The organism is Pseudomonas sp. P4_C8 (genome assembly GCF_056401975.1).
The window spans coordinates 1-55,300 of the sequence record NZ_JBFUIH010000028.1 but is presented as its reverse complement, the minus strand read 5'-3'; the positions used below and the strand labels follow the sequence as shown (position 1 = coordinate 55,300).

The 55,300-nt window shown below is 58.3% G+C and carries 58 protein-coding genes and 2 pseudogenes (1 of these 60 cut by a window edge); 31 read left to right on the top strand and 29 right to left on the bottom strand.

Features of this window, described 5'->3' with window-relative positions; all coding sequences use genetic code 11:
- A protein-coding gene (locus AC1DWM_RS18455; protein ID WP_477795820.1) for a cold shock domain-containing protein crosses the window boundary here: on the bottom strand, positions 1-51 show its beginning. It extends 225 nt beyond the left edge of the window; only the first 51 of its 276 coding nucleotides appear in the window; the start codon lies at positions 49-51; the stop codon falls past the left edge of the window.
- Between the two features lie 225 nt (positions 52-276).
- On the opposite strand from AC1DWM_RS18455, the gene clpS reads away from it, so the two are divergent.
- The gene (gene clpS / locus AC1DWM_RS18450; protein WP_020799529.1) at positions 277-660 is read left to right on the top strand and encodes an ATP-dependent Clp protease adapter ClpS; all 384 of its coding nucleotides are present in this window, start codon (positions 277-279) and stop codon (positions 658-660) included.
- A gap of 30 nt (positions 661-690) precedes the next feature.
- Complete coding sequence (gene clpA / locus AC1DWM_RS18445; RefSeq protein WP_046032479.1) at positions 691-2,961, top strand: ATP-dependent Clp protease ATP-binding subunit ClpA; 2,271 nt, start codon at positions 691-693, stop codon at positions 2,959-2,961.
- A 236-nt stretch (positions 2,962-3,197) separates the two neighbouring features.
- Here the strand turns inward: clpA and infA are convergent, their stop codons facing one another.
- The 4 genes from infA to trxB all read right to left on the bottom strand — a co-directional run bounded on the left by infA (position 3,198) and on the right by trxB (position 6,044).
- Positions 3,198-3,416: a translation initiation factor IF-1 gene (gene infA / locus AC1DWM_RS18440; RefSeq protein WP_002553999.1), complete on the bottom strand. Its 219-nt coding sequence runs from the start codon at positions 3,414-3,416 to the stop codon at positions 3,198-3,200.
- Positions 3,417-3,516: 100 nt separating this feature from the next.
- Positions 3,517-4,224: an arginyltransferase gene (locus AC1DWM_RS18435; protein WP_223518282.1), complete on the bottom strand. Its 708-nt coding sequence runs from the start codon at positions 4,222-4,224 to the stop codon at positions 3,517-3,519.
- Positions 4,225-4,336: 112 nt separating this feature from the next.
- Positions 4,337-5,017 (bottom strand): leucyl/phenylalanyl-tRNA--protein transferase, encoded by a 681-nt coding sequence (gene aat / locus AC1DWM_RS18430; RefSeq protein WP_223518287.1) that lies wholly within the window; start codon positions 5,015-5,017, stop codon positions 4,337-4,339.
- Between the two features lie 67 nt (positions 5,018-5,084).
- A complete protein-coding gene (gene trxB, locus AC1DWM_RS18425) occupies positions 5,085-6,044 on the bottom strand; it encodes a thioredoxin-disulfide reductase (RefSeq protein WP_477795819.1) in 960 nt (319 codons plus the stop codon).
- Between the two features lie 38 nt (positions 6,045-6,082).
- Here trxB and AC1DWM_RS18420 point away from each other — a divergent pair, with 38 nt between their 5' ends.
- The 7 genes from AC1DWM_RS18420 to cysG all read left to right on the top strand — a co-directional run bounded on the left by AC1DWM_RS18420 (position 6,083) and on the right by cysG (position 14,005).
- Positions 6,083-6,346, top strand: coding sequence for a hypothetical protein (locus AC1DWM_RS18420; protein WP_223518292.1), 264 nt, complete (start codon positions 6,083-6,085; stop codon positions 6,344-6,346).
- A 4-nt stretch (positions 6,347-6,350) separates the two neighbouring features.
- Entirely contained in the window at positions 6,351-8,756 is a 2,406-nt protein-coding gene (locus AC1DWM_RS18415) for a DNA translocase FtsK (protein ID WP_477795818.1), read from the top strand.
- Between the two features lie 78 nt (positions 8,757-8,834).
- On the top strand, positions 8,835-9,458 hold the full coding sequence (lolA, locus tag AC1DWM_RS18410) for an outer membrane lipoprotein periplasmic chaperone LolA (RefSeq protein ID WP_223518296.1): 624 nt from the start codon (positions 8,835-8,837) through the stop codon (positions 9,456-9,458).
- 158 nt (positions 9,459-9,616) lie between these two features.
- Positions 9,617-10,939, top strand: a complete 1,323-nt coding sequence (locus AC1DWM_RS18405; protein WP_111448954.1) for a replication-associated recombination protein A — start codon at positions 9,617-9,619, stop codon at positions 10,937-10,939.
- Complete coding sequence (crcB, locus tag AC1DWM_RS18400) at positions 10,939-11,313, top strand: fluoride efflux transporter CrcB (RefSeq protein ID WP_223518297.1); 375 nt, start codon at positions 10,939-10,941, stop codon at positions 11,311-11,313. The genes AC1DWM_RS18405 and crcB overlap by 1 nt, the downstream gene beginning before the upstream one ends.
- Positions 11,314-11,329: 16 nt before the next feature.
- Complete coding sequence (serS, locus tag AC1DWM_RS18395; protein ID WP_223518300.1) at positions 11,330-12,610, top strand: serine--tRNA ligase; 1,281 nt, start codon at positions 11,330-11,332, stop codon at positions 12,608-12,610.
- On the top strand, positions 12,611-14,005 hold the full coding sequence (gene cysG / locus AC1DWM_RS18390; protein ID WP_223518302.1) for a siroheme synthase CysG: 1,395 nt from the start codon (positions 12,611-12,613) through the stop codon (positions 14,003-14,005).
- 116 nt (positions 14,006-14,121) lie between these two features.
- Here cysG and AC1DWM_RS18385 read toward each other — a convergent pair whose 3' ends face one another.
- From AC1DWM_RS18385 to AC1DWM_RS18345, 9 genes are all read right to left on the bottom strand, one after another.
- Positions 14,122-15,123 (bottom strand): glutathione S-transferase family protein, encoded by a 1,002-nt coding sequence (locus tag AC1DWM_RS18385; RefSeq protein ID WP_223521075.1) that lies wholly within the window; start codon positions 15,121-15,123, stop codon positions 14,122-14,124.
- Between the two features lie 91 nt (positions 15,124-15,214).
- Positions 15,215-16,216: a glycosyl transferase family protein gene (locus AC1DWM_RS18380; RefSeq protein WP_223521077.1), complete on the bottom strand. Its 1,002-nt coding sequence runs from the start codon at positions 16,214-16,216 to the stop codon at positions 15,215-15,217.
- The gene (locus AC1DWM_RS18375; RefSeq protein ID WP_223521079.1) at positions 16,213-16,548 is read right to left on the bottom strand and encodes a TusE/DsrC/DsvC family sulfur relay protein; all 336 of its coding nucleotides are present in this window, start codon (positions 16,546-16,548) and stop codon (positions 16,213-16,215) included. The genes AC1DWM_RS18380 and AC1DWM_RS18375 overlap by 4 nt, the downstream gene beginning before the upstream one ends.
- Positions 16,545-16,838, bottom strand: coding sequence for a sulfurtransferase complex subunit TusB (gene tusB, locus AC1DWM_RS18370; protein ID WP_223521081.1), 294 nt, complete (start codon positions 16,836-16,838; stop codon positions 16,545-16,547). The genes AC1DWM_RS18375 and tusB overlap by 4 nt, the downstream gene beginning before the upstream one ends.
- Positions 16,838-17,200, bottom strand: coding sequence for a sulfurtransferase complex subunit TusC (gene tusC, locus AC1DWM_RS18365; protein ID WP_223521082.1), 363 nt, complete (start codon positions 17,198-17,200; stop codon positions 16,838-16,840). The genes tusB and tusC overlap by 1 nt, the downstream gene beginning before the upstream one ends.
- A gap of 1 nt (position 17,201) precedes the next feature.
- Complete coding sequence (tusD, locus tag AC1DWM_RS18360; protein WP_123432542.1) at positions 17,202-17,594, bottom strand: sulfurtransferase complex subunit TusD; 393 nt, start codon at positions 17,592-17,594, stop codon at positions 17,202-17,204.
- A gap of 182 nt (positions 17,595-17,776) precedes the next feature.
- Complete coding sequence (locus AC1DWM_RS18355; protein WP_477795817.1) at positions 17,777-18,481, bottom strand: YoaK family protein; 705 nt, start codon at positions 18,479-18,481, stop codon at positions 17,777-17,779.
- Between the two features lie 25 nt (positions 18,482-18,506).
- Positions 18,507-18,836 (bottom strand): DUF6388 family protein, encoded by a 330-nt coding sequence (locus AC1DWM_RS18350; protein ID WP_223521086.1) that lies wholly within the window; start codon positions 18,834-18,836, stop codon positions 18,507-18,509.
- A gap of 20 nt (positions 18,837-18,856) precedes the next feature.
- Positions 18,857-19,105, bottom strand: coding sequence for a hypothetical protein (locus AC1DWM_RS18345; protein ID WP_027925145.1), 249 nt, complete (start codon positions 19,103-19,105; stop codon positions 18,857-18,859).
- A 150-nt stretch (positions 19,106-19,255) separates the two neighbouring features.
- Between AC1DWM_RS18345 and AC1DWM_RS18340 the strand changes: the two genes are divergently transcribed.
- A complete protein-coding gene (locus AC1DWM_RS18340) occupies positions 19,256-19,606 on the top strand; it encodes a hypothetical protein (protein WP_223521088.1) in 351 nt (116 codons plus the stop codon).
- A 116-nt stretch (positions 19,607-19,722) separates the two neighbouring features.
- Here AC1DWM_RS18340 and AC1DWM_RS18335 read toward each other — a convergent pair whose 3' ends face one another.
- Complete coding sequence (locus AC1DWM_RS18335) at positions 19,723-20,154, bottom strand: GNAT family N-acetyltransferase (protein ID WP_223521090.1); 432 nt, start codon at positions 20,152-20,154, stop codon at positions 19,723-19,725.
- Between the two features lie 146 nt (positions 20,155-20,300).
- Between AC1DWM_RS18335 and AC1DWM_RS18330 the strand changes: the two genes are divergently transcribed.
- Together AC1DWM_RS18330 and AC1DWM_RS18325 are read left to right on the top strand one after the other, a co-directional pair.
- Positions 20,301-20,738 carry a hemerythrin domain-containing protein gene (locus AC1DWM_RS18330; protein WP_223521092.1) on the top strand — a complete coding sequence of 146 codons (438 nt, stop codon included), beginning with the start codon at positions 20,301-20,303 and terminating at the stop codon, positions 20,736-20,738.
- A gap of 230 nt (positions 20,739-20,968) precedes the next feature.
- Entirely contained in the window at positions 20,969-21,562 is a 594-nt protein-coding gene (locus AC1DWM_RS18325) for an NUDIX domain-containing protein (RefSeq protein ID WP_223521093.1), read from the top strand.
- A 6-nt stretch (positions 21,563-21,568) separates the two neighbouring features.
- On the opposite strand, the gene AC1DWM_RS18320 is transcribed toward AC1DWM_RS18325, so the two are convergent.
- Positions 21,569-22,084 (bottom strand): methylated-DNA--[protein]-cysteine S-methyltransferase, encoded by a 516-nt coding sequence (locus AC1DWM_RS18320; RefSeq protein ID WP_223521095.1) that lies wholly within the window; start codon positions 22,082-22,084, stop codon positions 21,569-21,571.
- A gap of 150 nt (positions 22,085-22,234) precedes the next feature.
- Between AC1DWM_RS18320 and AC1DWM_RS18315 the strand changes: the two are divergent.
- The 3 genes and pseudogenes from AC1DWM_RS18315 to AC1DWM_RS18305 form a co-directional block, all read left to right on the top strand.
- Positions 22,235-22,492: pseudogene (locus AC1DWM_RS18315) on the top strand (gamma-glutamyltransferase); the annotation flags it as partial.
- A gap of 113 nt (positions 22,493-22,605) precedes the next feature.
- Positions 22,606-23,136, top strand: coding sequence for a cysteine hydrolase family protein (locus AC1DWM_RS18310; protein ID WP_223521097.1), 531 nt, complete (start codon positions 22,606-22,608; stop codon positions 23,134-23,136).
- 171 nt (positions 23,137-23,307) lie between these two features.
- The gene (locus AC1DWM_RS18305) at positions 23,308-23,490 is read left to right on the top strand and encodes a hypothetical protein (RefSeq protein ID WP_223521099.1); all 183 of its coding nucleotides are present in this window, start codon (positions 23,308-23,310) and stop codon (positions 23,488-23,490) included.
- Positions 23,491-23,626: 136 nt separating this feature from the next.
- Here AC1DWM_RS18305 and AC1DWM_RS18300 read toward each other — a convergent pair whose 3' ends face one another.
- Positions 23,627-24,529 carry a LysR family transcriptional regulator gene (locus AC1DWM_RS18300; RefSeq protein WP_223521101.1) on the bottom strand — a complete coding sequence of 301 codons (903 nt, stop codon included), beginning with the start codon at positions 24,527-24,529 and terminating at the stop codon, positions 23,627-23,629.
- 146 nt (positions 24,530-24,675) lie between these two features.
- On the opposite strand from AC1DWM_RS18300, the gene AC1DWM_RS18295 reads away from it, so the two are divergent.
- A complete protein-coding gene (locus AC1DWM_RS18295) occupies positions 24,676-26,175 on the top strand; it encodes a purine-cytosine permease family protein (RefSeq protein ID WP_477795816.1) in 1,500 nt (499 codons plus the stop codon).
- Positions 26,172-27,011: a nitrilase family protein gene (locus AC1DWM_RS18290; protein ID WP_477795815.1), complete on the top strand. Its 840-nt coding sequence runs from the start codon at positions 26,172-26,174 to the stop codon at positions 27,009-27,011. Before AC1DWM_RS18295 ends, AC1DWM_RS18290 begins: the two co-directional genes overlap by 4 nt.
- 199 nt (positions 27,012-27,210) lie before the next feature.
- Here the strand turns inward: AC1DWM_RS18290 and AC1DWM_RS18285 are convergent, their stop codons facing one another.
- On the bottom strand, positions 27,211-27,579 hold the full coding sequence (locus AC1DWM_RS18285) for a winged helix-turn-helix transcriptional regulator (RefSeq protein ID WP_223519604.1): 369 nt from the start codon (positions 27,577-27,579) through the stop codon (positions 27,211-27,213).
- Between the two features lie 97 nt (positions 27,580-27,676).
- On the opposite strand from AC1DWM_RS18285, the gene AC1DWM_RS18280 reads away from it, so the two are divergent.
- The 4 genes from AC1DWM_RS18280 to AC1DWM_RS18265 all read left to right on the top strand — a co-directional run bounded on the left by AC1DWM_RS18280 (position 27,677) and on the right by AC1DWM_RS18265 (position 32,283).
- Positions 27,677-28,003, top strand: coding sequence for a nuclear transport factor 2 family protein (locus tag AC1DWM_RS18280; protein WP_223519606.1), 327 nt, complete (start codon positions 27,677-27,679; stop codon positions 28,001-28,003).
- A 5-nt stretch (positions 28,004-28,008) separates the two neighbouring features.
- A complete protein-coding gene (locus AC1DWM_RS18275) occupies positions 28,009-28,782 on the top strand; it encodes an SDR family oxidoreductase (protein ID WP_223519608.1) in 774 nt (257 codons plus the stop codon).
- A 649-nt stretch (positions 28,783-29,431) separates the two neighbouring features.
- Positions 29,432-30,883, top strand: coding sequence for a DUF1254 domain-containing protein (locus AC1DWM_RS18270; RefSeq protein ID WP_223519648.1), 1,452 nt, complete (start codon positions 29,432-29,434; stop codon positions 30,881-30,883).
- A gap of 209 nt (positions 30,884-31,092) precedes the next feature.
- Positions 31,093-32,283, top strand: coding sequence for a cation:proton antiporter (locus AC1DWM_RS18265; protein ID WP_477795814.1), 1,191 nt, complete (start codon positions 31,093-31,095; stop codon positions 32,281-32,283).
- A gap of 493 nt (positions 32,284-32,776) precedes the next feature.
- Here the strand turns inward: AC1DWM_RS18265 and AC1DWM_RS18260 are convergent, their stop codons facing one another.
- The gene (locus AC1DWM_RS18260) at positions 32,777-33,583 is read right to left on the bottom strand and encodes a lytic transglycosylase domain-containing protein (protein WP_223519611.1); all 807 of its coding nucleotides are present in this window, start codon (positions 33,581-33,583) and stop codon (positions 32,777-32,779) included.
- A gap of 952 nt (positions 33,584-34,535) precedes the next feature.
- Between AC1DWM_RS18260 and AC1DWM_RS18255 the strand changes: the two genes are divergently transcribed.
- Positions 34,536-34,895: a DUF6124 family protein gene (locus tag AC1DWM_RS18255; protein WP_007949545.1), complete on the top strand. Its 360-nt coding sequence runs from the start codon at positions 34,536-34,538 to the stop codon at positions 34,893-34,895.
- A gap of 286 nt (positions 34,896-35,181) precedes the next feature.
- On the opposite strand, the gene AC1DWM_RS18250 is transcribed toward AC1DWM_RS18255, so the two are convergent.
- Complete coding sequence (locus tag AC1DWM_RS18250) at positions 35,182-35,532, bottom strand: DUF2200 domain-containing protein (RefSeq protein WP_223519613.1); 351 nt, start codon at positions 35,530-35,532, stop codon at positions 35,182-35,184.
- 67 nt (positions 35,533-35,599) lie between these two features.
- Here AC1DWM_RS18250 and AC1DWM_RS18245 point away from each other — a divergent pair, with 67 nt between their 5' ends.
- The gene (locus AC1DWM_RS18245; protein WP_223519615.1) at positions 35,600-36,085 is read left to right on the top strand and encodes a DUF6130 family protein; all 486 of its coding nucleotides are present in this window, start codon (positions 35,600-35,602) and stop codon (positions 36,083-36,085) included.
- A 108-nt stretch (positions 36,086-36,193) separates the two neighbouring features.
- Here the strand turns inward: AC1DWM_RS18245 and AC1DWM_RS18240 are convergent, their stop codons facing one another.
- Positions 36,194-36,934: a Mut7-C ubiquitin/RNAse domain-containing protein gene (locus AC1DWM_RS18240; RefSeq protein WP_223519617.1), complete on the bottom strand. Its 741-nt coding sequence runs from the start codon at positions 36,932-36,934 to the stop codon at positions 36,194-36,196.
- Between the two features lie 179 nt (positions 36,935-37,113).
- Between AC1DWM_RS18240 and AC1DWM_RS18235 the strand changes: the two genes are divergently transcribed.
- Positions 37,114-37,686, top strand: coding sequence for an eCIS core domain-containing protein (locus AC1DWM_RS18235; RefSeq protein ID WP_223519619.1), 573 nt, complete (start codon positions 37,114-37,116; stop codon positions 37,684-37,686).
- A gap of 87 nt (positions 37,687-37,773) precedes the next feature.
- Here AC1DWM_RS18235 and AC1DWM_RS18230 read toward each other — a convergent pair whose 3' ends face one another.
- Both AC1DWM_RS18230 and AC1DWM_RS18225 read right to left on the bottom strand, forming a co-directional pair.
- On the bottom strand, positions 37,774-38,451 hold the full coding sequence (locus AC1DWM_RS18230) for a DUF3313 domain-containing protein (protein ID WP_223519621.1): 678 nt from the start codon (positions 38,449-38,451) through the stop codon (positions 37,774-37,776).
- Positions 38,452-38,495: 44 nt separating this feature from the next.
- Positions 38,496-38,696, bottom strand: a pseudogene (locus tag AC1DWM_RS18225) (transporter); the annotation flags it as partial.
- A gap of 92 nt (positions 38,697-38,788) precedes the next feature.
- Here AC1DWM_RS18225 and AC1DWM_RS18220 point away from each other — a divergent pair.
- A complete protein-coding gene (locus AC1DWM_RS18220) occupies positions 38,789-39,532 on the top strand; it encodes a gamma-glutamylcyclotransferase (RefSeq protein WP_477795813.1) in 744 nt (247 codons plus the stop codon).
- A 77-nt stretch (positions 39,533-39,609) separates the two neighbouring features.
- Here the strand turns inward: AC1DWM_RS18220 and AC1DWM_RS18215 are convergent, their stop codons facing one another.
- Complete coding sequence (locus AC1DWM_RS18215) at positions 39,610-41,079, bottom strand: sensor histidine kinase (protein ID WP_477795812.1); 1,470 nt, start codon at positions 41,077-41,079, stop codon at positions 39,610-39,612.
- 813 nt (positions 41,080-41,892) lie between these two features.
- On the opposite strand from AC1DWM_RS18215, the gene AC1DWM_RS18210 reads away from it, so the two are divergent.
- The 5 genes from AC1DWM_RS18210 (at position 41,893) to AC1DWM_RS18190 (ending at position 48,018) form a co-directional block, all read left to right on the top strand.
- Entirely contained in the window at positions 41,893-43,143 is a 1,251-nt protein-coding gene (locus tag AC1DWM_RS18210) for an OprD family outer membrane porin (RefSeq protein WP_223519627.1), read from the top strand.
- Positions 43,144-43,401: 258 nt separating this feature from the next.
- A complete protein-coding gene (locus tag AC1DWM_RS18205; RefSeq protein ID WP_477795811.1) occupies positions 43,402-44,757 on the top strand; it encodes a spinster family MFS transporter in 1,356 nt (451 codons plus the stop codon).
- Between the two features lie 84 nt (positions 44,758-44,841).
- A complete protein-coding gene (locus AC1DWM_RS18200) occupies positions 44,842-45,816 on the top strand; it encodes a cupin domain-containing protein (RefSeq protein ID WP_477795810.1) in 975 nt (324 codons plus the stop codon).
- A gap of 97 nt (positions 45,817-45,913) precedes the next feature.
- Positions 45,914-47,020, top strand: a complete 1,107-nt coding sequence (locus tag AC1DWM_RS18195; protein WP_223519633.1) for an NAD/NADP-dependent octopine/nopaline dehydrogenase family protein — start codon at positions 45,914-45,916, stop codon at positions 47,018-47,020.
- Positions 47,020-48,018: a 3-hydroxybutyryl-CoA dehydrogenase gene (locus AC1DWM_RS18190; protein WP_223519634.1), complete on the top strand. Its 999-nt coding sequence runs from the start codon at positions 47,020-47,022 to the stop codon at positions 48,016-48,018. The genes AC1DWM_RS18195 and AC1DWM_RS18190 overlap by 1 nt, the downstream gene beginning before the upstream one ends.
- A gap of 85 nt (positions 48,019-48,103) precedes the next feature.
- On the opposite strand, the gene AC1DWM_RS18185 is transcribed toward AC1DWM_RS18190, so the two are convergent.
- From AC1DWM_RS18185 to AC1DWM_RS18170, 4 genes are all read right to left on the bottom strand, one after another.
- Positions 48,104-49,369, bottom strand: coding sequence for an MFS transporter (locus AC1DWM_RS18185; RefSeq protein WP_477795809.1), 1,266 nt, complete (start codon positions 49,367-49,369; stop codon positions 48,104-48,106).
- Between the two features lie 33 nt (positions 49,370-49,402).
- Positions 49,403-50,473, bottom strand: a complete 1,071-nt coding sequence (locus tag AC1DWM_RS18180) for a sugar phosphate isomerase/epimerase family protein (RefSeq protein WP_477795808.1) — start codon at positions 50,471-50,473, stop codon at positions 49,403-49,405.
- 112 nt (positions 50,474-50,585) lie between these two features.
- Positions 50,586-52,091: a MocR-like pyridoxine biosynthesis transcription factor PdxR gene (pdxR, locus tag AC1DWM_RS18175; protein WP_477795807.1), complete on the bottom strand. Its 1,506-nt coding sequence runs from the start codon at positions 52,089-52,091 to the stop codon at positions 50,586-50,588.
- Between the two features lie 85 nt (positions 52,092-52,176).
- Positions 52,177-52,734 (bottom strand): P-loop NTPase family protein, encoded by a 558-nt coding sequence (locus AC1DWM_RS18170; protein ID WP_477795806.1) that lies wholly within the window; start codon positions 52,732-52,734, stop codon positions 52,177-52,179.
- A 752-nt stretch (positions 52,735-53,486) separates the two neighbouring features.
- On the opposite strand from AC1DWM_RS18170, the gene gbdR reads away from it, so the two are divergent.
- Entirely contained in the window at positions 53,487-54,590 is a 1,104-nt protein-coding gene (gene gbdR, locus AC1DWM_RS18165) for a choline metabolism transcriptional regulator GbdR (RefSeq protein WP_223519644.1), read from the top strand.
- An 82-nt stretch (positions 54,591-54,672) separates the two neighbouring features.
- Here the strand turns inward: gbdR and AC1DWM_RS18160 are convergent.
- Positions 54,673-55,300 (bottom strand): NAD(P)(+) transhydrogenase (Re/Si-specific) subunit beta (locus tag AC1DWM_RS18160; protein WP_477795805.1); only part of this gene is annotated, 628 nt, incomplete at its 5' end.

The window sequence follows — 55,300 nt, the reverse complement described above, 5'->3', positions numbered from 1 at the left end:
GAAACCGAATCCCTTGGCATTGTTGAACCATTTCACCTTGCCGACTGACATGCTCATATCCCTCTGCAACAGACTCCATCACTGGAGTATCATCCAGTACATCCGCAGCCGGTCTCTATAATTAATATTGACTCCGCGGACCTTTTTTACCCACTGTGGGCTCTATTGGTTGTAACACCGTTTTTCCGATAGTCAAGGTGACCGGGCGGTCAGTGTTGAAATCGTCCATAACCGCCCCCACCACTGTATTAGCACAACTGACGAACCTTTCTTTCCATGCATGCAATCAGCCAGATTCGACTAACATTCAATCAGGATCGCCCGACTCTCCAGAAAGATCGCCCGGAGGAACACGACGACGATTCCGCAGGCATTGCTGTTCAGGAGGCGAAGCCTGCGTTACAGGCACCGCCGATGTACAAGGTGGTTTTGTTCAACGATGACTACACACCGATGGATTTCGTCGTCGAAGTGCTCGAGGTGTTTTTTAACCTGAATCGCGAGCTGGCGACCAAGGTCATGCTGGCCGTCCATACAGAAGGACGGGCAGTATGTGGAGTGTTTACCCGCGACATTGCCGAGACAAAGGCCATGCAGGTCAACCAGTACGCCAGGGAAAGCCAGCATCCGCTACTCTGTGAAATCGAGAAGGACGGTTAATCGCCGACCACTTGGGTATGAGGTGAAGCTATGTTAAACCGCGAGCTCGAAGTCACCCTCAATCTAGCCTTCAAGGAGGCTCGTTCGAAGCGTCATGAGTTCATGACTGTCGAACATCTCCTGCTGGCCCTATTGGACAATGAGGCTGCCGCCACCGTTTTGCGTGCCTGCGGCGCAAACCTCGACAAACTCAAGCATGACCTGCAGGAGTTCATCGACTCCACCACGCCATTGATCCCCGTTCATGATGAGGATCGCGAAACCCAGCCAACCCTGGGCTTCCAGCGTGTACTGCAGCGTGCTGTTTTCCACGTACAGAGCTCGGGCAAGCGTGAAGTGACTGGCGCCAACGTGCTGGTCGCCATTTTCAGTGAGCAAGAGAGTCAGGCAGTGTTCCTGCTGAAACAGCAGAGCGTTGCGCGCATTGATGTCGTCAACTACATCGCTCATGGCATTTCCAAAGTGCCTGGGCATGGCGATCACTCTGAAGGTGAGCAAGATATGCAGGACGACGAGGGCGGTGAGTCTTCTTCTTCTGGCAATCCTCTGGATGCTTATGCCAGCAACCTCAACGAACTCGCGCGCCAGGGTCGAATCGATCCATTGGTAGGCCGTGAGCTGGAAGTCGAGCGCGTTGCGCAGATTCTGGCGCGTCGCCGAAAAAACAATCCGCTGCTGGTGGGCGAGGCGGGCGTGGGTAAAACCGCGATTGCCGAAGGCCTGGCCAAACGCATTGTCGACAACCAGGTGCCGGACCTGCTGGCCAACAGCGTGGTGTACTCCCTCGACTTGGGCGCGTTGCTGGCCGGGACCAAATACCGTGGCGATTTCGAGAAGCGCTTCAAGGCGCTGCTCAATGAGCTGAAAAAACGTCCGCAGGCGATCCTGTTCATCGACGAAATCCACACCATTATCGGTGCGGGTGCCGCGTCAGGTGGCGTCATGGATGCCTCGAACCTGCTCAAGCCGCTACTGTCCTCGGGTGATATCCGTTGCATCGGTTCGACCACGTTCCAGGAGTTTCGCGGGATCTTCGAGAAGGACCGTGCCTTGGCCCGGCGCTTCCAGAAGGTCGATGTGTCGGAGCCTTCGGTGGAAGACACCATTGGCATCCTGCGCGGCCTGAAAGGTCGTTTCGAAGCGCACCACAACATCGAATACAGTGATGAGGCGCTGCGTGCGGCTGCTGAGCTGGCTTCGCGTTACATCAATGACCGGCACATGCCGGACAAGGCCATCGACGTCATCGACGAGGCGGGCGCCTATCAGCGTCTGCAACCGATCGAGAAGCGCGTAAAACGCATCGAAGTGCCTCAAGTCGAGGACATCGTTGCGAAAATCGCGCGGATTCCGCCTAAGCACGTCACCAGTTCCGACAAAGAACTGCTGCGTAACCTTGAGCGTGACCTGAAGCTGACCGTATTTGGCCAGGATGCCGCCATCGACTCGTTGTCGACGGCGATCAAACTGTCCCGTGCCGGCCTCAAATCGCCTGACAAGCCTGTCGGTTCGTTCCTGTTCGCAGGGCCGACCGGTGTCGGTAAAACCGAAGCGGCGCGTCAGCTGGCCAAGGCGTTGGGCATCGAGCTGGTTCGCTTCGACATGTCCGAGTACATGGAGCGCCACACCGTATCGCGTCTGATCGGTGCGCCTCCAGGTTACGTCGGGTTCGATCAGGGCGGACTGCTGACCGAAGCCATCACCAAGCAGCCTCACTGCGTGCTGTTGCTCGATGAAATCGAGAAGGCGCATCCGGAAGTCTTCAACCTGCTGCTGCAGGTCATGGACCACGGTACGCTGACCGATAACAACGGGCGCAAAGCGGATTTCCGTAACGTGATCGTCATCATGACGACCAACGCCGGTGCCGAAACAGCGGCGCGTGCTTCGATCGGTTTCACCCATCAGGACCACTCGTCCGATGCGATGGAAGTGATCAAGAAGAGCTTCACGCCAGAGTTCCGCAACCGTCTGGACACCATTATCCAGTTTGGTCGCCTCAGCCATGAGGTCATCAAAAGCGTGGTGGACAAGTTCCTCACCGAGCTTCAGGCGCAGCTGGAAGACAAGCGCGTGCAGCTGGAAGTGACGGACGCAGCGCGCAGCTGGCTGGCAGCGGGTGGCTACGACACAGCAATGGGTGCGCGTCCAATGGCGCGTTTGATCCAGGACAAGATCAAGCGTCCACTGGCCGAAGAGATCCTCTTTGGCGAACTGGCCGACCATGGCGGTGTGGTGCATATCGATCTGAAGGACGGCGAGCTGACCTTCGAGTTCGAGACCACGGCTGAAATGGCCTGACGTTAAATCGCGACAAAGCAAAAGGCGCCGAGAGGCGCCTTTTTGCTGTCTGGAGAACACCCGAGATCAACTGTAGGAGCTGGCTTGCCAGCGATAGCTATGGATCAGGCAACACTAATACAAGACATGCCGACGCCTTCGCTGGCAAGCCAGCTCCTACATGGGGTCGGCGTGCTGCATCAAATCGCAGGCAAACAAAAACGCCCGGCAGAGCCGGGCGTTTTGTATTGACTTGATTAGCGAGCGCGGTAAGTGATGCGCCCTTTGCTCAAGTCATAGGGCGTCAGCTCGACGCGCACTTTGTCACCGGTAAGAATACGGATGTAGTTCTTGCGCATCTTGCCGGAGATATGCGCGGTTACGACGTGCCCATTTTCCAACTCCACACGAAACATGGTGTTGGGCAGGGTGTCGACGACAGTGCCTTCCATTTCGAAGCTGTCTTCTTTCGACATGCAGTAAAGCCCTCGGTGTCCAATGAATGGCCCGGTGCAACTGCGCCAGGCAAAAGCGGCGTGCATTGTGCCCGAAAAATGGGGTTTAAGCCAAGGGGTTCTAGTTCAGGATGACCCAGCGTTGATTAATCAGCAGCTCGATAGGCCGATATTGGGTCTTGTAGCTCATTTTTTTGCAGTTTTTGATCCAGTAGCCGAGGTAGACGGCGTCCAGTCCGAGGCGGCGTGTCTCGCCGATCTGCCAGAGAATCGCGTAACGCCCCAGGCTGCGGCGTTCTTCGCCGGGTTCGTAAAAGGTATACACCGCCGACAGACCGTTCGGCAGTAAGTCGGTGACAGCCACCGCCAGCAGTCGCCCCTCGAGACGAAATTCGTAGAAGCGCGAGAACGGCAGGTCGCGCACCAGGAAGGTCGCGAATTGATCGCGACTTGGCGGGTACATGTCACCATCGGCGTGACGCTGTTCGATATAGCGCTGATAGAGGCCGAAATACTCTTCGGTGAACTGTGCTCTGGAAGGGCGAACCTGCAGGTCGGCATTGCGTTTGAAAATGCGTTTCTGTTGGCGGTTGGGGGTAAATTGCGCAACAGGGATGCGCGCCGGCACGCACGCATTGCAGTTCTGGCAATGTGGCCGGTAAAGATGATCGCCACTGCGACGAAAACCCATTTCAGACAAATCTGCGTAGACATGCACATCCATGGGCTGGCTTGGGTCGAGGAACAGGGTTGTAGCCTGTTCATCTGGCAGATAGCTGCAAGAGTGGGGCTGAGTGGCATAGAACTTCAAACGCGCCAACTCGGTCATGATCAACCCTCGGGATAAGCTTTGATTGGGGGCGTTCATTCTCAATGAGTTTCACCGCCGCGAAACTCGTTGAGAGCGCCCCCTAAGTGTAAGCCACGCGCGCAAAAGTCGCTCAGCAAACCCAGGTTGCGCGATTGGGTTGATCCAGATGCTGCGCCAGGTAGCCAGCAAATTCGCGGCGGGGAATCGCCCGTGCGCCGAGGCTGTGCAGATGATCGGTCGGCATCTGGCAGTCGATCAGCACAAAACCCGAGTCTTTCAGATGTCGCACCAGTGTGGCAAAGCCATATTTGGACGCATTGTCGGCGCGGCTGAACATGGACTCACCAAAAAACAGTTGGCCCATGGCCAGGCCGTAGAGCCCGCCAACCAGCTCGTCCTGCTCCCAGACTTCCACCGAATGCGCGTGACCACGCCTGTGCAGTTCTATGTAAGCGTCTTGCATGGCCTGGGTGATCCAGGTGCCATCGGCGTAATCGCGCGGGGCTGCGCAAGCGCGGATGACGGCGGCGAAATCCTGATCGAAGGTCACTTGATAGCGCTGTTGGCGCAGCAATTTCGCCAGGCTGCGGGAAACATGCAGTTCGTCGGGAAACAGCACCGTACGCGGATCCGGCGACCACCAGAGAATCGGCTGGCCTTCGGAGAACCACGGAAAACATCCGTGGCGATAGGCCTGAATCAGACGATCGGCAGATAGATCGCCACCCGCAGCCAGCAGCCCGTTGGGGTCGCGCATGGCTTTTTCCAGCGGGGGGAAGGTCAGGGTATTGCGTTGTAACCAAGTCAGCATGGCATCCGGGCTTGCAGAAGGGGAGGGGCGGTGGGGCGGGCTGATGGGCCCGCCGTAAAGTGTGCCGTTAAACGCCGGGAATGTCGTCGAGGTATTTCTCGGCGTCCAGCGCGGCCATGCAACCGGCCCCGGCCGACGTGACGGCTTGGCGGTAAACATGATCGGCGACATCGCCGGCGGCAAACACGCCTGGGATTGCGGTGGCGGTGGCGTCGCCTTCGTTGCCGCTTTTGACCCGCAGATAGCCATCGCGCATGGCCAGTTGATCGACAAACAGATCGGTGTTGGGTTTGTGGCCGATGGCGATGAACACCCCGGCCAGCGTCAATTCGCGGGTTTCGCCGGTCTGGCTGTCGCGCAGGCGGGCGCCGGTCACGCCGCTGGTATCGCCCAGCACTTCATCCAGATTCTGATTCCAGTGCAGTCGAATATTGCCGTTGGCCGCCTTTTCGAACAGTTTGTCCTGGAGAATCTTTTCCGAGCGCAACTTATCGCGGCGGTGAATCAGATGGACTTCCTTGGCGATGTTCGACAGGTACAAGGCTTCTTCAACAGCGGTATTGCCGCCACCGACCACTGCCACCACCTGATTGCGGTAAAAGAAGCCGTCGCAGGTGGCGCAGGCTGAAACGCCCTTGCCGGCGAACTTCTCTTCCGAGGGCAACCCCAGATATTGCGCCGAAGCGCCGGTGGCGATAATCAGGGCGTCACAGGTGTAGGTGCCGCCGTCGCCGATGAGTTCGAATGGGCGTTGTTGCAACTTGGCGGTATGGATGTGGTCGTAAACGATCTCTGTGTCAAAGCGTTCGGCGTGTCTTTGCATGCGTTCCATCAGCACCGGGCCGGTGAGGCCTTCGACGTCGCCGGGCCAGTTGTCGACTTCGACGGTGGTGGTGAGCTGGCCACCTGCCTGTATGCCGGTAATGACAACGGGTTTGAGGTTAGCGCGGGCGGCATAAACGGCTGCGCTGTAACCGGCAGGGCCGGAACCCAGAATGATCAGACGTGAATGCTTCGCTTCGCTCATAAAAACACCTCATAAGCCTTTGTCACGAAAGAGAATGCATGCTCAAATTGACCGCACGTCAAGGTGCTTTTGGCTATGCTATACCCAGTGTCTCAAGCATGGCGTCGGACGGACAAACCCGTACAATGCCTGCGTGCAAGGGGGGTTGTAACAAAATAAGCAGTGCACGCCGTGTTTATAAAACACTGGGTGCAGTGTTAAAAGTAGTCCCGGTTGCGCCTGTTAACTTTTTTACCTGCCTGGATTGGGCAGTTTTTATAGTCATTCAACAGATGGACGCGCCCCAGGCGCAGGAAAAGTAACGTTTTGAAGAAATCCACGGCAGCACCCAAAACAGTCGTTCCGCTCTGGCGCCAGCATTTGCACTACCGGCTCAAGGAAGGTGCATTGATCGCCATTGGCGCCTTGTGCCTGTTCCTGATGATGGCCTTGTTGACTTACGGCAAGGACGATCCGGGCTGGAGCCATAACAGCAAGATTGATGACGTGCAGAATTTCGGCGGCCCGGCCGGTTCTTACAGTGCCGATATCCTGTTCATGGTGCTGGGCTACTTCGCCTACATTTTCCCGTTGTTGCTCGCGGTCAAGGTCTATCAGATCTTCCGTCAGCGCCACGAATCTTGGCAGTGGAGCGGCTGGCTGTTCTCCTGGCGCCTGATTGGCCTGGTGTTTCTGGTACTGTCGGGTGCTGCGCTGGCGCACATCCATTTCCATGCCGCCACGGGTCTGCCGGCAGGTGCCGGTGGTGCGTTGGGTGAAAGCCTCGGCGATCTGGCCAGGAACGCGCTGAACATCCAGGGCAGCACACTGCTGTTCATCGCGCTGTTCCTGTTCGGCCTAACGGTGTTTACCGACCTGTCGTGGTTCAAGGTGATGGACCTCACCGGCAAGATCACCCTCGACCTGTTCGAACTGTTCCAGGGCGCGGCTAATCGCTGGTGGGCGGCCCGTAACGAACGCAAGCAACTGGTGGCGCAACTGCGTGAAGTCGACGATCGCGTGAATGAGGTGGTCGCGCCAACCGTCACCGACAAACGCGAGCAGGCCAAGGTCAAGGAACGCCTGATCGAACGTGAGCAAGCCCTGAGCAAGCACATGTCGGAACGCGAGAAGCAGGTGCCGCCGGTCATTGCACCAGCGCCGCCGAAACCGGCTGCACCGAGCCAGCGAGTGGAAAAAGAGAAACAGACGCCGTTGTTCGTCGACAGCGCCGTGGAAGGCACCTTGCCGCCGATCTCGATTCTCGACCCCGCGGAAAAGAAACAACTCAATTACTCGCCCGAATCCCTGGCTGCGGTTGGCCATTTGCTGGAAATCAAGCTCAAGGAATTTGGCGTCGAAGTCTCGGTGGATTCGATTCACCCAGGCCCGGTGATTACCCGTTACGAAATTCAGCCGGCCGCTGGTGTGAAGGTCAGCCGCATCTCCAACCTGGCGAAAGACCTGGCGCGTTCCCTGGCCGTGACCAGCGTGCGTGTGGTTGAAGTGATTCCGGGCAAGACTACCGTCGGTATCGAGATTCCTAACGAAGACCGGCAGATCGTGCGCTTCTCCGAAGTGCTGTCGACCCCCGAGTACGACAACTTCAAGTCGCCGGTCACCCTGGCCCTCGGTCACGACATCGGCGGCAAGCCGGTCATCACCGACCTGGCAAAAATGCCGCACTTGCTGGTGGCCGGTACCACCGGTTCCGGTAAGTCGGTGGGCGTGAACGCGATGATCCTGTCGATCCTGTTCAAGTCTGGCCCGGAAGACGCCAAACTGATCATGATCGACCCGAAAATGCTTGAACTGTCGATCTACGAAGGCATTCCGCACCTGTTGTGCCCGGTCGTGACCGATATGAAGGACGCGGCCAACGCCCTGCGCTGGAGCGTGGCGGAGATGGAACGCCGCTACAAGCTGATGGCGAAGATGGGCGTGCGTAACCTGTCCGGCTTCAACGCCAAGGTCAAGGAAGCCCAGGACGCCGGCACGCCGCTGACCGACCCACTGTACAAGCGCGAAAGCATTCACGATGAAGCACCGCTGCTGACCAAGTTGCCGACCATCGTCGTGGTCGTCGACGAGTTCGCCGACATGATGATGATCGTCGGCAAGAAGGTTGAAGAACTGATCGCCCGTATCGCCCAAAAGGCCCGAGCTGCCGGTATCCACTTGATCCTCGCCACCCAGCGTCCGTCGGTGGACGTGATCACCGGTCTGATCAAGGCCAACATTCCGACGCGTATGGCGTTCCAGGTATCGAGCAAGATCGACTCCCGGACCATCATCGATCAGGGCGGCGCCGAGCAGCTGCTGGGTCACGGTGACATGCTCTACATGCCGCCGGGCACCAGTCTGCCGATTCGTGTTCACGGCGCGTTCGTGTCCGATGACGAGGTTCACCGCGTGGTGGAGGCCTGGAAGCTGCGCGGTGCTCCGGAATACAACGACGACATCCTCGCCGGTGTCGAAGAAGCCGGCAGCGGCTTCGAGAATGGCGGTGGTGGTGGCGATGATGATGCCGAAACCGATGCGCTTTACGACGAAGCGGTGCAGTTCGTCCTGGAAAGCCGTCGTGCGTCCATCTCTGCGGTTCAGCGCAAACTGAAAATCGGCTACAACCGCGCCGCACGCATGATCGAAGCCATGGAAATGGCCGGGGTCGTGACGTCCATGAACACCAACGGTTCGCGTGAAGTCCTGGCCCCGGGCCCGGTGCGCGACTGATTTGAATCGCCTCCTTGAATTGAAAAGCGGTGGCGCACACGCGCCGCCCGATCCCCCACGAATGTTATGAGGACTCCCATGCGTCTTATCCGCATGCTGTTGCTGCCGGTACTGGCTTTGACCACGCTCCAGGCTAACGCCGATGACAAGGACGTGGCGCGCCTGACCCAATTGCTGGAAAAATCCCAGACATTGACTGCCCGTTTCTCCCAGCTGACCCTCGACGGCAGCGGCACCCAGTTGCAGGAAACCGCAGGCGAAATGTCGTTGCAGCGTCCGGGCCTGTTCTACTGGCATACCAATGCGCCGGCTGAACAAACCATGGTCTCCGACGGCAAGAAGGTCACCCTGTGGGACCCGGATCTGGAACAGGCCACGATCAAGAAACTCGATCAACGCCTGACCCAGACGCCTGCACTGCTGTTGTCCGGTGACGTGTCCAAGATCAGCCAGAGCTTCGACATCAGCGCCAAGGAGGCTGGCGGCGTGATCGACTTCACCTTGAAGCCCAAGACCAAGGACACCCTGTTCGACAGTCTGCGCCTGTCGTTCCGCAATGGCTTGGTCAACGACATGCAGATGATCGACAGTGTCGGCCAGCGCACCAATATTCTGTTCACTGGCGTGAAGGCCAACGAGCCTATCCCGGCCTCCAAATTCAAGTTCGATATCCCCAAGGGTGCGGACGTGATCCAGGAATAAAACGCAAAACCTGTAGGAGCGAGCCTGCTCGCGAAGAGGGAGTGTCAGTCGCCATCAATGTTGTCTGACACACCGCATTCGCGAGCAGGCTCGCTCCCACAGGGGCCCGGCGGTGTTCAAGTTATTGGTTGATAGTCAGTGAGGTTTCGCAAGTAGTGATGGACCTGTTTCGCAGTGCCCCGATAGCTCAGCCCTTGGCCGCCCGCTTGCGTGCGGCCAATCTGGATGAGTACGTCGGCCAGGAACACCTGCTCGCTCGCGGCAAGCCTTTGCGCGAAGCCCTGGAGCAGGGTGCCCTGCATTCGATGATTTTCTGGGGGCCGCCGGGCGTGGGCAAAACCACCCTGGCGCGGTTGCTGGCGGAAGTCTCGGATGCGCACTTCGAAACGGTCTCTGCCGTGCTGGCCGGTGTGAAGGAAATCCGTCAGGCGGTGGAAATCGCCAAGCAACAGGCCGGGCAGTACGGCAGGCGCACCATTTTGTTTGTCGATGAAGTGCACCGCTTCAACAAGTCGCAGCAGGATGCTTTCCTGCCGTACGTTGAAGACGGCACGCTGATTTTCATCGGCGCGACCACCGAAAACCCCTCATTCGAACTCAATAACGCGTTGCTCTCCCGGGCCCGCGTCTATGTGCTCAAAAGCCTCGACGAAGCAGCCCTGCGCAAGTTGGTGCATCGCGCACTGACCGAAGAACGTGGCCTGGGCAAGCGGCAGCTGACCCTCAGCGATGAAGGTTTCCAGATGCTGCTGTCCGCCGCCGATGGCGATGGCCGGCGGCTGCTGAATTTGCTGGAAAACGCCTCGGACCTGGCCGAAGACAACAGCGAGATCGGCGTCGATCTGCTGCAAAGTCTGCTCGGTGATACCCGCCGACGTTTCGACAAGGGCGGAGAAGCGTTTTACGACCAGATTTCCGCGCTGCACAAATCCGTACGCGGCTCCAATCCCGACGGTGCGCTGTATTGGTTTGCACGGATGATAGACGGCGGTTGCGATCCGCTGTATCTGGCCCGGCGCGTGGTGCGCATGGCCAGCGAAGACATCGGTAATGCCGACCCGCGCGCCCTGAGCCTGTGCCTGGCAGCGTGGGAGGTGCAAGAGCGCCTGGGCAGCCCCGAAGGTGAGTTGGCGGTGGCCCAAGCCATCACGTATCTGGCCTGCGCGCCGAAAAGCAACGCGGTGTACATGGGCTTCAAGGCAGCGATGCGCAGCGCCACCGAACACGGTTCGCTGGAAGTGCCGCTGCACCTGCGTAACGCTCCGACCAAACTGATGAAACAACTCGGTTACGGCGACGAATACCGTTACGCCCATGATGAGCCGGATGCCTACGCGGCAGGCGAAGATTATTTCCCGGAAGAACTCGAACCGCAGCCGTTCTATCAGCCGGTGCCACGCGGCCTGGAGTTAAAGATTGGCGAGAAGCTCAATCACCTCGCCCAGCTTGACCGTTTAAGTCCCCGGCAGCGGAGAAAATAGTGATTCCATTGGTCATTGCGGTGTCCATCGGCGGTGTCGCCGGCACGCTGTTGCGTTTTGCCACCGGAAACTGGATCAACGCTAATTGGCCGCGGCACTTCTATACCGCGACGCTGGCCGTTAATATCGTGGGCTGTTTGCTGATCGGCGTTCTATACGGTCTGTTTTTGATACGCCCGGAAGTGCCGTTTGAGGTGCGCGCCGGGTTGATCGTCGGCTTCCTCGGAGGGCTGACGACTTTTTCATCCTTTTCACTGGATACGGTGCGCTTGCTGGAAAGCGGGCAAGTGCCGCTGGCTTTGGGCTATGCGACGCTCAGCGTATTCGGCGGGCTGCTTGCCACCTGGGCCGGCCTGTCCTTGACCAAACTTTGATAAACGAGAAACCGACATGCTCGATTCCAAACTGTTACGTAGCAACCTTCAGGACGTAGCGGACCGCCTGGCATCCCGCGGCTACACGCTGGATGTTGCGCGCATCGAAGCGCTGGAAGAACAGCGCAAGACCGTCCAGACCCGCACCGAAGCACTGCAGGCTGAGCGTAATGCCCGTTCCAAATCCATCGGTCAGGCCAAGCAGCGCGGCGAAGACATCGCGCCACTGATGGCTGACGTCGATCGCATGGCCAACGAATTGAGCGCCGGTAAAGTCGAGCTGGACGCGATCCAGACCGATCTGGATTCGATCCTGCTGGGCATTCCGAACCTGCCGCACGAATCGGTACCGGTTGGTGATGACGAAGACGGCAATGTTGAAGTGCGCCGCTGGGGCACCCCGAAGGCGTTCGATTTCCCGGTTCAGGACCACGTTGCCCTGGGCGAGAAATACGGCTGGCTGGACTTCGAAACCGCCGCCAAGCTGTCGGGCGCCCGTTTCGCCCTGCTACGCGGCCCGATCGCTCGCATGCACCGCGCACTGGCGCAGTTCATGATCAACCTGCACATCAACGAACACGGTTACGAAGAGGCTTACACGCCTTATCTGGTTCAGGCCCCGGCGCTGCAAGGCACTGGCCAACTACCTAAGTTCGAAGAAGACCTGTTCAAGATCGCTCGCGAAGGCGAAGCCGATCTGTACCTGATCCCGACGGCTGAAGTGTCGCTGACCAACATCGTCGCTGGCGAGATCGTCGATTCGAAACTGCTGCCGATCAAGTTCGTGGCCCACACGCCATGCTTTCGCAGTGAAGCCGGCGCGTCGGGTCGTGACACCCGCGGCATGATTCGCCAGCACCAGTTCGACAAAGTCGAAATGGTCCAGATCGTTGAACCGTCGACGTCGATGGAAGCGCTGGAAGGCCTGACCGCCAACGCCGAGAAAGTCCTGCAACTGCTGGAGCTGCCTTACCGCACCCTGGCGCTGTGCACCGGCGACATGGGCTTCAGCGCGGTCAAGACTTACGACCTGGAAGTGTGGATTCCGAGCCAGGGCAAGTACCGCGAGATTTCGTCGTGCTCCAACTGCGGCGATTTCCAGGCCCGTCGTATGCAAGCGCGTTTCCGCAACCCGGAAACCGGCAAGCCTGAACTGGTTCACACCCTCAACGGTTCTGGCCTGGCGGTCGGTCGTACCTTGGTGGCTGTGGTGGAAAACTATCAGCAGGCCGACGGTTCGATCCGTGTGCCTGAAGTCCTGAAGCCGTACATGGGTGGCCTTGAGGTCATCGGTTAAATGAACTATCTGCCGCTGTTTCACAACCTGCGCGGCAGTCGTGTGTTGGTTGTCGGTGGGGGGGAAATTGCCTTGCGCAAATCCCGCCTGCTGGCCGATGCCGGTGCGCTGCTGCGGGTGGTTGCACCTGAAATCGAACCGCAACTGCGCGAACTGGTTGCCGGCAGCGGTGGCGAGTGCCTGTTGCGCGGTTATGCCGAGACGGATCTGGACGGTTGCGGGCTGATCATTGCCGCCACCGACGACGAGCCGTTGAACGCGCAAGTCTCCGCCGATGCCCATCGGCGTTGTGTGCCGGTCAACGTCGTGGACGCGCCGGCCCTGTGCAGCGTGATCTTTCCGGCGATTGTTGATCGTTCGCCCTTGATTATTGCGGTGTCCAGCGGCGGCGATGCGCCGGTGCTGGCACGGTTGATCCGCGCCAAGATTGAAACCTGGATACCGTCCACGTACGGCCAACTGGCGGGTCTGGCGGCGCGTTTTCGCGGCCAGGTCAAACGCCTGTTTCCGGACGTACAGCAGCGCCGGGCGTTCTGGGAAGATGTTTTCCAGGGCCCGATTGCCGACCGGCAACTGGCCGGGCAGGGCGCCGAAGCCGAGCGTCTGCTGCAAGTAAAAATCGAAGGTAAAGCGCCAGAAGCCACCGGTGAGGTCTACCTGGTGGGCGCCGGGCCCGGTGATCCCGACTTGCTGACGTTCCGTGCCTTGCGCCTGATGCAACAAGCCGACGTGGTGCTGTATGACCGTCTGGTGGCCCCGGCGATTCTGGAACTGTGCCGTCGCGATGCCGAGCGGATCTATGTCGGCAAGCGTCGCGCCGACCACGCTGTACCGCAGGATCAGATCAACCAGCAATTGGTGGACCTGGCCAAACAGGGCAAGCGGGTTGTGCGGTTGAAGGGCGGTGATCCGTTCATCTTCGGTCGCGGCGGTGAAGAGATCGAAGAACTGGCGGCCCAGGGCATCCCGTTCCAAGTGGTGCCGGGTATCACGGCGGCCAGCGGTTGCGCGGCGTATGCCGGGATTCCGCTGACCCACCGCGATTACGCGCAGTCGGTGCGGTTTGTCACCGGGCATTTGAAGGACGGCTCCACCGATCTGCCATGGGCCGACCTGGTCGCGCCGGCGCAGACGTTGGTGTTCTACATGGGGCTGGTGGGGTTGCCGGTTATCTGCGAGCAGTTGATCAAGCACGGTCGCGGGGCAGACACCCCGGCGGCGTTGATCCAGCAGGGCACCACGGTCAATCAGCGGGTGTTTACCGGCACGTTGGCGGATTTGCCACGGTTGGTGGCGGAGCATGAAGTGCATGCGCCGACGTTGGTAATCGTTGGGGAAGTGGTGCAATTGCGCGAGAAACTGGCGTGGTTTGAAGGGGCTCAGGGGCAAGTCTAGAGACCGCGTCGCTGCCATCGCGAGCAGGCTCACTCCCACATTGGATCTGTGTCGTTCACAAATCCCCTGTAGGAGCGAGCCTGCTCGCGATGGGTCCTTCAAATCCGCCAAAAACCTCAGGCTTTGTGCCAAACCCCTTTCCCACTCAACCGCGCCCGATCATGCGGTGCTGTGAAATCCTGCGCCGGCCCTTTCGGCACAACCCCAGTCGGGTTGATGGTCTTGTGGCTGCCATAGTAGTGATTCTTGATGTGCTCAAAACTCACCGTCTCGGCAATCCCCGGCCACTGATAAATCTCGCGCAACCAGTTCGACAGATTCGGATAATCGGCAATCCGCCGCAGGTTGCACTTGAAGTGCCCGTGATACACGGCATCAAAGCGAATCAGCGTGGTGAACAGACGAATATCCGCTTCCGTCAGGTATTCACCGGTCAGGTAACGATTGGCGCTTAACAGCAGCTCCAGTCGATCCAGCTCTTCAAACAAGCCATCAAACGCTTCTTCATAAGCGTGCTGCGAGGTCGCAAACCCGGCGCGATAAACGCCGTTGTTGACCGCTGGGTAAATCCGTTCGTTCAACGCATCGATCTCACCGCGCAGTGGCTCAGGATAGAAATCCAGGTCATTGCCGGTCAGGTCGTCGAATGCGCTGTTGAACATGCGGATGATCTCCGCCGATTCATTGTTGACGATGCGATTCTGTTGTTTGTCCCACAGCACCGGTACGGTCACTCGGCCAGTGTAGTTGGCGGTATCGGCGGTGTAGCGCTGGTGCATGAAGTCGAGGTGATCGAGTTTGTCGCCGGTGGAGCCCAGGCTCTGGTCGAAGGTCCAGCCGTTTTCCAGCATCAACCAACTGACCACCGACACGTCGATCAGGCTTTCGAGACCTTTGAGTTTGCGCAGGATCAATGTGCGGTGGGCCCACGGACAGGCGAGGGACACGTAGAGGTGATAGCGGCCGGCTTCAGCAGCAAAGCCACCGACACCCGTCAGGCCCGGCTTGCCATCGGCAGTTACCCAGTTGCGACGCTGTGCCTGCTCACGCTGAAACGCGCCGTCCTTGCTGCTTTCGTACCACTGGTCATGCCAGCGGCCTTCGACTAATAAACCCATGTTCAAGACTCCTCAAACCATAAATCGTTGGAGAGGAGTCTATGCCCATGAGTTCGAACAAAAAGCGCAAAGGTTGGGCAGTTATGATCGGTTAAATCGATCTGTCCCGAGCATCCCAGTATTGCTGGGCTGTTTCGAACGCCTGATCACGGGACTGACCGAGCCCACGCAAGGCCAGGGCCATGGTCGAAATCAGGGCCATTTGCGGGTAGCTGTCGACCACGTCGCCGCGCCAGACGGCGTTCATATGCTCAGGGTCAAGGGCGGCGGGTTTGACGTGACGCTGGGCCGACATTTGCGGCCATTCTTCGTCCCAGCTTTTACCGCCCGTGGTGCCATACAAGTGACTGTCGGCGTCCGGGTTGATCTCGATTTCGCCGCCATCGCCTTTCACCACGATCGCGGTGTCGCCGAGCAAACCGCTGGCATCGCGATGCACCGCCTGGTAACCGGGGTGGAAAATACTTTGCAGGCCGCAACGAGCCCCCAACGGATTGAGGATGCGCGTGAGGGAATGGATCGGCGAGCGCAGGCCCAAGGTGTTACGCAGGTCGATCATGCGCTGCAGTTGCGGCGCCCAATCCACCAGCGGCATGAACGCCAGGCCGCCGTTATCGAGTGCCGCACCCACCTGTTGCCAATTGCGGCACAGTGGGATGTTCAGTCCATCCAGCAGTTGTTCGCTGTACAGCCGTCCGGCCGTGTGCGCGCCGGCGCCGTGCATGAAAATGCGTACGCCATTCTGCGCCAGGCACTTGGCTGCCAGCAGGTACCATGGCAGATGACGCTTCTTGCCGGCATACGTCGGCCAGTCCAGATCGACATTTAAGTCGGGAGCCTGCAAGCGTTCACGCAAGGCTTCGGTGAAGCCGGCCATTTCCTCTGCGCTTTCTTCCTTGTGCCGTAGCAGCATCAGAAATGCGCCGAGTTGGGTGTCTTCGACTTTGTCATCGAGCACCATGCCCATGGCGTCGCGGGCTTCTTCGCGGGTCAGGTCGCGGGCGCCACGTTTGCCTTTACCAAGGATGCGCACGAACTGGGCGAACGGGTGCTCGGCGGGTGTTTCGAGGGTCAGCGCTGGAAAGTCGGTCATAAGCAATTCGTCGGTTTGGGCAGGCCCGCCAGTTTCGCGGCGAGTTTGGCAGGGGTGCCTTTGAACAATCGGTTCAGGTGCAGGCTGTTGCCTTTTTCCGGGCCGAGCTTCAACGCGGTGTATTTGATCAACGGGCGGGTGGCCGGCGATAGCTGGTATTCGTCGTAGAAACCGCGCAGCAGTTCGAGGATTTCCCAATGCTCAGGGCTCAACTCGATGTCTTCGGCAGCGGCCAGGGCACTGGCGACCTCTAAGGACCAGTCGCTCAATTCGACGAGGAAACCGTCCTTGTCCAACAAGACGGCGCGAGCGCCCACTGTCAGGGAATTCATAGCCAACTGTTGACCTTGTCATGGTGAATCGACAGCTCGACGAAGGCCGGGTAATCGATGGCCTTGGCCCAGTCTGGCGTTTCAATGGACCGCGCTTGAACGTCTTCGGCCAGCACAAATAGTTGCAGGCCGCGAGTATGCAGCGCGCTGAAAGGCGCGGTACCCGGCTGCAGGGCATAGACCGCGTCGCCGGTCAGCAGCAGCGCATCGTTGGTGCCGATCACACGCAGGCAACTGCTCAGGCGGTCGTCGCCGAACGGGGAATGAGACAACACATGCAAAGTCGACATCAGAGGGTGATCACCTGGTCGTAACGGTCAATAAGGGCGGTGATGTCGTGGGCGGTCAGCACTTGGGCTTCTTCCAGTGACAAACAGGAAGGGTCCAGCCCACGTTCTGCGGCACTCTCGCCACAGACGAACAATTCCTCGACACCGAACATCGGCAAGGCCTGCAGGTTGGCGCTCAGGTCTTTTTGTTGCAGCGCTTTTGCGTCCTGTTTCGCGGCGAGCTGGAACACCCCGTCATCGAGAAACAGCAGGCCGATTGGCAAATCGAAGGCGCCGCCGGCCAGTACGATGTCCAGCGCTTCGCGCGCATTCGGCCCGGACCATGGCGCCTGACGGCTGATAATCAGCAAGGATTTAGCCATCTTACGCGCCCCCAAAACAGATCAAGCGGTCAGCGTCCTGCACCGCGTCGTGCAACTGGCCGAGGCCGGACAGTTCCCACGGCGCGCCGACTGCAACCGCGTCACGCTGATAACGCCCGGCTTCTTCCTCGTTCAAAACACCGCGACGCAGGGCGGCGGCGATACACACTACGCCGTCCAGTTGATGCTCGCTGACAAACGCGCGCCACTGTTTGGGCAGGTCCAGCTCATCCTGCGGCGTGACCACACTGGCGGACGCGTTGTAGACGCCATCCTGATAGAAAAACAGCCGGACAATCTCATGCCCACCGGCCAGCGCAGCCTGGGCAAACAACAGGGCGCGGCGCGAGGAGGGCGCATGGGCGGCGGAAAACAGTGCGATGGCGAACTTCATGACAGACTCGATCAGCAAAACTGTGGCCATGATAAAGCTTTATCGGCGGGGGGGCTAAATCGATGTTGTCTGGGCGGGCCCCTTCGCTGGCAAGCCAGCTCCTACAGGGGTTTTGTGAGCGATACAAATTCCTTGTAGGAGCTGGCTTGCCAGCGAAGGCGGCCTAACAGGCAACACATGAATCAGCGCGGCATATACCCCAACTGCCACCGCCGCGGAATCTTCAACGAAACCACCCCCAGCACACCCGCCAGCAACCCGCTGGCAAACAACGCCTGAAGCCCCAAATGATGTTCCAGCACCGCCCCAAGGACAGCCCCGGCGAACATCCCGGTCCAAGGGATCAGCTGCACCCGCCAGCCATTGCGCCGCTCGCCGAGCAGCCAGCGTCCCAGTCCGCGTCCGAAGCGTGAGAGGGCGCCGGTGACATAGGTCAGGCCGACCGGCAGGCCGTTCACTTCCTCGACGGCGGCATTGAGCATGCCCATGGCGATGATCGCTGCCAGTAGCGCAGGTAATTGTTCGTCAAAAGGCCAGGTCGCGGCCGCGCACAGCAGTGCGGCGATGCTCAGCATCAACGGCAGCGCCCGCCGCCTGCCGAGACGGCTGACGATAATGCCCAAGGCGTTGCCCGCGATGAAAGTGGCCACGAGCAGCAGCAGTCGCCCTGTCAGCCCCAGATCGCCGACGCTGATGGCGACGGCGAGGCGGGTGGTGTTGCCGCTCATGAACGAGACGAAATCGCCGCTGGCCATGAAGCCGATGGCGTCGGTCATGCCAGCGAGTACCGAGAGCATGGCCACCAGCGTCATGCCGATGCGCCCGCGCCACTTTTGCGTGTGCAGGTGGCCAGGGCTGGCGTGGGTTGAGGAGGTGGATGGCAGCATCGACGAGGGCATCCTTGAACAGTGGTTACGGATCTATCCCGTATAACTCGCAATAATCCAGCCAGTCCATACCGGCCATCTCTGCGACTTCGATATGCACCTCCCGGCGCTGGGTCTCGTAGTCCTGAAGTGTGGCGGCCGTCAGACGCAGCGTCAGTTCCCAGGCGAACAGCCCTAGGCGTTCGGCTTCAGCTTCGAAGGCTTCGTGCAGTCGCTCGTCGCGGTACTGCGCCGGGGTTTCACCCTTGGCCTGAGCCAGCAGCGGGTTGAGGTTGTCGAGCTCATCGCGCAGTTCGGGGCGCTCATCGAGAAACTTTTTCAGCGCCTGCTCGTGTTGCTGTTCGGTTGCCGCCATGGTCGCTCCTTGGTAACGGGTTACGAAGATTGTTTCTTGCTGGCCTTGGCCGCTGCGGCCAGGCATTCGAGGGCGAACTGCTCGGTGTAGGTCATCTTGATCGGCGTGGTTTCGCCTTTGACGGTGCGTTCGCCGTCGAGGATGTAGCGAATGCGCTTGTCGGTGACGCCAATGCGCTTGGCAATCCAGGACGGTGTCTGGCCGATCTGGCTGATCAGTTTGTCGGCGTATTCAGGGGTCGGTTTGTAGAATTCGGCGTTGGGGGTCATTGGGGCTTCCAGAAAAAAGGCGCGATACGGTGCTTATGGCGCGACAGGGTGCGCGAATCGTTACGCGGTGTCGCGGTATAAATGAAGTAAAGCAGAACGAAACGCTGCATCACGGTGATACAGTCCGCTTTTTCTTGATGAGCGAACGTAATGCGAATTCTGATGGTGGCGCTGGCCGTAACGTTGCTGGCGGGATGCGCGGGCTCGGTGATGGACGATGCTCGCACCAAGACCCCGTACAAAACCCTGAAATCGAACAAGCCGCATACCATCGTGGCTGAGTGCGTGCAGTTTTCCTGGCAGGACGAGGCGGTGTTCGGTGTGGATGCTGCCGCCTATTTGCAGCCCGGTAAAAATGGCGGTTCGACGGTCTACACGCGATCGGCGGAATCCTTTGTGGACGTAACCACCGACGCTTCCGGCACTGTGTTGAATTATTACGCTCAGCATGACGACTTCGTCGCCAAGCGCCGTTTGGCGGCGTTGGCAACCTGCCTCTGATCCAAGGCTGACGCATACCCCTGTAGGAGCGGGCTTGCCCGCGAAAGCGGTATGTCAGTCAACGTTTATGTTGAAGCTGATGGCCCCTTCGCGGGCAAGCCCGCTCCTACAGGGTTCTATGCGTTATTCGTCAGGCGTTTCTGGAAAAAGAAGCGCTTGTGCCCCGGCGGGTAGTCGGCAATCTGGCCCAGTTCGCTGTAGCCGAGCCGTTTGTAAAACTCCGGCGCCTGAAAGTCGAAGGTGTCCAGCCAGATCCCCACGCATTCCTTTTCCCGCGCCAGGTCTTCGGCCATCTGCATCAATTTCGATCCCATGCCCTGTCCCCGGGCCTGTTCAGGCACGGACAGCAGTTCGATGAACAACCACTGGAAAAAAAACCGGCCATACAACCCGCCGAGAATCTCGCCGTTGTCGTCGCGCACCAGCAAGGCGAGCGGTTGCGCATTGGCCGGGCCAGCCTGAGCCGCGTTATAGGCGCGCAGCGGCGTGAGGATGGCCTCGCGTTCTTCATCGGTGGGGTTTTGCGAGCGTTCGATTCGCAGGGTCATGAGCTACTTCCTTATGGCAATGAGTCTGGAGCCTATCGCGCTCGCGGCGATTGTTCTATCCCCCCGACACCAGTGGAACCGTCGCAGTCGCGCGGATGTCTAGCCTAAACAGCGTCATTTCAGAACGCGGCCAACGAGGACACCCCGTGAATATTTTCGAAGCCTTGCGTGAAAGCCACGAGCGTCAGCGCAGCTATGCCGATGCGCTGATCAAAACCAGTGGTGACACCCCGGAACGGGTCGAGGCTTACAAGCAGCTCAAGTCCGAACTTCAGGCCCATGAAACCGCCGAGGAGCGCCATTTCTATATTCCGTTGATGGAATTCGACAACGGCGTCGACCTGTGCCGCCACGCCATCGCTGAACACCACGAAATGGACGAAATGATGGAGGACCTGGACGAGACCGAGATGTCCAGCCCATCGTGGCTGGCGACCGCGAAAAAACTCGCCGACAAGGTGCATCACCACTTGGAAGAGGAAGAGCAGAAATTCTTCCAGATGGCCGGCAAGCTGCTCAATGACAAACAGAAAGAGGCACTCGCGGGCCAGTATGAAAAGGAATACAAGGCTCAGCTCTCCTGAGCCTGAGGAACAACACAATCCTGTAGCCGCTGACGAAGCCTGTAGGAGCCGAGCTTGCTCGCGATGACGGAGTGTCAGTCGCCAGCTGTGTTGCCTGATACACCGCTATCGCGAGCAAGCTCGGCTCCTACAGGCTTCGCCAGCTGCTACAAGGTTTGCATTACGGGGATGCCGGGCTTTTTCGTTTTCGCCTACCATGGGCAACTCTGACGAAAAAAGGATGGAGTGTCATGGCGAACACAGCCGAGCGGGTCAACATCATCGAATCCCAGGTGTTGTCCCACGACTGGTACCTGCTGAAGAAAATCACCTTCGACTATCAGCGCAACAACGGCGACTGGCAACGCCAGACCCGCGAGGTCTACGACCGGGGCAACGGCGTGGCGATTCTGTTGTTCAACCGCGAAAAGAGAACCATCGTGCTGACACGCCAGTTTCGGCTGCCGGTGTTCGTCAATGGTCACGATGGTTTGTTGATCGAAGTGGCGGCCGGATTGCTTGAGGGGGCCGATCCCGAAGAACGCATCCGCGCCGAAGCCGAGGAAGAAACCGGTTACCGCGTGCACCATGTGCAGAAGGTTTTCGAGTCGTACATGAGCCCCGGCTCGGTCACCGAAAAGCTGCACTTCTTCATCGCCGAATATGACGCTGGATTGAAAGTCAGCGAGGGCGGTGGGCTGGAAGAAGAGACCGAAGAACTGGAAGTGCTGGAGTGGGCATTCGACGAGGCACTTGAAGCGTTTTACCGCGGCGAGATCTGCGACGCCAAGACCATCATGCTCCTGCAATATGCGGCGATGAAGGACATCTTCTCGGCGCCTTGAGCCCATTCAAAACAGATCATCCATCCTGCTGGCGCCGGACCACTCGCACCCTTCAAGCGTCAGTAACCGCTCCTTCGCCTCAAGCCCGCCGGCAAATCCGGTGAGCTTGCCCGAGGCACCGATCACCCGATGGCAGGGTGCAACAATCGAGATCGGGTTCTTGCCATTCGCCGCGCCCACCGCCCGAACCGCGCTCGGATTGCCGATCTGCTCGGCAATCTGGCTATAGCTGCGTGTCTCTCCGAACGGGATCGTCAGCAGGGCCTGCCAAACCGTCTTCTGAAAGTCCGTCCCGGCAAAATCCAGTTCCAGCTCGAAGCGATTTCGCGTGCCGGCAAAGTATTCCTGCAATTGCTGAACGGCCCGCACCAGGATCGGATTGTCCGGGGCTTCGAGCATCGGGCCAAGCCGCACCCGGTTCGGTTTGTCGTTTTCCCAGAGGATGGCTGCCAGTCTTGCATCTTTCGCCACTAGCTTCAGTTCGCCGACCGGAGACGCCAGGGTGGTGAAGGTGTAGGTCATGCTAGCGGTCTCCGCGGAAGGTCTGAACAGAGGCTCAGCATACTGACTCGACGGGGAGGCGCAATACGCAATTCCGACCATACTTGCCTGTGCTTTAGCACCGCTCACTCGGTTTTTTACAGAGTTTGAAAACAAAAAAGAGACCGACTCATGAAGTACGAACTTTTTGCCAAATCGCTCATCGCGACTTCATTGACACTCAGCTGCCTGACCGCCCACGCGGCCTCCGTTGCCCCTGTCGCGGCCGAAAACGGCATGGTGGTTACGGCCCAGCATCTGGCCTCCCAAGTGGGGGGCGATGTGCTCAAGAAGGGCGGCAATGCCGTCGATGCCGCCGTTGCGGTGGGTTACGCGCTGGCGGTGGTGTACCCCGCAGCGGGCAACCTGGGGGGCGGCGGTTTCATGACCACAACGACCCTCGTCGCAACACCGGGCTGTCGCTCGGCTACTAACGGTTGAGTTTGAAAGGGGGACGGAGCTGTTTTCGTCCCCTGATTCACTGATTGTTCAAGGAGCGAATCATGGCCACTGCACTGTTAATCATCGACGTCCAGCAGGCGCTGTGCTCTGGCGAGTACGAGTGCTTTGAGATCAACCGCGTCATCGAGAACATCAATCACTTGAGCATCCGGGCCCGGATTGCCGGGGTGCCGGTCGTGTTCATCCAGCACGAAGAAGCGGACGGTCCTCTGGTGTACGACACCGCCGGCTGGCAACTGGCCGAAGGGCTGGAGAACGCCCCCGAGGATATTCGCGTACGCAAAACCACACCGGATTCGTTCTACCAGACCAAACTGCAAAAGCTGCTGCAGAGAGAAGAAATCGAGCGCCTGATCATCTGTGGTTTGCAAACCGACTACTGCATTAATGCGACCGTGCGACAGGCTCTGAAACTGGGGTATGACGTGGTGCTGGCGTCGGACGCACATTCCACTGTCGACAACGGCAACCTCGCCGAGGACATCATCGCCGAGCACAACAAGGATCTCGCGCGCTTGACCGGTTCAGTGGCGCGGATCGACGTCATGCCTGCGGGGAAAATCCGCATCTGAAACCACTGCCGGATCAACGGACACAATTTGTCATGAAATGATAAAGCGCTGTCGTCGATTGAAAAATTGATAACGCCCCCGCCTATTAAATTCTCCTCACGAACTGCGCCGCAAGCCCCGCAATTCGGCGGCTCGACCGCACAGACCTTCTGTCGTAAAGAGAACAACAATATGAGCGTAGAAAAACTGATTGGCGAACTGCTCGCCGAGCTAACAGGCGTGAGCCCCGACGGCCCATTCAACGAGAACGAGCGTCTGCAGCAGCACAATGAGCTGTTCCAGCTTGATCAGGATGTCTTCCATCCGGATTACGTGGCCAACGACCTACGCTTCGGGGTGCTTGAAGAACATTGAGTGTCTGAAAGGGGGCTGATCTATTTTCGTCCCCTGATTCACGGCTCGGTGACCCGAATCGACATCTTGCCTACAGCTGAAATCCGCATCTGAAACCACTGTCAGCCTCGAAGCTGCAATCCGGCTGATAGTGAACTCACCCTGCTGCAAAAATCTCAATCAGCTCCGCCAGAAACGCACTCACCACCTCGCGTTGCCGCGCCGAATGTCGAACGGCCGCATGAAAGCCGACTTCATAGCGCAGTTGCTCAGGATTCAGCGGATGCAACTGCCCCAGCTGTTCATGTTTGGCCGCGTAGTGCTGTGGCAGAAAGCCCAAATGCTGCCCTGACAGTATCAGCAGGGCGGCGCCGTCCATGCTGTCGGTGAGCACCGTCAAGCGCTCGATGGAAGTGGGCGCGGGCATTTCCGGCAAGGGGTGGCTGGGCCAGACCCAGTCGTAATCGCGCACGTCATCGCGGCTCAGCGCACCCACGTGATCGAACAGCGGGTGGGCAGGGGCACAGTAGGCGATTTGGGTTTCCTGGAACAAGGGGTAGTAATCGATGTTGGGCAAGCGGTGCCAGAAGTAACCGATGGCCAGATCGATGTGGCCGTTGATGATTTTTTCTTCCAGCAACGAAGACGACAGTTCGGTGAAGTGGAAGTACAACCCCTCATGTCGTGAGCGCAATCGGGCAATGGCCAGGGCGATGTTCTTGTTGGCGGACGGATCGATTTGACCGAGCAAGCCGATGTTGATATTGCCCGACACCTTGCGATTGATGTGCTGCACTTCAACCCGAAAGCCTTCGGCCGCCGCCAGTAACCGACGCGCCGCATCGACAAACTGGCCACCCTTGGGCGTCACCGAAAACCCGCCGCGCCCACGCTCGCACAAGCGAAATCCCACCCGCGCTTCCAGCGTCGCCAATTGCGCGCTGATGGTGGGTTGAGTGGTATTGAGCGCGGTCTGCGCGGCCGAGATGCCGCCCGCCTCAACGACGGTCAGAAAGATCCGGATCAAACGCAGATCCAGCTCCGATACAGTGCCCAGCATATGTGCCTCCGATGTTCGCCACATAGACGCGGATCTATGTAAACAGTGCGCCTGCGATATTTTACAGCCCTGATCAACGCCCTACATTGCAATGAAACCGGCGCTTTGCCCATAAAAACAACAATTACCAGCATAGGAATATTCGTATGTCAGGGTCCCCACAGTCTGCGCACGCCCTCGAAGCGAGCAGCGGGTTGGCCATCGAAGGCCACTCGATCGATTACATTCCAGAAAACGAACGTCACGCCAAACTCAGCAGCCAGGGACCTTTCTGGTTTCTGGGCAACTTCCATTTCTTCACCATCTCTATCGGCTTTGTCGGCCCGAGCCTCGGCTTGTCGGCGCTGTGGACGATGCTGGCCGGTGCGCTGGGCATTATGTTCGGCACCATTTTCATGGCCTTCCACGGTTCGCAAGGTCCGGAGATGGGCCTGCCGCAAATGATCCAGTCCCGCGCCCAGTTCGGTTATCGCGGGGTGATCCTGGCCTTGATGGCGACGATGTTTGTGTTCGTCGGCTTCAACGTGGTGAACATCTCGCTGATCATGAACGGCCTCGAACATGTGTTCGGTATCGACCCGACCATTGTCGCGGTGGCGGTGGTACTGATCGGTGCGCTGCTGTCGATCTACGGCCACGACCTGATGCACAAAGCCTTCAAATGGGCGTTGTTGGCCACGTTGCCGCTGTATGCGCTGGTCACGATCGCCTTGATGTTCGGCGCCGGCCAAGAGGGCGTTGCCCCGGCGACGGACCTGGGCTTCAGCTGGGTTGCGTTCGCCACCTTGTTTGCCATCGGCGCCAGCTACAACATTTCCTATGCGCCTTATGTGTCCGACTATTCCCGTTACCTGCCGAAAAACACCAGCCGGCCAAAACTGATCGCCGCCGTGTTCATCGGCGCCTCGCTGTCCGGCGGCTGGATGATCGGCCTCGGTGCGTGGCTGGCGCAGCAGTTGAAAGCGGTGGATGCGCTGGTGGCGTTGAACCAGGTCGGGTCTTCGATGATTCCGGGGCTGGGCAACTTGTTGGTGATCGTCTCGGTGGCGGGCTTCCTGCCGATCATCGCGCTCAACACCTACAGCGCCATGCTGACGCTGCTGACCGGCGTGGACTCGATCAAAAAAATCACCCCGACACCACGCGCCCGAGTGATGTCCATCACCGCGATCAGCGTGATTCTGTTGACCTGCGTGCTGTCGATCAAAGGTGACGGCATYGCGCTGTTGAACACCTTCCTCGTATTGCTCCTGTACTTCCTCGTGCCCTGGACCGCCGTCAATCTGGTGGACTACTTTTTTGTGCGCAAAGGCCGCTACGCGATCCCGCACTTCTTCACGCCAAACGGCATCTACGGCGCCTGGCAATTTCGCGGCATCGTCTCGTACCTGATCGGCTTTGCCGCGATGGTGCCGTTCTTCTATATCTTTGATGCCGCCGCCAACAAAGAGGTATTCGTCGGTCCGCTGGCACGCATGCTCGAAGGCGTGGACATCGCCTGGCTGGTGGGATTGGTGGTCTCGGGTTTGACGTATTACCTGCTCAGCCGCTCGCTCGACCTTGCGGCGGAACGTCGGATCATCGACGCGATTACCGAGAGCGAYATCATTGCCATGACCAAAACGACTGTGGAGGAGGGGCGTTGAACACTGCAAAAAATACAGTGGTTGCTTGCTGCCAAGTGGCGCCGAGGATTGGCGACCTCGCGTTCAACCGGACGTTGACCGAACGCGCGATTCGTTCGGCGGCGCATCAAGGGGCGCAGATTGTGGTGCTGCCTGAGTTGGTACAGAGCGGGTATGTGTTCAATGACCGCGACGAAGCATTGTCCTTGGCAGAAACGACCGAAGGACCGACCTTGCGTCTGTGGGCGGCACTCGCCCGCGAATTGAACATCGTCGTGGTCGGCGGTTTTTGCGAACGACTGGACGGCGACGAGTTGGCTAACAGCGCGGCGATGATCGATGCCCAAGGTTTGCGCGCCGTATATCGCAAAGCGCACCTTTGGGATGCGGAGAGTGAAATCTTCAGCGCCGGTGACGCGCCGCCGCCGGTGGTTGAAACGGTGCATGGGCGAATCGGGATGTTGATTTGCTACGACCTGGAATTTCCGGAGTGGGTGCGACTTCCGGCACTGGCTGGTGCKGATTTGCTTTGTGCGCCGGTTAACTGGCCAGATGGACCCAGGCCGCCGAACGAACGTCCGGCGGAAGTGGTGCGGGTTCAGGCTAATGCGTCGGTGAACCGGATGTTTATTGCCGCGTGTGATCGGCATGGGCATGAACGAGGGGTTGGTTGGGTGCAGGGTTCGGTGATTGTTGATGCGGATGGTTATCCGCTGGCGGGGCCGGCGGAGCTGGGGGGGGAGCAGATTTTGTTGGCGACACTCAATCTTGGTGAGGCGCGGAATAAGCGGATTAGTGCGCGCAATGATTTGCATCGGGATCGGCGGTTGGGGTTGTATGGATGGGGCGGGGAGTAAAGCGGTAGGCCGTTCCTGTTTTTGGTGACCAGATGCCGTGGTGGGGAAGGGCGGGTTTTACTTTTTTGTGCAAACCGCATATGAGGTTTTGTAGACAAATCAAGTGACAGCTCAGGGCGGGAGCTGCCTAACCCGAACAGAGCGCTTCTGGTCGATTGCTTCCTGATATGAAGGACAGAAATCGGCCAAAAGTTGCCTCTCAGCTGGGCTGTGAATCCTGTGTGGAGCAACCTTCTGGTTTGAGCGTCTCGCGTAGTTCCGCCCATCTCAACAGTGCATCTAGTGCCGGACACAGCGCCTGGCCCCACTCTGTCATGCGATATTCCACTTTAGGTGGTACTTGCGGATAGGCGGTGCGATGCACGATGCCATCCGCTTCCAACTGGCGTAACTGCTGGGCGAGCATCTTCTGGGATATCTCGGGGATCAGCTTTTCGAGCTCGGAAAAACGTTGCACCTGGCCTCCGAAGAGGTGGAACAGGATCACCAACTTCCAGCGTCCTTCGAGTTGCCTGAGCACTGCTTCTACGCTGCAGGCCGCGGTCGACGGTGTATAAATCTCTCTCATATTTACCTAACTTACTTTTTCGTGCGTTCTTGCCATTTGGTAACCCTATAGCGAGTATGTGGGTGAAGCAATCCTCACATCAGCGAGGTAATGCGCCATGAAAATCGAATTGCCTGAACCGCTCGCCAGCTACCTTGCCGCCGAAAAAAATACCGACATCGAGATATTAGAGCGCTGCTTTAGCAAGGACGCCACCGTGCGCGACGAAGGCCAGACGTACAATGGGCTGGAGGCCATCAAAGCCTGGAAGCAAGCTTCGCAGGCCAAGTATCAATACAGCATCGAGCCATTGAGTAGCTCGCAGAAAGGACAGATCGTGACCCTGCTTGCCCGGCTTACCGGGAACTTCCCTGGTAGCCCGATCGAGCTCACCTACACTGTTGAACTTGCCGACGACAAGATCGTATCCCTGGAGATTCGCTGACGAGCATGGCACTGGGACTTGAAGGCCACCGGGCGTTGGTCACCGGCGGGACCAAGGGTATTGGTGAAGCCGTTGTCTTTCGCTTGCGCGAGGCTGGTGTAAAAGTCCTGACTGCTGCGCGTTCACGTCCCGAGCACATTCCCGAGGACATCTTCGTCGCGGCGGACATCAGCACCACCGAGGGTTGTGCCAGCGTCGTTGATGCCGTCCATGATCGTCTCGGCGGGCTCGATATCATCGTTCATGTCGCTGGCGGATCATCGGCTCCCGCCGGTGGCTATGCGATGCTCGACGATCAGGAATGGCAACGGGCTCTGGAACTGAACCTGCTCCCGGCAGTTCGCCTCGACCGAGCACTACTGCCCATGCTGCTCAAGCAGGGTTCGGGTGTCATCATCCATGTCACTTCTATCCAGAGCCAGCTGCCGCTACCTGAATCTACACTTGCATACGCTGCCGCCAAGGCCGCGCTTTCGAACTACAGCAAGGGTCTTTCCAAAGAGGTCAGTCCCAAGGGTGTTCGCGTAGTCAGGGTTTCACCGGGATGGGTGGAGACCAAGGCCTCAGTCGCCTTTGTGGAGGAAATCGCGAGGCAGAACGACACAGATTATGAGGGTGGCCGCCAAATAGTGATGGGCTCACTGGGAGGCATCCCGATCGGACGCCCCGCTAGACCAAGCGAAGTCGCCGATCTCATCGCATTCCTCGTCTCGCCGCTTGCGAGCGTCATCACTGGCACTGAATATGTGATTGATGGTGGAACGGTTCCCACAATGTGACGCATTCCTACATCAGCATGAAGAGTGGCTGTGAGCGTGCCCCGTACTAGCTTATTGCCGCCCTGATGAGTGAAAGGCGCTTGAAAATGAAAAAATAAGTCAGTCTACTATTGCCTGAGCGTCCGCAATGGGTCGGATAGCGACCATCAGCCATTGTGACTGATCCACCCTTGTTCTCGAAGCCAAATGGTCTGTAACGGCGGCGAGTGAATGTTACGGAACTGAATCTGATCTGTATCTCGTATTCATCGTGGCGATAAGACGTACAAATAACGGGCACGATTTTAACTGCGCACGGGATGTTGGCTTATTGTGATCTACACTCCTTGGGCGCTTGAGTTGGCGCCTCGCTATAGGATTTACTTAGTCGCTAAGTGAAGAGACCGACCTGAATTTCAGTTGGGTCGCAGTCTGGGTGGGGGCATGCCAGTCGATCAGCAAAAACCCTTGTTTGGCAATCGTGTATCAGGCGAGTTCGACAACGCCTGGATTGAAGCCCTGATCCCCAACATGACTTGGCACTACTGAAAAAAGTCGGGAGGGTTTCAGGCATTCAAATTATTTCACCGTGGCCATGAACGCTCACGGTGCCAGCTTGCTCAAAACTAACGAGGTGGAAATGAACAGGAAGTCTAACCCGTGCTGGACAATGGCTGCGGCACTCGTCGTAGTGGGTTCAACGCTTTTTGCGGGGTGTGCGAGCAAGAACGATCCGATCACGCAGGCAGACAAGACGGATGTGACCAAGGGCGTACCCGCGCCGAGTCTCGAGCAGACTAAGGCAATCGCCGAGGAAGGCTTTATTTACGGCTTACCGCTGGTCATGAACTACGCCGTGATGAACGAATATGCTGTGGACAAGGGCGGCCCGCAATACAAGGCGCCGTTCAACCAGATCAAGAACGAGCCTCGCGTCTTCACCTACCAAGACACGGCCATCATCACTCCGAACAGCGACACCCCGTACTCGTTTGTCTGGCTGGACCTGCGCGCGGAGCCGATGGTGATCTCGGTGCCGGCAGTGGACAAGCGGCGTTACTACTCGGTGCAGATGATCGACGGCAACACTTACAACTACGGTTACATCGGCAGCCGTGCCACCGGCAACGAAGCGGGCGACTACATGGTGGTCGGTCCCGATTGGAAAGGCGCGCCCCCTCCCGGTATCAAAAAAGTCTTCACCTCGACCACTCCCTTCGCCGTGAGCGCCATTCGGACTCAGCTCTACAATGCCAAGGACATGCCGAATGTCGAGAAGGTGCAAGCGGGCTACAAGGTCCAGCCGCTGTCCACCTTCCTCCATCAACCCGCGCCGCCCACTGCGCCGAAGATTGATTTCGTGCCGGCTACGACGGAAGGCATCAAGGCCAACTTCTTCGAGTACCTGTCGGCCGCGATGGAGTATGTGCCGCCATCGGCTGACGACCAGGAGATCCGGGCCAAGCTGGCGAGCATTGGGGTGGGACCCGGTCGCACCTTCGAATTTAAGGACCTCTCGCTCGAGCACAAGGCCGTGGTCCTGCTCGGGATGAAGGCCGGTGACGAGAAGGTCGACAAGTTCCTCGCGAGCGGGACGAAGATAATCAACGGCTGGAGCGTAGGCGCGTACTTCGGCGACCAAACGTTCTACAAGGCCGACTGGCTGAAACGTGCTGGTGCCGCGAAAGGCGGCCTCTACGGCAACGACGCCGTCGAGGCGATGTATCCCAACACGCGCACCGACGGCACCGGCCAGACGCTGGATACCAGCAAGCGCAAGTACACGCTGACTTTCCCGGCCGGCAAACTGCCGCCAGTCAATGCCTTCTGGTCGGTGACCATGTACGACGGCAAGAGCCAGCTGCTGATCAAGAATCCGCTCAACCGTTACCTGATCAATTCGCCGATGCTGTCGGCGATGAAGAAAAACACGGATGGTTCACTGACGCTGTACATCCAGAAAGACTCCCCCGGCAAGGCTAAGGAGGCAAACTGGTTGCCCGCGCCTGACGACACGGTCTTTCTGGTAATGCGCCTCTACTGGCCGAAGACCGCACCGCCTTCGATTCTTCCCGCTGGCGACGGCAGCTGGCAGCCACCGGCGCTGGTGGTCTCGAAGTAGTGCGACTCTTGTGAGCCATTGCCGACACTCGCCGTAGGTCGGTGTCGGCCTGTGCTGCCTTTTTGCCAATAGCTGCCGATCATGAAGGGCTGCTATTGGCCGATTCTGTTGAAAAAGTTGAAAGGAAAGGGGACGGATTTATTTTCCAGAAAAATAAATCTGTCCCCTTTTTTGCTCTTTTTTGCTCACCCTGAACAGGCAGGTCATCGATGTATCAGAACTTAGCGCTGCTTGCCGCCTTCCTCCTTATCTACAGCATATTTGCGGGGCGCTTCGAGTCACGCCTGCTCAATGGCCCGCTTATGTTCATGCTTGCCGGTCTGATTCTCGGCCCGGCATTTCTGGGCATTCTGCAACCCCGGATTGACAGGGATGGCCTCAGGTTCTTGGCTGAGCTGACGCTGGCGATTGTTCTGTTCAGCGATGCGGCCAACGCCAACCTGAAGGTCCTGCGGGCCAATGAAGGACTTCCGCTGCGCTTGCTGATGATAGGGCTACCACTGACCATAGCGGGTGGTTGGCTAGTCGGCGTCTGGCTGTTCCCACAGGTCCCACCGTTGGAATTGGCGATACTGGCAACCCTTCTGGCTCCCACTGATGCTGCGCTCGGTAAAGCTGTTGTGAGCAATCCCAAGGTTCCCGCGTCCGTGCGTGAAGGGTTAAACGTTGAGAGCGGGTTGAATGATGGAATCTGCGTTCCAGTGTTGCTTATGTTTTTGGCATTGCTGGTCGAACAGCAGACACAGTCCCCTATCTCACTGGCAATAGAGTTGGTTATCGAGGAACTGGGCATCGGTGCACTCATCGGTATTACCCTTACGCTCATCGCCTGGTGGTTGCAGCGCTACTCTGGAAATCACCATTGGCAAACGCCCATGTGGTCACAGTTGACCCTGCCCGGGCTCGCCACTCTGTGCTTTGCCACAGCGCAAACACTAGGTGGTAGCGGGTTTATCGCCGCGTTCGTCGGTGGGTTGCTCGCAAGTTTTCTATTTACCGAGCAAAAGCACCAGATGCTCAAGGCCAGCGAAGAGTTCGCCAGCCTGTTATCGGTCATTACCTGGGGCGTATTTGGCGCACTGGTGATCCCTTGGGCCTGGAGCAGTCTCACCCTGAACATCTGGCTTTACTCGGTGCTCAGCCTGACCGTGATTCGCATACTGCCCGTGCTGTTCAGTCTGGTGGGAACCCGTTTCGATTTCGAAACCCGCCTCTTCATCGGTTGGTTCGGCCCGCGAGGTCTGGCCAGCATTGTCTTCGCCGTCATGATATTGCCCTACCCTCTACAAGCAAGTCGTACCTTGGTGGCTACTGCTGTCTGTACCGTTTTACTCAGCGTGTTATTACATGGTCTGAGTGCCAATCCATGGGTTGCACGGCTGGCCAGTCGTGATCATTGATGTTTGTCAGAAACACCACAGTTTTTGCGGGTGTTAGCGTTGTGACGTGATGATGACTACAAACGAACGGCTGATCAGCCGTCATCTACACAGGATGGACTATCTATATTGGGTCGTTTTCAGCCGGTCGCGACAGGCTGCAATCGGCCGATTCTGTTGAAAAAGTCGGCCATGGTTTGCGCATCAGAAAAGTACGCGTCCGAGATTGAGATCTTTAATTTTGGCAGAGGCTTCTGGGCTCGGATTTCACGTAGCAGCGTGCAGAAAAGGCGTTTTCACCAGTCAATGATCAGGCAGTTTGGGCAGACCGACTTTTTCAACAGAATCGGTCGATAGCTACCGGTGAGCGTGGAAGTTCGGTTGAGCCATTCTCCGCCCAGCGTATTGATCGAGCGCGGAACCTGATTGCTTTCGTAGGACGGATAACGCGCCAGCGTTATCCGCCGTGGAGGGGCCGGCGTATTACCTATTCCGGGTTATGCGCCCTACGGTACTAGCGATGGTTGCGATAGCGTTCGGTCAAGGACTGCACGAGGGTGACGTAGGATTGCGTCTCGGCATAGGGAGGCACCCCGTTGTACTCGACCACGGACGCTTCGCCGGCGTTGTAACCTGCCAACGCCAGCACCTGGTTGCCGTTGAAGCGCTTGAGCAGCCAGGCCAGGTAGCGCACGCCGCCACGAATGTTCTGTCGTGCGTCGAACGGATCGTCCACGGCGAAGCGCTCGGCGGTGGCGGGCATCAACTGCATCAGCCCCTGGGCGCCGGCTTCGGAAATGGCGTTGGGGCGAAACGCCGATTCGGCATGTATCACTGCGCGGACCAGCGCCCTGTCGACACCATAATGACCCGAAGCGGCTTCGATCTCCCGCCGATAGGAATGGGTGTCCAGGCTCAGTGAGGCGACCTTGAAATCCTTCGGCGCCATGCACAGATAGCAGCCCTTGATGTAATAGAGCTCAAGGACATCGACCCGTGCGGAGATCCCGACGGGGCGCCGGCTCACATATTGACGAATACCCTTGTGGATGAAGGTGAACACCCGAATCCGCACCGCGCCTGAGTCGTCGTCCCGCACAACCCGTGGCAGGGCCATTGCCTTGGCGCCGACACCGGCGCCCGCCATGCCATTCAGGCGAGTGCAGCGGGCGCTGGCGATGGCTTGGCTGGTGTAGCTGATGGCTCCGTCCCTGGCTTGGCACTTGAACATGGCGCTGGCGCACAGTGGCGCGACCAGCAAGGCCAGCTCGATGCAGCCAAGAAGGCTCTTTCGAGCCCATCGCCATGCTCTGGAACTCATCACATCGCTCCGCGTCGCAGGCGCCGATCAGGCCTGGGGTGCCTGGCCCGGGCGCCGCCTTTGGAGGGCCTATTCCGGGTGACCCGCCTTTTGTTCTGATAGTTATACCCCTTGTAACCGGCCTTGGAATTTGCGTTGACGTACGGGCTACGCACTGACCGAAACACGGCTGCTTCCTGCGAAGACCCAGCGGTTCATCGAGTTCATACGCGACCATCTCAACAGTGCTTAATGCCTGACGGCTGGATAGGGGGCATCCCGACGCAAACGAATGTCTCCTTCTGACCGATTCTGTTGAAAAAGTCGGCCATGGTTTACGCATCAGAAAAGTACGCGTCCGAGATTGAAATCTTTACTTTTGGCAGAGGCTTCCGGACTTGGATTTCACGTTGCAGCGTGCAGAAAAGGCGTTTTCACCAGTCAATGATCAGGCAGTTTGGGCAGACCGACTTTTTCAACAGAATCGGCCGATAGCCGACTGATTCAAGAGACCACGTTGCCACCACAATTGCGACGGTCACCCCTATAAATTCGACAGAGGCTTCCTGGATGCTTCCAGCTTTCACTACCTGTAGGAAGCGCGCATCAGCCGATTCAACAACTCTTGAGATCGCGTGTTTAAACACCCTCAAGGTTACGTCCTGAAAGCTACAAAACCTTGTGCCATTGCCTACGGCTACGCCAGAATCCGCCGGCTTGTGCGCTTTTGGGCCACTCGGTAACTTGATTCGTGTCACTGCCCATCAGTGATCGGGTTTAGCAGCCCGTCGTGACGAAGCGCATCTGCATCCAGACAGTCAGGTCATTTCATGCCTGCACTTCATGGTAGCTGTGCGCAGGGCGCCCTCGGGCGCGCCGGATTCGTCTCCGCCGGTCTGCTAACCTGCACACAGCTGCCACCCTCCGTTTAGCAGCGATTCGGTGACGGCTCCATATTGTTGGAGACTTTAATATGTTCAAGGTCACACCCAATCCACCAGACACCGATCCAGTGTCCCCGTACGAACCCGATTCAAAAAAGCTCAACGAGGCCGCCGAACGGGCCCTCAACTTCCACTTTCCCTCGAATGCCGACATTAAAGCCACCAAGCGAACGCGCAGTACTCTGTTTTCCGTGGACCCAGAGGCCACTGCCGAAACCCTGGCGGTTTTTTTGGTCGAGACGCTGGCGTCGGTCGATGTGATGGTTCATCAGTTGGTGGATCATTTGGAAGGTGAGTCACGCTATGCCTTGCTGGGCATTTCCAACAGCATCATGGTGGCGGAGATCACGGCGAACCGGGTGCTGGATAAAGTTGAGCCGTCCGTGTAGCCGCTGTTCTGTGGTGGGGGAGCAAGCTCCCTCATCAGTTGAGCCATTTCTGCGTTAACGCAATTTCTGTAGCAGCTGGCGGAGCCTGCGTCCGGCTGCGTAGCAGTCGTAAAGCCTGAGTTTGCGGTCTTCCTGACGCACCGCATCGTCTGATGACACGACTGCTACGCAGCCGGACGCAGGCTTCGCCAGCTGCTACGGATTGTGCTCGGAGCGCGAGGGTGGCACCGGTCTTTGAAATACAAAACATCTGATGCGGTGGCTCGCACTAACTTGACCGCGAGTTTCATTGCCGAAGCACCTTTTCCATGGATTTGCCTTTGGCGAGTTCATCCACAAGTTTGTCCAACTGGCGGATTCGTTTCATCAGCGGATCTTCAACATCCTCCACACGGATACCGCAGACCACACCTTTGATGAGGTTGCTGTTTGGATGCATCTCTGGCGCCTGAGCAAAGAAGGCTTCGAAGTCGACCTTCAGCGTGAGCTGATGCAATAGCCCCGCCTGGTCGTAGCCCGTGAGCCAGCAAATGACGCGGTCTACTTCCTCTTGTGTACGCCCCTTGCGCTTGGCTTTCGCTACGTACATTGGATAAACCGCCGCAAAGGGTGTCGAGAAGATTCGATGTCCGGACATCTGCGTTTCTCCTGGTGCGGCTCGGTTTGATCTAGCCTTGAGTTAAGTCACGCGGGAGAAAAACACCATGCCCCTCGCTCTCAGAAATCTGTCGGCCCTTACTTTGAGTGTCTTTTTTTGCATGGCAGCGTGCGGTCAAGGGGAAGCAGACATCAATCACCCACCGGCAATACTCCCGTTGGAATCTGAGGCGGTGCCAAAGCTCATCGCCTATCCACCGCTGGCCGAGCCGCTCGCCCGTGGTGTTGTCATTATCCAGTATCGAACAGAGCACGCCAGGATCATGCCGGTATTTGGCAAGACGGCTGCTGATGTATCACCACGCCTCGGTCACCTTCACGTGACCGTCGACAACAGGGAAGGGACATGGGCGCACACCAGTGAAGACCCGATTATCTTGGTTGGACTCAAACCCGGCACGCATAAGGTTCTTCTTGAAGTGGCCGACCCGACTCACAAAATTCTCACCAGTACGATAGTGAATTTTATCGTTCCGGAGAAGAAACCAACGGACGCCCCCCACATTGACGATAGTCACGCAGTAAAACCATGACTGTTGAGTGTTCATGGCTAACTGCTGTGGTGTGAGTAGCCCCAGATTTCTTAGACACATCTGACTGACTGCTCTTGGCTGTGGATTCAACCGGCCCGATGCGCTTGGCTATCGGTTCAGGAGAGGTGCCAGCAATGCACACATGCCGCGCCAGTGCGAACCCTCCCAGTAAATCCGTTGGCAGGCGTCGCAGCGCAGAAAGCGCGAATAGAGGGCGCCAATGCGTGGCGGCACCTGGGGCCGAGCCAGTTCCGGGCTGATCTCGTGCAGCGGCAGGTTGCAATGAAGGCACAGGCTGAATGGCCGCGCGCTGCGCGCCAGGTCGAGGCGCTCATACAATTCGCGCAGCTGCAGCGACGGTTTCAGGGCATGCACGTAACAGCCGTGGCTGATGATCCGCCGCTTGAGCAGTTCGCGGTCGCGGGTTAGCACGATGCGTCCTTGCTGCGCAGCGATCTCGGCGATCTCGCTATCCTCGAAGCCATTGTCGTAGAGGGTATCGAAGCCGCTCATGCGCAGCAGGCTGGCCAGCCCGCCAAGGTGCGCATCCGCGACGAAGCGCAGCACCCGCAAAGGTTGCATACGAACCTTCAGCAGCGGGCTGATGTCCAGCGCTTCGAACTTGGGATACACCGCCAGCCGGTCACTGTCGAAGATCACCCGCTCGAAGCCCACCGACTCGCCGTTGAGCAGCACCAGTTCGACCTCGGTGTGCGGTATCCCGAGCGCTTCGATCATGTGCTTGACCGTCGCCCCTTGCGCGCACTTGCAGGTGAAGGACTGCCGCCGCCGTTCGGCCGGCAGGAAATCGTTGAGCTCCTCGTAGAAGCGAAAGGTTGCACTGGTCATGTTGAACAGTATAGGCAGGGCTGCAAGTTGAGCGCCTAAAATGGGGATTGAGTGGGAAGGTGGTCTGTCGCTTCCTGCGATTATCTTGGGGCGCTTGGTTCGGGACTACGCTAAAGCCATGCGGGTCGTCGATCAATGGAGACCCACTGTCCGCGCTGTGTCTGTCCTTGGAGCGCCCAATGCCGCCCATCACCACGCGCCTGGTGGCGCTGTTTGTTCTTTGCCTGACCTTTGAAGTGCCAGCCCAGACCGACGCCTGCCCAGCTGGCGAGACACGAGTATGCCTGGACAGCTGCATCTGCCTCCCAGCCGGGGGACAGCTTGAGGGTGTCTACCAGCTCGCGGCACCTGCCCTGGCGCTGTGGTTGACCCAAGCCCGCGCTGAAGCAGCCAACGCCGGCATCCAACCCATTCCACCGCACATCCGGGAGCAACTGCTGCGCTGGTACGACCCCAGCGTCCTCGATACCGCGCGCTACAAAGTCAGCGACAACGGCCAATTCAGCGCCGCCACTGCCATGCTGCAAAACCCCGATATCGGCGCCGTGACGCTGATCGACATCATCCTCTTCCGGGATGCTCAATCCGCAGAAGAGAACGTCATGCTCTGGGCTCACGAATTAAAGCATGTGCAGCAGTATCAGGAATGGGGGGTAGAAGGATTTGCCCGGCGGTATACACAAGATTTCAATGCTGTGGAGGCGCCGGCTTATGCCATACAGGCTGAGGTCAGACGGGTGGTGCGGGAGTGACTGACTGTAAAAAAGGTGACGGAAAAATAGATCCCCTTTTTTCCCTTATTCCCAGAGGAGGGTGAAAAACGGAAAGTTCTGTAACGGTCAACTGTGGATGAACGTCCAGAGATCGGTATTCAGTTTGTCGATAGCGGCTTTAAAGTCCTTGGTGGTGATTGACTGCTTGTCGTTCTCTAGCTGGGTGCCAAATATCTTGCGCACCACTTTGACTACGGTCTGATTGGTTCTAGCGTCAATGAACTCGGCTTCGATGAACAGATTAGTGTCTTGATCCCGGTGACCGGTGGCTGCCTGTGTCGCTCCGACAACGGCCGCGATCGGCATAATTTCATACCACTTCATGCCTTCGTTCGAAGCGCTGACGCCAGTGATTGCCGCACGCAGGATCAGAGTGTGTGACCCGGCCGGTGCAGCGGCCGCGCTAGACGCCCTCCGGTATTTTTGGCCCAGCACGCTTTTGGCCTTCCTGGACATGTAGTACTGCAAGTCGGCCAGAGTCTGCTGATTGACCTGCTCATTGGGTTTCGGCGCGGGGTAAAACTCCAGCGTTCTGAACGCGATGGTGTCATAAGCATTCGGGTTCCACGACGGGCTCACCCAGCGCATTGCCTTCTCACCCGTGGCGGTGGTCACTTCTTCCAGATTGTTGTAGTTGGACAAGAAACCGGAGTACTGCTCGCGCTCAGTGACTTGGGAGGTGCAACCGCCGAGTACCAGGCTGGCCAGTGCGACGCCGACAAACAACTTATGGGCCAAGGTCATAGTGGCTTCACTCCACGATTAAGTCGGGTTCCGTCAACAGAAAATCAGAAACGCCAAGTCATGTTTCCAGTCACGGCTTGAATCCAGGCGTTGTCGAACTGACTGCAGAGTTGATTGCCCGTTGTGGGCTTGGTCTGCTCCACCGGCATGTCGCCGAGCCAAACCATAGCCCAACTGACGTTGATGTCGGTGTCCTTACCCAGAGCATAGGTGGCTCCTGTGGCGATGCGCCAGGTTTGGCCGATGCTGCCTGTTACGAAGGACAGCATTCGACTGTGGATTCAGCACTTGGTGCTAGACTTTCCGGTTGATCAGCCGTGAGAGCCCGGTATGAACGATGAAAAAAACGACGCGATTCAAAGGGCAAAACCTGACAGCGGAACTCGTCGCTTGTGTTGAGCGGTTTGAGCCCGATCCTGGACCCGAACCGGGCACGACCGAACACACCAAAGCAGAGTTTGACGCGATGGTGGAGGCGCTTTTACGTGAATACAAACCGGAAGATCTTTGGGTCTTTGCTTATGGCTCACTGATATGGAATCCGGAGTTTGAATTTGTGGAGAGCCGCGGCGCCACCGCCTATGGGTGGCATCGGTCGTTCTGCCTGAAACTTACTCGCTGGCGCGGCACCCGCGAGTTGCCAGCCCTAATGTTGGCCCTCGACCGCGGCGGAAGCTGCAACGGGTTGGCATACCGGCTTCCAGCGCAAGATCACTTCAAACAACTGGGACTGTTAATGTTCCGGGAAATTGACGCAAACCCACCAACCAATGTTCCGCGCTGGATTTCGGTTAAAACCGAGACTGGGATATTGCGTGCATTAGCCTTTGTCGCAGCTCGCGACGGAATGGCCTATGCAGGCAAGTTGCCAATGGAAAAGGTTGCACATGTGTTGGCTCGCGCAGCCGGGCACTGGGGCTCGGCAGCCCAATATCTATTCCGGACCGTGACAATGCTGAAAGAGCATGGCATTCGTGACCGTAATATGTGGCGCATACAAAGCCTGGTCGCACAGGAAATCGAAGAGTTATTGGGAAAGAAAGGGGACGAATTTATTTTTCCGTCCCCTTTTGGAAAATAAATCCGTCCACTTTTTTTCTTTTTTTACCTTACGTCTCTCTCCACGGATCGGCGAGAACGGCTGCGCGAAGACGAGGGTTAGCGCAACGCGCTGGCTCTTCTTTCTACAATCCTGAAACTCAAGCGTACGGATGTTCCCTGTTGTTCATGGTGGGTCAGACGGGCTTCTCCACCAAAACTTTCCATGATCTGCTTCACCATAATCAGCCCTATGCCTAGCCTGCCTTGCTTAGTGGTGTAGAAGGTTTTGAACGCCATCATTTCTTGTTGCCGTGACGTTCCATTCCCGGTGTCACCAATGATGAGATGCAGCCATTGATGGGTTTCATCCACATAAGCCTGGATGGATAATTTTCCCCCGCCCTGCATTGCCTCTATTGCATTGGCAATGACGCTATTGAGAATTTGAGAAAGCAAAAGTGGATTACTGATGATTCGGAGGGCGGGCTCATTCTTGAACTCGACCTGGATTCTTGACTGAGCCAATTGCGCGCTGAAGCCGGCCAGAGTGGCGTGTACCACAATCATCGGTTCCACCAGTTCTGCCTCTCCACGGATCGGTCGCAAGCACAGCAGCAATTCGTGCACCCACTGCGACATCCGATCCACTTGGTTGACTATATCGTTGATATTCTTCTTGGAGGGTTGGCCGTCCATTTCACTCGCCAACTCTGCGCTGGAGCGGATGCAGGCAAGTGGATTGCGCAGACTGTGAGCGACCGCCGTGGACATTTCGACCAAGCCCACGTAGGTCTTGTTGGCGACGAGCTGGGCTTCCTGTGACGCCAGCTGAATCGATGCCCGTCGAACAATCCAATACAGCCCGACGTAAAGGAGCAGACCGCCGGCCGCCGTAGACAGCCAGATTATCCAGTGGCCACGATTGAGCCGTTCGATTAGATCGACCGGTTCCTTGTAAATTTCCACCACTGCCAGAGTATTCCCCAGATCATCTACCAAGGGGATGTAGCTCTCGATGAAGAACATTTTGGGAGCGAGCAAAAATTGCTGTTCGGGACGGCGTTCATCAGCGTTGCTGTATTTGGTGGAAATTCGGCCTTTCGAGTTGAATGCCGCTTCAAGTGGTTCGTCGTTCAGAATTGTTTGTCCGATAAGCTGCGGATTGGTCGACCACATCACTGTCCGAAGAGGGGAGTAGATGCTAATCAGGAGTGAGTCCGGGAGGTACGAAAGGTGGTCGAGGAACTCGGAGCGGGCACGGTGCCTGTTCAGCGACATTTCTTCCGACAGCACCCCATTTTGGGTGGCCGCCAAAACGTCGCCCATCCGCATCCCGGCCAACTCGTGGTGACGTATCTCACCCTGAGCGATGGTCTGGATAAATTGCGCTGACAACAGTGCGTCGCGCTCCAGGCTTTCGATGACCAGGAAACGGGTCGACACTGACCCCAGCCCGATGGCTATCGCGCTGATCAGGATGAAGCTGATGATCGAAAACCATCGCAGGAGGTTGGGTGGTTTTGTCGGCGAAATTGAGTCGGCCGCTCCCCGATCAAGGCGTCTGAAAAAAGCTGAATTTGGCTGCATGGGGAGTGTCCTTATTCATGCTGCACGTCCGGTTGTAGCAGCTTGAACAACTCAATGAGTTCTGGATGAATACCCAGCATTCTCTGTGCCAAAAACCTCAGACGTACATAACGTAGGGTAAGGCAGGCAGTAATCGTTCTGTTTAGTGCCTGAGACGGAACAAATGGTGGTTTCCAGGCATTCGTCAGCGCGAAAGAAAACGCATTCCTGGGGAAATAGAACCAACTCTGGGGACAATCCCCCTGCGAAGGGTGATGTCAGGGGCGTCTATAGAAACCAGTTAGCTGTTTTGGGGTGAGAGCGACGCTGGTCAGTGTCAGCGTATGGCCGATTGCTGCGTGTTACGAAGGACTTCCTCTCGATGCACACCCCGTTCCGCTTCTGAGTCGACTAAGGGAAAACTTTAGCCGGGTTGAAGATTTCCCCCCTGCGGATGCTGTTCATCTCAATACCGACGCGGCGTCTACTCACTTACCTTGCTTAGCCAAGAGGCGTGTCGTCGTAGCGGCCTGTTCCATTGAGCTCGCCTGGCGTTTTGCCCCATAACAATAAGAGGCCTGACAATGTTCAAACCCAACGTCCAATACATCTCCCATGCAATTCGCCTGAGTGTGGCTGGTATCTGCCACGCAACTTCCCAGTCGCCAACCTGTGCACCCTCGAGCGACGCACTGCGCGCGTGAACGTTTGCTCTGATGAGCACCCTGGCGGATTTAATAAGGCTCGGTGTTCGGCTGCCGCCGTTTTAGTTCTTGGTTTGATTCTGCTCCTATAAATACAGTGCTCAAGCACATACAGATGTGGAGATGTCAGATGTATGAGGTAAAGCAATCTCGCCGTGGGCTTGGTATTGCCAGCGTGGTGGGGATGATTTGTTCGCCTTTGACAGCCTATGCCGGTGTTGTTGATGACAGTCACTTCAAAGTGGATACACGTAACTTCTACCTGCACCGCAATTACACCAATACCAATGCGCCTGTGTCTGAAGTGCATAGTTGGTCTCAGGGTTTCGATGCGCAGTTCACCTCCGGTTACACCGATACGGCCCTGGCAATCGGCCTGGATGTGGATGCGCAATACGCCGTGCGCCTGGATTCCTCGGGTAACGACGGTTCGCTGCCGTTCAGCGTAAGCGAACAGCAGACGGCCCCTGAATACAGTCGCGCCGGTGCGACCTTCAAGACGCGCTACAGCAAGACCGAGTTGAAGGTCGGTGATCTTCGCCCGCAATTACCGGTGGCGTTCGATGACACCAGTCGGCAGTTGGACACCATTTACCAGGGGGCCGTGGTCGAGTCCAAGGAAGTCGATGGGTTGACGTTGACCGGCGGCCGTTTCTGGTCTGCCGTTACACGGGAATCTTCTGACCACGCAAAACTGTACAAATTTGGCACCCCCGCCAATCTCGACAGTGACGGCCTGGACTTTGGCGGGGCAACTTACGACATTACCAAGAACCTACAAGTCAGTTACTTCTATGGCGTCTTGCAGGATATTTATCAGCAGCACTATTTTGGCCTGATGCATATGGCTGATCTGGGCAATGGCTACAAACTTAAAACCGACTTGCGCTACTTCAATAACAATGAAGCTGGCAGTGCTTTGGACGGTGAGATTGACAACCGTGCCTACGGCGCATTGTTCAGCTTGCTCAAGGGTGCACACATGTTTGGCCTCAGTTACCAGCGCATGCTCGGTGACAGCGTGTTCCCAACTATGAATGGTTTTATCCCACAACCCTACCTGGTGCATTGGGGGTCGGTGGGATTTATCCGTCCCGATGAAAAGTCCTGGGGCGCGCGCTATAGCTATGACTTTGCCGGGATGGGCATGCCGGGGCTGAAGTTCTTCACCCGTTACTACAAGGGAACCAACTGGGACCGCGGCGGCAACCTGAGCGACAACCAGGAAAGCGAACGCTATCTGGGGCTCAACTACGTGGTGCAAAGCGGGGCGCTGCAAGGCCTGGGGCTGGACCTGCGCAACATCGACGTAAAACAGAAGTACGGCTACGACTACAACGAGTTCCGTTTCGCCACGACTTACACCTGGAAGTTCTGGTAAGCGCTGTTGCAGGGCGCGACTGCGCCTTGCCTAAAACGCGCTGAGCCGATTACCCTCCCGGCGCCACGGAGCCAGGCGGGTGTTTTACCCCATAACAATAAGAGGCCTGACCATGTTCGAACCCATCGTTTTTTACATCTCCCAGGCAATCCGCCTGCCGGTGGCAGGCATCTGCCCCGCAAATACCCAGTCGGTGTCCTGCGCACCGTCACCCGGCGCGCTGCGCGCTTGAGCGGATTCCAAGAGGAGCAAACATTAGTGAATATCCAAGTCGATGATGCGGTACTGCAGAAGAAGAAAACGTACATTTACGAGTGGTATGTGGTGGCTCTGTGCATGCTTGCCTACATATTTTCATTTGTGGATCGGCAGATCCTGGCGCTGATGATCGAGCCGATCAAAGCCGACTTGCAGATCAGTGATACCCAGTTCAGCTTGTTGCACGGGCTGGCCTTTTCGTTGTTCTACGCGTTCATGGGCATGCCCATCGCCTATCTGGCCGACCGCTTCTCCCGTCCGAAGATCATCGCCGTCGGTGTGGTGTTCTGGAGCCTGGCGACTGCCGCCTGTGGCCTGAGCAAGAACTTCCTGCAAATGTTCCTCGCCCGCATCGGTGTCGGCGTCGGCGAAGCGGCCCTGTCGCCGTCGGCCTACTCGATGTTCAGCGATATGTTCCCCAAGGAGAAGCTCGGCCGCGCAGTGGGTATCTACTCGATCGGCTCGTTCGTCGGTGGCGGTCTGGCCTTTCTGGTCGGCGGCTATGTGATCGCGATGCTCAAGGACATGAACACCATCGAGGTCGCCTTTCTCGGCGCAATGAAGGCCTGGCAGCTGGCGTTCTTCATTGTCGGCCTGCCCGGCATCCTGGTTGGCCTGTTGATCTGGCTCACCGTACGCAATCCGGCGCGTAAAGGCCTGCAGGTCGATGCGCAGGGTCGGGCCAAGAAGGTCGCGCTGAGCGATGGCTTTCGCTTCCTCGGCCGCCACCGTGCCACCTTCGCCTGCCACTACCTGGGCTTTTCGTTTTACGCCATGGTCCTTTTCTGCATGATGAGCTGGAGCCCGGCGCTGTATATCCGCAAGTTCGGCCTGTCGCCGATGGAGGCGGGCTACATGCTCGGCACCGTGCTGTTGCTGGCCAACACCGCTGGGGTGTTATTTGGTGGATGGCTCACCGACTATTTGGCCAAGAAAGGTCATCAGGACGCCGCCATGCGCACTGGAGTCATCGGTGCCCTCGGCATGGCGGTGCCGGCCGTGCTGTTCCCCCAAGCCGATCAACTGTGGCTGTCGGTGACCCTGCTGGTGCCGGCGATGTTCTTCGCCTCGTTCCCGATGCCGGCGTCCACGGCGGCAATGCAGATCCTCGCGCCGAATCAGGTGCGCGCGCAGGTCTCGGCAATGTTTCTGCTGATCAGCAATCTGCTGGGGTTGGGCCTGGGGACCACGCTGGTGGCGCTGTTGACCGACCGTTACTTCGGTTCGCCGGCGGCGGTGGGCTCGTCGATGTCGCTGGTGATCGCCGGCGCGTCGGCGTTGACAGTGCTTCTGCTATGGCGTGGTTGCCGCCGTTTCCGCGAAAGCTATGCCCGGGAGTACCCGACCCAGGCTTGACATAAATAGTCCATGATCGGCACCTTGGCCTCGCTCCGTTTGAACGGAGCGGGGCCAATTTGCTCCAGTTCGGGAGAGCCACTGATGTTGAATGACGTACACCTGCTGGAACGGCACAGCCTGCTCAGCTCGGCCGATTACCGTGAGATCAAGGACAAGGTCAGCCAATACCTGTGCCCGCACAGCTTTAACGTACTGCGTGACGAACCCATTTACACCCGGCTCAACGGCGTATTCTTCGGCGCATCGGCGCTGCTCGACTTGCGCTATGGCGCGCCCGTGGAGATCAACATCGGCGACATAGCCGATCAGTACCTGTTCCGCATTACCTTGCAGGGGCAGTGCGAGGTGGCCCACGGGCGGCGTAGTGCGGCGATGCAGTCGGGCTACCTGAGCATTTCCTCGCCGTTCGCGACAAGCCGCATCATCACCGATGGCCAATGCCGCAACCTGATTCTGCGCGTCGACCGTGATGCCTTGGAGACGCAACTGCAACGCCTGCTCGGCCGCAGCCTGCGGCAGTCGGTGATCTTCGATGTCAGCGTCGACCATCTGGGTGCCGGCGTCGTCAGTCTCTATCACACCCTGGACTACATCTGTCGGCTTTACGGCAGCGGCGTGGACGGTTCGCGTATCGCCAGCGGCCTGTCCGAATACCTGATGCAACTGCTGCTCACACAGTTGCCGCATAACTACTCCGCGGATCTTTTGATCGATTCGCGCGCGCCGCTGCCGCACCACGTGAAGAAGGCCCGTGACTACATCGAGGAGCACCTCGACGAACCGATCAGTCTGGCGACCCTGAGCGAGCTGTGTGGCGTGTCGGTCCGCACCTTGCAAAACGGCTTCAAGCAGTTTCTCCAGCAGGCACCGGTCGAGTACATCCGTGACCGTCGTCTGGCGGTGATCCACGAGTCGCTGAAGCAGGGCAGGGACGGCGAAACCGTCACCGATATCCTGTTGCGTCACGGCATCAACAGCTTCGGGCATTTCTCCAGCGCCTATCGGCAACGCTATGGCTGCTTGCCGTCGGACACTCTACGGCGGCAAGCGCATTAATACTTCTGCGTAATCCGTCAGTCGGCTGCGCAATCGGATAAGTGTGTGACGGCATGGATCGATAGCATCGAGACTCTTACAAAAAAGGAGCATCTCCATGAATATTACCGTGCTGGGTGGCGGTCACGGCTGCTACGCCGCTGCTGTCGAAATGGCTGAAAAGGGGCATACGACCCGCCTGTGGCGTCGCGACTCCGCCGCGCTCAAGGAGCTGCTGGACATCGGCAGCCTGACGATCAAGGACTACCAGGGCACTCGCCAGTTGTCCGTCGGCAAACCGGGCGACAAGCTGTCGCTGACCGACAACCTTGCCGAAGCCCTGAGCGACGCGCAACTGGTCATCATTCCGCTGCCGTCGACCTCCCACGAAGACCTGGCCAAACACGTCGCACCGCACCTGCACGACGGTCAAGTCTTGTTCTTGCCGCCGGGCACCTTTGGCAGCTACGTGTTCGCCAAGGCCATGGCTGATGCGGGCAACCAGAGCAAGGTCGCCTTCGCAGAAACCGGCACGCTGCCGTACCTGGTGCGCAAGCACGGTGCCAGCGACCTGGTGATCAGTTGCTACGCCACCCGCCTGCCGACCGGCGTGTTCCCGAGCAACCTGTCCGAGCACGCCTTCGCTGTGCTGCGCGAGGCCTACCCGAGCGTCGAGCCGATTGAAGACGCCCTGAGCGGTGCGTTGATGAACGCAGGTCCCATCATCCACCCGCCGCTGATCATGATGAATGCCGGGCCGCTGGAGCATTTCGAGGCGTGGGACATTCACAACGAGGGCACCCAGCCGTCGATCCGCCGCGTGACCAACCAGCTCGACGCCGAGCGCATGGCCGTGCGCGAAGCACTGACTTACGGCGCGCCGCATTTCCCGCTGGCCGACCACTACAACAGCACCGAAGGCGAGGAGTGGATGTACGGTCGCGGTGCCCATGGCAAGCTGACCGATAGCGGTGACTGGCGCGAAGACATCGACCTGCAGAAGCATCGGTACATGCTGGAAGACACTCGCCTGGGCCTGTCCTTCCTGGTTTCCGTCGGCCGCTGGGCCGGTGTGCCGACCCCTGTAGCGCAGGGCCTGCTGAGCATTGCTTCGGTCGTCGCTGCACGTGACCTCTACGCCGAAGGCCGCACCCTGGAAAACCTCGGTCTGGCCAACCTGAGCCGGGCGCAGATGACCGAGCTACTGACCAAGGGCTACAACTGATGAACGCTGCGCTGCCTCAAGTCAGCGTGGTCGGTGCCGGCCGGATGGGCGAGGGCATTGTCCTGGCGTTCATCCATGCGGGCCTGCCGGTAAACCTGATCGACATCAAGGACCGCGACGAAGACGAGCGACGGGTCTACTTCGAGCGAGTGCGGAGTAACATCCGCAGCGAGCTACAAATGCTGGTACACCTCGGCGTGCTCCAGGTGGAACAGGCGGACATCGCCCTATCCCGGGTGACGGTGCAATCCAAATCCCAGGCCGCGACGACGTTGCACCAGTGCGACCTGGTGTTCGAAGCGGTGCCGGAAGTCATCGCGGTCAAGCAGGAGACCTTCGCCTGGGTCAGCGAGCATGTCGCGCCGTCGACGATCATTGCGTCGACCACGTCGACCTTTCTGGTCACCGAGCTGAGCGAAATGGTCAGTGAGCCGAAGCGCTTCGTGAACGCGCACTGGCTGAATCCGGCGTACCTGATGCCGCTCGTGGAAGTCAGCCGCAGCGAAGCGACCTGCCCGCAGGTGGTCGAGCGGCTGTTGCAACTGCTCAAGCGCATCGGCAAGGTGCCCGTGGTGTGCAATCCGGTGGCCGGTTACATAGTCCCGCGCATCCAGGCACTGGCGATGAACGAAGCCGCACGGATGGTGGAGGAGGGCGTGGCCAGCGCAGAAGATATTGACACCGCGGTGCGCGTCGGCTTTGGCCTGCGTTTCTCGGTGCTGGGCTTGCTCGAGTTCATAGACTGGGGTGGCGGCGACATCCTCTACTACGCCTCGCGCTACCTCAGTGGAGCGCTGGACCCGCGTTTCCAGTCGCCGCAGGTGATTGCCGACAACATGCAAAACGGCCGCAATGGCTTGCGAGACGGACAGGGTTTCTACGATTACCGCGACATGGACGTGGAAAGCTACAAGCAGCAACGTCTTGGCGACTTTGTCCGCAAGCTGGAGTTGTCGGGGCTGACGCCAGCTTTCGATGGCGCCTTGAGGCAGGCCTGAGCATCAGGGCCCGGATGTCGGGCCCTGATCGTCGAGCTGCATAATCTGTAAAGCCGCTAACGCTTTATCCAGATTGTGCGCTAGCTCAGGCTTGCGCCGCACTCATCCCTGCAGTGGCCGGGGATTTTTTGCGCACCGCTTGATAGAGCAGGCTGGACACCATGAATCCCACAACGGCCAGTATGCTCATCAGGCTGAAGACATAGTTGTAACCCTGTTGGCCAGGGAAGTGGTCGAGGATCGCGCCATAGATGACGTAGGCAAACATGCCGGGTGCATAACCGATCAGGCAACCGATGCCGAAGGCCGAGCCGGTGATGTGCTGGGGAATGCCGACTTCACCCATGGGGGCCCAGAACACGCCGCGCATGGAGAACACGATCAGGGCGAAGGACAGGGTGGCGGCCATGCCCGCATAGATGAAGCCGGGGCTTTTCGGAATCAGCATGATCACGCCCATCAGCGGTAACAGCGCCAGGAATGCCCACTTCAGGTAGCGGCTGGTGCTCTTGAACTGCTTGTCGGCAATGAAACCGCCGGCAGGCCCGCCGAGGATCTTCAGGAAGTACTGGTTGATGATGCCGTAGGCGCCCACCAACGCCACGGGCAACCCGTACATTTCCTTGAGGTAGGGAATGAAATAGGTCAGGCCGCAGTAGACGATGTAGACCATGAACACGTTGAGGCTGACCAGCCAGATTCCCGGAACCTTGATCGCTTCCATCAAGTTCGCCAGACCATTCTTCGGCTTGGCCGCCGACTGCGCGTTGCCGCCCTTGAGCAGGAACCAGGTCAGGGTGCCAGCCAGAATGTCGATGACCGAGTAGAACAGGATCGCCGACTTCAGGCCGGTTTCGCCCGAACCCATGGCGACGAACACGCCCAGGGCGGAAAAGGCCACCAGTGTATCCACCACGCCACGCCCGCCTTCGAGCAGGCCGAACAACCGGCCTTGCTCCTGATCGTCACCCAGGTTGCGGATGGCTTTGAGCAGTGATGGCCAGAACAGGCAGTCGGCACAAATCGCCAACAGACTGAACACGATCAGCAAATTGCTGAAGGGCGGAAAGGTCGCCAGGTACAACCCCAGGCCACCGGTCCCGATCAGGCCGAGGGGGATCAGTTTGCGCGTGTCGTAGCGATCGGCGAGCAGGCCGCCAAGCACAAACAGCGCAGTAGCGATGATCGCGTTGGCACTCAGCAGCATGCCGATTTCAGTGTGGCTCAAGCCCATGAATTCCTGCATGGGTACATAGAAGGCGTCCTTGAGGTTCGCCAGCTTGTAGATGGTGCCACCACCGAGGATGAGGATCAGGAATCTGAGCCATTTGGCCTTGTTTTGAATTGTCATTATTGTTCTCCGGGCGTAATCGGGTCGTCAGGATCAGGCGTTGGAAGGGCTGGCCAGGGTCAGTTCGGCCAAGGTGCGAAACTCGGCCAGCAGGCTGCGGACATAGGCGACCTGGTTGTTCGCCCAGCGGTGTTCATCGGCCAGCATTTGCTCAAGCGAGTAGCCGTTCGGAAGCGGCGTTTCGCTCATCTCCCGGTAAGCAATGAAGGGATCGGCCGCCTCAAGGCTTTGGCGGAAGGCCGGGGCCACGTAGTGATTTTCCTGCTCGAGAATGAATGCAATCACCTGCGGGGTTGCTTCGCCCAGCATCAACAGCTCGAACAGCATGCGGGCGCTGGGCAGATCGTCCTCGTCGCTGCCCTGCAATACGCCGTAATGGCCGAAGCCGTTTTGCTCGGGGACGATGCGCACACCTTTCATGTGCGTCTGACGGATGTGCGGCGCCAGGTTGCGCAGGGCCTGCAGGGGCTGTTCGCAGGCATTGATCATGTTGCCGAAGTCGAACAGGGCATGCAGACGAGGGTGGTCGAGGCGGTTGAGCAGTTGCGCGATCTCGCCGCTCTTGAGTTCCTCATGCTGCTCGAAGTCAAAGTACAGATCGTGTGCGTCGGCCTGTTGCGCGAGGTAGTGCAGGTCGGTCTCGATCACGTCCATGACCCGCGACAGCGTGCCCTCGTAACGTGAGTAAACACGGATGTTGCGCACCCCCAGAGTCCTGGCGATGGCGATTACCTGATCGACATCCTTTTTCAGCGTACTGCTGATTTCCAGGTGCACATCCAGCCCCAGCGCTTTGGCCTTGGCGGCAAACGCCTGGAGCTGCGCGGGTGACATTTGGCTCAGGCTGTTTTCCTCGCCGTCGAGCAAGTGCAGGCTCAGGCCTTGCAGCTCGTGGCGATAGGCGAAGTCCAGCAGGTCGGCAGGGGTGACACGACCGTGGGTGAGGTTGGTCAGTAGCGGGTAGGCGTGGGCAAACAGGCGCAATTGCCCGAGACGCTCAAGCAACCGCCGGGCCAGTGCGTCCGTCAGCACGGGAACAGCCCCGTCTTCGACCACCTTATGGCTCAGCAAGGCGTTGAATCGTTCCTGGATCTTATTGTTCATTAGAGTCGTTCCTGGTTCAGACACCGGGTCTACCGGCGCAGCCTTTATCGCGCCAGTCAGGAACTCTCGATAGATCCATTATCAGTTAATTGATAAGACCACTTGCCTCGCATCAACTGGTCGGCGGCAGATAACCCAATGTGCGCAAGGCCTGGGCCAGCGCCTCGACACGCTCCCGGGCCTGGTTTTCAGGCGTGCCGGCAAAGCCGATCAACAGGGCCGGCGGCAGGGCATGCTTGATGCGGTAGTCGCTCAAGGCGTAGGTGTGGATGTTGTGCTGGGCCAGTTGACGGGCGATGTCAGTGTCACTGAGTTTGGGGGGCAGCCAGGCGATCAGGTGCATGCCGGCATCCGCCGGGGTGATCGTGAAGAAGCTGCCAATCTGCTTTTCAAGCTGTTCGATCAATGCCTGCTGGCGCGCCTTGTACAGCGCACGCATGCGGCGGATGTGCCCCAGAAAGTGACCTTCGCCCATGAAGTCCGCCGTTGTCGCCTGAAGCAGTGTGGGCGGACTGCGATCCATGACCGCGCGCAGGGTGCAAAAGGGTTCGACCAGGGCCTGCGGCAGAATCACGTAACCCAGTCTCAGTGACGGAAAGAGAACTTTACTGAACGTTCCGACGTAGATCACTCGGGCCATCTGGTCCATGGCATACAGCGCCGGAAGGAGGCGGCCACTGTAGCGAAACTCACTGTCGCAATCGTCCTCGATGATCCAGCTCTGATGCTGCGCAGCCCAGTCGATAAGTGCCTGGCGCCGCGCGTAACTCAGCGTGACACCCAAAGGATGCTGGCGCGAAGGCGTGCAAAACACCAGGCGGGCATCAGGGCACTCGGTCAGGCCTTGCTGGACATCGATCCCCTGTTCATCGATACGCAACGCAACCACCTGAGCCCCCTGGGCCTGCAAAGCAATGCGCGCGGCGATGTGCCCCGGGTCCTCCATCCAGACGCTGTCCTGTGGATTGAGCAGTAGCATGCCCAGCAGGTTGAACGCTTGCTGCGCGCCGGAAACAATCACCACTTGCCCGGCATTGCAGTCGATGCCACGTGCATCGAAAACGTATTCGGCAATCGCCGTGCGAAACGCCTGCAAGCCTTGCAACTCGCCATAACCCAGAATGGCCTTGGTTGGCTTGAGCAAATGACGGTTCATCAGGCGCCGCCAGATCGCCTGCGGGAAGGCGTCATAAGTGCTGTGGCTGGGCAGAAAGGAAGTCGGGGTCGCGGGGTCCCAGTCGGCATAGGACACCCCGCGAAAATGATCGCTGCGCAGCGACAACATCGACTGGCTCAGGTCGGACAGGCGCGGTGGCTGGCGCGGTTGCTCGTCTTCGATACCCCGGCTTTCCCACTCAGTGCCGACATACGTACCGGCGCCGGTGCGCGAGGCCAGGAAACCTTCGGCAATCAGCTGATCGAACGCATTGAGAATGGTGATCCGCGACAACCCCAACTCGTTGCTCAAGGTCCGGGTCGACGGCAGGCGCACGCCCCCCTGGATTCTGCCGTTGAGTATCTGTTTGCGAATCTGCAGATACAGTTGACGGTACAGGGGAATGGCACTGGCACGGTCCAGCTCGATAGCCGACAGCAGCAAACCTGCGGGGGATTTCATGACATGCTCGTCTGGGGGAGATGGGGTTTGACCTGGGAACTGTCAGGCGATGGAGAGGGAAGGGTATCGAGTGGTACTCGATAAGTCATCTGTCTGGGGTTGAGGTTAATTCAGGACAGGTTTCAGACGTTGCAGGCAAGCTGTCGAGAAATGCGGCAATCTGCCGGGTACCACGCAAATGCACCGTAGGAATTTGCGGGCCTATGGCCAAGCGCACCGCCTCGATGCCTGGACGGTAGCCACGATCGAAATTCCACACGAAATTCAGAAAGGTCAGGAATGCCCGGTCGAGCTTCTCTGTACAGCCTGCTGCAAGGTCAGGGCGAGGGCGGTTCGTTACGCTGCGAATGATCACCCGAGTGAAACAGGTGAGCCGCGGCGTATCGAGCCAGATGATCAAGTCGGCACGGGGCAGGCGAAGATCGAATGTACGTCGGGCATAGTTGCCTTCACAGATCCACGCAGCCGGTGCGATCGCTTCACTGACCCGTGTGCGGAACTGCTCAGCGTCGGGTTCGACCCAGTCGGGCTCCCAGAACAGTGTGTCCAGGTGCACCACGGGCAAGGCAAGGCGGATGCCGAGGGCGCGGGCGAGGGTAGATTKGCCGCTACCGGCATTGCCCAGAATTACAATCCGTTGCATGGTCGGACTTCCTGTCGCGAAAAAAGCCGGCGATTGTGCAGGTTTTGGGGCGCCAGTTAAAGGCTGATGGGGGGCTAGCGCACCACAGGAATGATTTTTTTGTTGCCTGCTGCGCTATATGCAGATGAGAGCAAGATACTGCCCCCTCTTTGTCACATTGAACGTTTGCTTCTGGCCGTTTGCTACCTGTAGTGAGGGGCTGCAATCTACCCATACCGGCCCGTCATAACCGCTGCCGACTTCACTTTGGTGCCACCTTGAATTTCGAGCTCGTTTTTTGATGGGGAAGTATCAAACACGAACGTATACCGCTCTGATAATCGCGTCCATTGTGTATCGGCCTAGATCCGGTTACTGGTACGCCTTGTCCCGGTCACAGAGCACTTTCATAGCGCATAGCGCTTGTGCCAGCCCAAATCGGGGCATTGGTCATTATTGTTTTCAAAAACCGACATGTAGGTGTCGGTTACAAATAAGTTGTCGTTTATAGACATCTCTCGCGTATGTGCTACGAATGTGCACAACGTTGATGAGCGCAGGCTCAAACTCAAGCGTTTTCCTTATGGCTCCCGCCCTGCAAACCCTCAGCTTAGAGACATTGAGTGATGTCGTTTTTGGATCCACTAAAACTTATGTAATTGGGTATGACCTTTGCAGATTGAATAGGAACAAACCCACCAACTTTTGGATGGGAGAATAAAAAGAGCCTCTGCCTGAGGCCATTCACACGCTTTGTGTGAGGAGATACCGCGATGACGTCGTTCAACTCCGGGGCCCAACCCCAGAACCGTGCGCCTCAATCCATCGGCTTTCTGCTGCTGGACAATTTCACGCTGATTTCTCTGGCGTCCGCTGTAGAACCGCTACGGATGGCCAACCAGTTGTCCGGTCGCGAGCTGTATCGCTGGACCACTCTCACCGTCGATGGCAGCCAGGTCTGGGCCAGTGATGGCCTGCAAATCACCCCTGACGCTTCCATGCACAAAGCACCGCCAATGGACACGATCATCGTTTGCGGTGGCGTCGGCATTCAGCGCACCGTTACCCGTGAACACGTATCCTGGCTGCAAAGCCAGGCCCGCAAGGCCTGCCGACTCGGTGCGGTCTGCACCGGTAGTTGGGCCCTGGCTTGCGCCGGACTGCTCGATGGTTTCGATTGCAGCGTGCACTGGGAATGCCTGGCCTCGATGCAGGAAGCCTTCCCGCGTGTGGTCATGAGCACGCGCTTGTTCACCCTGGACCGTAACCGTTTCACCAGTTCCGGCGGCACCGCGCCACTGGACATGATGCTGCACCTGATCAGTCGTGATCACGGCCGTGAACTGTCCGCCGCAATCTCGGAAATGTTTGTCTACGAGCGCATCCGCAACGAACAGGATCACCAGCGCGTGCCGCTCAAGCACATGCTTGGTACCAATCAACCGAAGTTGCAGGAAATCGTCGCACTGATGGAAGCCAACCTCGAAGAGCCGATCGACCTCGACGAACTGGCGGTGTACGTCGCTGTTTCGCGTCGACAGCTGGAGCGGCTGTTCCAGAAGTACCTGCACTGCTCGCCGTCGCGTTACTACCTGAAACTGCGTCTGGTCCGTGCGCGACAGTTGCTCAAGCAAACGCCGATGTCGATCATCGAAGTGGCTTCGATCTGTGGCTTCGTGTCCACGCCGCACTTCTCCAAGTGCTACCGCGAATACTTCGGCATTCCGCCGCGTGACGAGCGCGTCGGTTCCAATACCACGCAGCAGGTGGCGATGATACCGCTGCCGCAAGCATTGGTGCTCTCGCCGTTGGCCGGTTCGATGTCGGCTTTGAGCCAGGCACGTAACGAGTCAACCTTTGCCAGCGTTCGTCTATAAATCTTCACCCCTATCCTGCGAAAGCGTAACGTTCGCAGGATAGGGGAATGCGCTTCATTTTAGTGTTGTGCTGAGGCAGGACTTACTCGACGGCTTTGACCATGTCTTCGATGACTTTCTTGGCGTCGCCGAACACCATCATGGTCTTGTCCAGGTAGAACAGCTCGTTGTCCAGGCCGGCATAGCCGCTGGCCATCGAACGCTTGTTGACGATGATGGTCTTGGCCTTGAACGCTTCCAGAATCGGCATGCCGGCAATCGGCGATTTCGGATCGTTCTTCGCCGCCGGGTTGACCACGTCGTTGGCGCCCAATACCAGCACCACGTCAGCCTGGCCGAACTCGGAGTTGATGTCTTCCATCTCGAACACCTGGTCGTAAGGCACTTCGGCCTCGGCGAGCAATACGTTCATGTGGCCAGGCATCCGACCGGCAACCGGGTGGATCGCGTACTTCACAGTCACGCCGCGATGGGTCAGTTTCTCGGTCAGTTCTTTTAGCGCGTGCTGTGCCCGTGCAACCGCCAGGCCGTAACCCGGAACGATGATCACGGTGTCGGCGTTGGTCAGCAGGAAGGTCGCGTCGTCAGCCGAACCGGACTTCACCGGACGGGCTTCCTGGGCGCCTGCAGGACCGGCGGCGGCTGTGTTGCCGAAACCGCCAAGCAGTACGTTAAAGAAGGAGCGGTTCATCGCCTTGCACATGATGTAC

Excerpts from the sequence above, each read along its gene's own strand:
- AC1DWM_RS18230 (WP_223519621.1), bottom strand. The coding sequence starts at position 38,451 with ATGACCTTGGCCCATAAGTTGTTTGTCGGCGTCGCACTGGCCAGCCTG.
- AC1DWM_RS18345 (WP_027925145.1), bottom strand. The coding sequence starts at position 19,105 with ATGACCCCCAACGCCGAATTCTACAAACCGACCCCTGAATACGCCGAC.
- AC1DWM_RS18335 (WP_223521090.1), bottom strand. The coding sequence starts at position 20,154 with ATGACCCTGCGAATCGAACGCTCGCAAAACCCCACCGATGAAGAACGC.
- AC1DWM_RS18320 (WP_223521095.1), bottom strand. The coding sequence starts at position 22,084 with ATGACCTACACCTTCACCACCCTGGCGTCTCCGGTCGGCGAACTGAAG.
- AC1DWM_RS18255 (WP_007949545.1), top strand. The coding sequence starts at position 34,536 with ATGTTCAAGGTCACACCCAATCCACCAGACACCGATCCAGTGTCCCCG.
- gbdR (WP_223519644.1), top strand. The coding sequence starts at position 53,487 with ATGACGTCGTTCAACTCCGGGGCCCAACCCCAGAACCGTGCGCCTCAA.
- AC1DWM_RS18300 (WP_223521101.1), bottom strand. The coding sequence starts at position 24,529 with ATGCTGGGCACTGTATCGGAGCTGGATCTGCGTTTGATCCGGATCTTT.
- infA (WP_002553999.1), bottom strand. The coding sequence starts at position 3,416 with ATGTCGAAAGAAGACAGCTTCGAAATGGAAGGCACTGTCGTCGACACC.
- AC1DWM_RS18380 (WP_223521077.1), bottom strand. The coding sequence starts at position 16,216 with ATGACCGACTTTCCAGCGCTGACCCTCGAAACACCCGCCGAGCACCCG.
- AC1DWM_RS18325 (WP_223521093.1), top strand. The coding sequence starts at position 20,969 with ATGGCGAACACAGCCGAGCGGGTCAACATCATCGAATCCCAGGTGTTG.
- AC1DWM_RS18190 (WP_223519634.1), top strand. The coding sequence starts at position 47,020 with ATGAACGCTGCGCTGCCTCAAGTCAGCGTGGTCGGTGCCGGCCGGATG.
- clpA (WP_046032479.1), top strand. The coding sequence starts at position 691 with ATGTTAAACCGCGAGCTCGAAGTCACCCTCAATCTAGCCTTCAAGGAG.
- AC1DWM_RS18340 (WP_223521088.1), top strand. The coding sequence starts at position 19,256 with ATGCGAATTCTGATGGTGGCGCTGGCCGTAACGTTGCTGGCGGGATGC.
- AC1DWM_RS18260 (WP_223519611.1), bottom strand. The coding sequence starts at position 33,583 with ATGAGTTCCAGAGCATGGCGATGGGCTCGAAAGAGCCTTCTTGGCTGC.
- lolA (WP_223518296.1), top strand. The coding sequence starts at position 8,835 with ATGCGTCTTATCCGCATGCTGTTGCTGCCGGTACTGGCTTTGACCACG.
- AC1DWM_RS18280 (WP_223519606.1), top strand. The coding sequence starts at position 27,677 with ATGAAAATCGAATTGCCTGAACCGCTCGCCAGCTACCTTGCCGCCGAA.
- pdxR (WP_477795807.1), bottom strand. The coding sequence starts at position 52,091 with ATGAAATCCCCCGCAGGTTTGCTGCTGTCGGCTATCGAGCTGGACCGT.
- AC1DWM_RS18275 (WP_223519608.1), top strand. The coding sequence starts at position 28,009 with ATGGCACTGGGACTTGAAGGCCACCGGGCGTTGGTCACCGGCGGGACC.
- AC1DWM_RS18180 (WP_477795808.1), bottom strand. The coding sequence starts at position 50,473 with ATGAACAATAAGATCCAGGAACGATTCAACGCCTTGCTGAGCCATAAG.
- AC1DWM_RS18215 (WP_477795812.1), bottom strand. The coding sequence starts at position 41,079 with ATGCAGCCAAATTCAGCTTTTTTCAGACGCCTTGATCGGGGAGCGGCC.
- AC1DWM_RS18435 (WP_223518282.1), bottom strand. The coding sequence starts at position 4,224 with ATGACCGAGTTGGCGCGTTTGAAGTTCTATGCCACTCAGCCCCACTCT.
- cysG (WP_223518302.1), top strand. The coding sequence starts at position 12,611 with ATGAACTATCTGCCGCTGTTTCACAACCTGCGCGGCAGTCGTGTGTTG.
- AC1DWM_RS18195 (WP_223519633.1), top strand. The coding sequence starts at position 45,914 with ATGAATATTACCGTGCTGGGTGGCGGTCACGGCTGCTACGCCGCTGCT.
- AC1DWM_RS18350 (WP_223521086.1), bottom strand. The coding sequence starts at position 18,836 with ATGGCGGCAACCGAACAGCAACACGAGCAGGCGCTGAAAAAGTTTCTC.
- AC1DWM_RS18405 (WP_111448954.1), top strand. The coding sequence starts at position 9,617 with ATGGACCTGTTTCGCAGTGCCCCGATAGCTCAGCCCTTGGCCGCCCGC.
- tusC (WP_223521082.1), bottom strand. The coding sequence starts at position 17,200 with ATGGCTAAATCCTTGCTGATTATCAGCCGTCAGGCGCCATGGTCCGGG.
- aat (WP_223518287.1), bottom strand. The coding sequence starts at position 5,017 with ATGCTGACTTGGTTACAACGCAATACCCTGACCTTCCCCCCGCTGGAA.
- AC1DWM_RS18385 (WP_223521075.1), bottom strand. The coding sequence starts at position 15,123 with ATGGGTTTATTAGTCGAAGGCCGCTGGCATGACCAGTGGTACGAAAGC.
- AC1DWM_RS18210 (WP_223519627.1), top strand. The coding sequence starts at position 41,893 with ATGTATGAGGTAAAGCAATCTCGCCGTGGGCTTGGTATTGCCAGCGTG.
- AC1DWM_RS18310 (WP_223521097.1), top strand. The coding sequence starts at position 22,606 with ATGGCCACTGCACTGTTAATCATCGACGTCCAGCAGGCGCTGTGCTCT.
- AC1DWM_RS18220 (WP_477795813.1), top strand. The coding sequence starts at position 38,789 with ATGAAAAAAACGACGCGATTCAAAGGGCAAAACCTGACAGCGGAACTC.
- tusD (WP_123432542.1), bottom strand. The coding sequence starts at position 17,594 with ATGAAGTTCGCCATCGCACTGTTTTCCGCCGCCCATGCGCCCTCCTCG.
- AC1DWM_RS18200 (WP_477795810.1), top strand. The coding sequence starts at position 44,842 with ATGTTGAATGACGTACACCTGCTGGAACGGCACAGCCTGCTCAGCTCG.
- AC1DWM_RS18235 (WP_223519619.1), top strand. The coding sequence starts at position 37,114 with ATGCCGCCCATCACCACGCGCCTGGTGGCGCTGTTTGTTCTTTGCCTG.
- clpS (WP_020799529.1), top strand. The coding sequence starts at position 277 with ATGCATGCAATCAGCCAGATTCGACTAACATTCAATCAGGATCGCCCG.
- AC1DWM_RS18250 (WP_223519613.1), bottom strand. The coding sequence starts at position 35,532 with ATGTCCGGACATCGAATCTTCTCGACACCCTTTGCGGCGGTTTATCCA.
- AC1DWM_RS18355 (WP_477795817.1), bottom strand. The coding sequence starts at position 18,481 with ATGCTGCCATCCACCTCCTCAACCCACGCCAGCCCTGGCCACCTGCAC.
- AC1DWM_RS18285 (WP_223519604.1), bottom strand. The coding sequence starts at position 27,579 with ATGAGAGAGATTTATACACCGTCGACCGCGGCCTGCAGCGTAGAAGCA.
- trxB (WP_477795819.1), bottom strand. The coding sequence starts at position 6,044 with ATGAGCGAAGCGAAGCATTCACGTCTGATCATTCTGGGTTCCGGCCCT.
- serS (WP_223518300.1), top strand. The coding sequence starts at position 11,330 with ATGCTCGATTCCAAACTGTTACGTAGCAACCTTCAGGACGTAGCGGAC.
- AC1DWM_RS18305 (WP_223521099.1), top strand. The coding sequence starts at position 23,308 with ATGAGCGTAGAAAAACTGATTGGCGAACTGCTCGCCGAGCTAACAGGC.
- tusB (WP_223521081.1), bottom strand. The coding sequence starts at position 16,838 with ATGTCGACTTTGCATGTGTTGTCTCATTCCCCGTTCGGCGACGACCGC.
- AC1DWM_RS18240 (WP_223519617.1), bottom strand. The coding sequence starts at position 36,934 with ATGACCAGTGCAACCTTTCGCTTCTACGAGGAGCTCAACGATTTCCTG.
- AC1DWM_RS18270 (WP_223519648.1), top strand. The coding sequence starts at position 29,432 with ATGGCTGCGGCACTCGTCGTAGTGGGTTCAACGCTTTTTGCGGGGTGT.
- AC1DWM_RS18185 (WP_477795809.1), bottom strand. The coding sequence starts at position 49,369 with ATGACAATTCAAAACAAGGCCAAATGGCTCAGATTCCTGATCCTCATC.
- AC1DWM_RS18420 (WP_223518292.1), top strand. The coding sequence starts at position 6,083 with ATGCTCAAATTGACCGCACGTCAAGGTGCTTTTGGCTATGCTATACCC.
- AC1DWM_RS18375 (WP_223521079.1), bottom strand. The coding sequence starts at position 16,548 with ATGAATTCCCTGACAGTGGGCGCTCGCGCCGTCTTGTTGGACAAGGAC.
- AC1DWM_RS18245 (WP_223519615.1), top strand. The coding sequence starts at position 35,600 with ATGCCCCTCGCTCTCAGAAATCTGTCGGCCCTTACTTTGAGTGTCTTT.
- AC1DWM_RS18265 (WP_477795814.1), top strand. The coding sequence starts at position 31,093 with ATGTATCAGAACTTAGCGCTGCTTGCCGCCTTCCTCCTTATCTACAGC.